Source organism: Sinorhizobium sp. CB7 (assembly GCF_041357635.1).
Lineage (GTDB): Bacteria > Pseudomonadota > Alphaproteobacteria > Rhizobiales > Rhizobiaceae > Rhizobium.
The window spans coordinates 169,866-227,536 of the sequence record NZ_JAULLL010000012.1 but is presented as its reverse complement, the minus strand read 5'-3'; the positions used below and the strand labels follow the sequence as shown (position 1 = coordinate 227,536).

General features: G+C 58.1%; 49 protein-coding genes and 1 pseudogene (2 of these 50 cut by a window edge). 20 read left to right on the top strand and 30 right to left on the bottom strand.

The genetic code is table 11. The features are described 5' to 3' along the window. The 14 genes from AAE029_RS23155 to AAE029_RS23090 form a co-directional block, all read right to left on the bottom strand. On the bottom strand, positions 1-810 hold the 5' portion of the coding sequence (locus AAE029_RS23155) for a folylpolyglutamate synthase/dihydrofolate synthase family protein (protein ID WP_371075240.1). It extends 543 nt beyond the left edge of the window; the window shows 810 of its 1,353 coding nt (coding positions 1-810); it begins with the start codon at positions 808-810; its stop codon lies beyond the left edge, outside the window. Positions 811-844: 34 nt separating this feature from the next. Continuing rightward, positions 845-1,753: an acetyl-CoA carboxylase, carboxyltransferase subunit beta gene (gene accD, locus AAE029_RS23150; RefSeq protein ID WP_371075239.1), complete on the bottom strand. Its 909-nt coding sequence runs from the start codon at positions 1,751-1,753 to the stop codon at positions 845-847. A gap of 39 nt (positions 1,754-1,792) precedes the next feature. Further along, entirely contained in the window at positions 1,793-2,632 is an 840-nt protein-coding gene (trpA, locus tag AAE029_RS23145; protein ID WP_371075238.1) for a tryptophan synthase subunit alpha, read from the bottom strand. Positions 2,633-2,642: 10 nt separating this feature from the next. Beyond that, a complete protein-coding gene (trpB, locus tag AAE029_RS23140; protein WP_371075237.1) occupies positions 2,643-3,857 on the bottom strand; it encodes a tryptophan synthase subunit beta in 1,215 nt (404 codons plus the stop codon). Positions 3,858-3,859: 2 nt separating this feature from the next. Then, positions 3,860-4,528, bottom strand: a complete 669-nt coding sequence (locus tag AAE029_RS23135) for a phosphoribosylanthranilate isomerase (RefSeq protein ID WP_371075236.1) — start codon at positions 4,526-4,528, stop codon at positions 3,860-3,862. Positions 4,529-4,647: 119 nt separating this feature from the next. Further along, positions 4,648-5,409: a M48 family metallopeptidase gene (locus AAE029_RS23130; protein ID WP_371075235.1), complete on the bottom strand. Its 762-nt coding sequence runs from the start codon at positions 5,407-5,409 to the stop codon at positions 4,648-4,650. Between the two features lie 184 nt (positions 5,410-5,593). Further along, positions 5,594-6,028 (bottom strand): DUF2852 domain-containing protein, encoded by a 435-nt coding sequence (locus tag AAE029_RS23125; RefSeq protein WP_371075234.1) that lies wholly within the window; start codon positions 6,026-6,028, stop codon positions 5,594-5,596. A gap of 153 nt (positions 6,029-6,181) precedes the next feature. Continuing rightward, the gene (locus AAE029_RS23120) at positions 6,182-7,447 is read right to left on the bottom strand and encodes a polyhydroxyalkanoate depolymerase (RefSeq protein ID WP_371075233.1); all 1,266 of its coding nucleotides are present in this window, start codon (positions 7,445-7,447) and stop codon (positions 6,182-6,184) included. A 208-nt stretch (positions 7,448-7,655) separates the two neighbouring features. Beyond that, on the bottom strand, positions 7,656-8,498 hold the full coding sequence (locus tag AAE029_RS23115; protein ID WP_371075232.1) for a fumarylacetoacetate hydrolase family protein: 843 nt from the start codon (positions 8,496-8,498) through the stop codon (positions 7,656-7,658). A 457-nt stretch (positions 8,499-8,955) separates the two neighbouring features. Continuing rightward, positions 8,956-11,391 (bottom strand): DNA topoisomerase (ATP-hydrolyzing) subunit B, encoded by a 2,436-nt coding sequence (gene gyrB / locus AAE029_RS23110; protein ID WP_371075231.1) that lies wholly within the window; start codon positions 11,389-11,391, stop codon positions 8,956-8,958. A gap of 136 nt (positions 11,392-11,527) precedes the next feature. After that, on the bottom strand, positions 11,528-11,905 hold the full coding sequence (locus AAE029_RS23105; protein WP_371075230.1) for a helix-turn-helix domain-containing protein: 378 nt from the start codon (positions 11,903-11,905) through the stop codon (positions 11,528-11,530). Next, entirely contained in the window at positions 11,902-12,468 is a 567-nt protein-coding gene (locus AAE029_RS23100) for a Smr/MutS family protein (RefSeq protein ID WP_371075229.1), read from the bottom strand. Before AAE029_RS23100 ends, AAE029_RS23105 begins: the two co-directional genes overlap by 4 nt. Continuing rightward, a complete protein-coding gene (locus AAE029_RS23095; protein ID WP_371075228.1) occupies positions 12,468-13,586 on the bottom strand; it encodes a murein transglycosylase A in 1,119 nt (372 codons plus the stop codon). The genes AAE029_RS23100 and AAE029_RS23095 overlap by 1 nt, the downstream gene beginning before the upstream one ends. Beyond that, complete coding sequence (locus AAE029_RS23090; RefSeq protein WP_371075227.1) at positions 13,583-14,287, bottom strand: Tim44/TimA family putative adaptor protein; 705 nt, start codon at positions 14,285-14,287, stop codon at positions 13,583-13,585. The genes AAE029_RS23095 and AAE029_RS23090 overlap by 4 nt, the downstream gene beginning before the upstream one ends. A 158-nt stretch (positions 14,288-14,445) precedes the next feature. On the opposite strand from AAE029_RS23090, the gene AAE029_RS23085 reads away from it, so the two are divergent. Both AAE029_RS23085 and secB read left to right on the top strand, forming a co-directional pair. Next, the gene (locus tag AAE029_RS23085; protein WP_371075226.1) at positions 14,446-14,952 is read left to right on the top strand and encodes an FxsA family protein; all 507 of its coding nucleotides are present in this window, start codon (positions 14,446-14,448) and stop codon (positions 14,950-14,952) included. Between the two features lie 97 nt (positions 14,953-15,049). Next, on the top strand, positions 15,050-15,532 hold the full coding sequence (gene secB, locus AAE029_RS23080) for a protein-export chaperone SecB (protein ID WP_371075225.1): 483 nt from the start codon (positions 15,050-15,052) through the stop codon (positions 15,530-15,532). Between the two features lie 51 nt (positions 15,533-15,583). Here secB and dnaQ read toward each other — a convergent pair whose 3' ends face one another. Genes dnaQ through AAE029_RS23055 form a run of 5 tightly spaced genes read right to left on the bottom strand, consistent with a single transcriptional unit; the run spans position 15,584 to position 19,200 of the window. Next, positions 15,584-16,297 (bottom strand): DNA polymerase III subunit epsilon, encoded by a 714-nt coding sequence (gene dnaQ / locus AAE029_RS23075; RefSeq protein WP_371075224.1) that lies wholly within the window; start codon positions 16,295-16,297, stop codon positions 15,584-15,586. A 1-nt stretch (position 16,298) separates the two neighbouring features. Next, positions 16,299-16,901, bottom strand: a complete 603-nt coding sequence (gene coaE / locus AAE029_RS23070) for a dephospho-CoA kinase (protein WP_371075223.1) — start codon at positions 16,899-16,901, stop codon at positions 16,299-16,301. Then, positions 16,898-17,758, bottom strand: coding sequence for a shikimate dehydrogenase (locus AAE029_RS23065; protein ID WP_371075222.1), 861 nt, complete (start codon positions 17,756-17,758; stop codon positions 16,898-16,900). The genes coaE and AAE029_RS23065 overlap by 4 nt, the downstream gene beginning before the upstream one ends. After that, complete coding sequence (locus AAE029_RS23060; RefSeq protein ID WP_371075221.1) at positions 17,751-18,347, bottom strand: Maf-like protein; 597 nt, start codon at positions 18,345-18,347, stop codon at positions 17,751-17,753. Before AAE029_RS23060 ends, AAE029_RS23065 begins: the two co-directional genes overlap by 8 nt. 31 nt (positions 18,348-18,378) lie before the next feature. Beyond that, a complete protein-coding gene (locus AAE029_RS23055) occupies positions 18,379-19,200 on the bottom strand; it encodes a pyruvate, water dikinase regulatory protein (protein WP_371075220.1) in 822 nt (273 codons plus the stop codon). Between the two features lie 402 nt (positions 19,201-19,602). Here AAE029_RS23055 and hemE point away from each other — a divergent pair, with 402 nt between their 5' ends. The 8 genes from hemE to AAE029_RS23015 all read left to right on the top strand — a co-directional run bounded on the left by hemE (position 19,603) and on the right by AAE029_RS23015 (position 28,513). Next, the gene (gene hemE / locus AAE029_RS23050; RefSeq protein WP_371075219.1) at positions 19,603-20,637 is read left to right on the top strand and encodes a uroporphyrinogen decarboxylase; all 1,035 of its coding nucleotides are present in this window, start codon (positions 19,603-19,605) and stop codon (positions 20,635-20,637) included. A 5-nt stretch (positions 20,638-20,642) separates the two neighbouring features. After that, on the top strand, positions 20,643-21,179 hold the full coding sequence (hemJ, locus tag AAE029_RS23045) for a protoporphyrinogen oxidase HemJ (RefSeq protein ID WP_371075218.1): 537 nt from the start codon (positions 20,643-20,645) through the stop codon (positions 21,177-21,179). 195 nt (positions 21,180-21,374) lie between these two features. After that, positions 21,375-22,640: a transcription termination factor Rho gene (gene rho, locus AAE029_RS23040; protein WP_371075217.1), complete on the top strand. Its 1,266-nt coding sequence runs from the start codon at positions 21,375-21,377 to the stop codon at positions 22,638-22,640. 164 nt (positions 22,641-22,804) lie between these two features. Further along, a complete protein-coding gene (gene mnmE / locus AAE029_RS23035; RefSeq protein ID WP_371075216.1) occupies positions 22,805-24,139 on the top strand; it encodes a tRNA uridine-5-carboxymethylaminomethyl(34) synthesis GTPase MnmE in 1,335 nt (444 codons plus the stop codon). 109 nt (positions 24,140-24,248) lie between these two features. Beyond that, positions 24,249-26,126, top strand: a complete 1,878-nt coding sequence (mnmG, locus tag AAE029_RS23030; protein WP_371075215.1) for a tRNA uridine-5-carboxymethylaminomethyl(34) synthesis enzyme MnmG — start codon at positions 24,249-24,251, stop codon at positions 26,124-26,126. A gap of 31 nt (positions 26,127-26,157) precedes the next feature. Then, the gene (gene rsmG / locus AAE029_RS23025) at positions 26,158-26,781 is read left to right on the top strand and encodes a 16S rRNA (guanine(527)-N(7))-methyltransferase RsmG (RefSeq protein WP_371075284.1); all 624 of its coding nucleotides are present in this window, start codon (positions 26,158-26,160) and stop codon (positions 26,779-26,781) included. Positions 26,782-26,794: 13 nt separating this feature from the next. Further along, positions 26,795-27,589 carry a ParA family protein gene (locus AAE029_RS23020; RefSeq protein WP_371075214.1) on the top strand — a complete coding sequence of 265 codons (795 nt, stop codon included), beginning with the start codon at positions 26,795-26,797 and terminating at the stop codon, positions 27,587-27,589. Positions 27,590-27,628: 39 nt separating this feature from the next. Next, complete coding sequence (locus AAE029_RS23015; protein WP_371075213.1) at positions 27,629-28,513, top strand: ParB/RepB/Spo0J family partition protein; 885 nt, start codon at positions 27,629-27,631, stop codon at positions 28,511-28,513. A gap of 1 nt (position 28,514) precedes the next feature. On the opposite strand, the gene holA is transcribed toward AAE029_RS23015, so the two are convergent. The 3 genes from holA to leuS form a co-directional block, all read right to left on the bottom strand. Further along, the gene (gene holA / locus AAE029_RS23010; protein WP_371075212.1) at positions 28,515-29,558 is read right to left on the bottom strand and encodes a DNA polymerase III subunit delta; all 1,044 of its coding nucleotides are present in this window, start codon (positions 29,556-29,558) and stop codon (positions 28,515-28,517) included. A gap of 117 nt (positions 29,559-29,675) precedes the next feature. Beyond that, positions 29,676-30,218: an LPS assembly lipoprotein LptE gene (gene lptE / locus AAE029_RS23005; protein ID WP_371075211.1), complete on the bottom strand. Its 543-nt coding sequence runs from the start codon at positions 30,216-30,218 to the stop codon at positions 29,676-29,678. Further along, a complete protein-coding gene (gene leuS / locus AAE029_RS23000) occupies positions 30,208-32,838 on the bottom strand; it encodes a leucine--tRNA ligase (protein WP_371075210.1) in 2,631 nt (876 codons plus the stop codon). The genes lptE and leuS overlap by 11 nt, the downstream gene beginning before the upstream one ends. Positions 32,839-33,032: 194 nt before the next feature. Here leuS and AAE029_RS22995 point away from each other — a divergent pair, with 194 nt between their 5' ends. Continuing rightward, a complete protein-coding gene (locus tag AAE029_RS22995) occupies positions 33,033-33,695 on the top strand; it encodes a YggS family pyridoxal phosphate-dependent enzyme (protein WP_371075283.1) in 663 nt (220 codons plus the stop codon). Positions 33,696-33,901: 206 nt separating this feature from the next. Beyond that, positions 33,902-35,818, top strand: a complete 1,917-nt coding sequence (locus AAE029_RS22990; RefSeq protein WP_371075209.1) for a propionyl-CoA synthetase — start codon at positions 33,902-33,904, stop codon at positions 35,816-35,818. Positions 35,819-35,887: 69 nt separating this feature from the next. Here AAE029_RS22990 and AAE029_RS22985 read toward each other — a convergent pair whose 3' ends face one another. Beyond that, entirely contained in the window at positions 35,888-36,589 is a 702-nt protein-coding gene (locus AAE029_RS22985) for a DUF1013 domain-containing protein (protein ID WP_371075208.1), read from the bottom strand. 223 nt (positions 36,590-36,812) lie between these two features. Between AAE029_RS22985 and acs the strand changes: the two genes are divergently transcribed. After that, positions 36,813-38,771, top strand: coding sequence for an acetate--CoA ligase (gene acs / locus AAE029_RS22980; protein ID WP_371075207.1), 1,959 nt, complete (start codon positions 36,813-36,815; stop codon positions 38,769-38,771). A 163-nt stretch (positions 38,772-38,934) separates the two neighbouring features. Here acs and AAE029_RS22975 read toward each other — a convergent pair whose 3' ends face one another. Then, positions 38,935-39,159 (bottom strand): DUF1674 domain-containing protein, encoded by a 225-nt coding sequence (locus tag AAE029_RS22975; protein WP_371075206.1) that lies wholly within the window; start codon positions 39,157-39,159, stop codon positions 38,935-38,937. Between the two features lie 113 nt (positions 39,160-39,272). Here AAE029_RS22975 and htpX point away from each other — a divergent pair, with 113 nt between their 5' ends. The 4 genes from htpX (at position 39,273) to purH (ending at position 45,239) form a co-directional block, all read left to right on the top strand. Beyond that, positions 39,273-40,235 carry a zinc metalloprotease HtpX gene (gene htpX, locus AAE029_RS22970; RefSeq protein WP_371075205.1) on the top strand — a complete coding sequence of 321 codons (963 nt, stop codon included), beginning with the start codon at positions 39,273-39,275 and terminating at the stop codon, positions 40,233-40,235. Continuing rightward, on the top strand, positions 40,226-41,638 hold the full coding sequence (locus tag AAE029_RS22965) for an RsmB/NOP family class I SAM-dependent RNA methyltransferase (protein ID WP_371075282.1): 1,413 nt from the start codon (positions 40,226-40,228) through the stop codon (positions 41,636-41,638). Before htpX ends, AAE029_RS22965 begins: the two co-directional genes overlap by 10 nt. Positions 41,639-41,792: 154 nt before the next feature. After that, positions 41,793-43,469, top strand: coding sequence for a heparinase II/III family protein (locus tag AAE029_RS22960; protein WP_371075204.1), 1,677 nt, complete (start codon positions 41,793-41,795; stop codon positions 43,467-43,469). A gap of 153 nt (positions 43,470-43,622) precedes the next feature. After that, positions 43,623-45,239, top strand: a complete 1,617-nt coding sequence (purH, locus tag AAE029_RS22955) for a bifunctional phosphoribosylaminoimidazolecarboxamide formyltransferase/IMP cyclohydrolase (protein ID WP_371075203.1) — start codon at positions 43,623-43,625, stop codon at positions 45,237-45,239. Between the two features lie 54 nt (positions 45,240-45,293). Here purH and AAE029_RS22950 read toward each other — a convergent pair whose 3' ends face one another. Further along, the gene (locus tag AAE029_RS22950) at positions 45,294-46,676 is read right to left on the bottom strand and encodes an MFS transporter (RefSeq protein WP_371075202.1); all 1,383 of its coding nucleotides are present in this window, start codon (positions 46,674-46,676) and stop codon (positions 45,294-45,296) included. A 39-nt stretch (positions 46,677-46,715) separates the two neighbouring features. Continuing rightward, positions 46,716-51,506, bottom strand: coding sequence for an NAD-glutamate dehydrogenase (locus AAE029_RS22945; RefSeq protein ID WP_371075201.1), 4,791 nt, complete (start codon positions 51,504-51,506; stop codon positions 46,716-46,718). Between the two features lie 293 nt (positions 51,507-51,799). Between AAE029_RS22945 and pdxY the strand changes: the two genes are divergently transcribed. Both pdxY and AAE029_RS22935 read left to right on the top strand, forming a co-directional pair. Continuing rightward, the gene (pdxY, locus tag AAE029_RS22940; protein ID WP_371075200.1) at positions 51,800-52,675 is read left to right on the top strand and encodes a pyridoxal kinase PdxY; all 876 of its coding nucleotides are present in this window, start codon (positions 51,800-51,802) and stop codon (positions 52,673-52,675) included. A 62-nt stretch (positions 52,676-52,737) separates the two neighbouring features. Then, positions 52,738-53,379: a carbonic anhydrase gene (locus tag AAE029_RS22935; RefSeq protein ID WP_371075199.1), complete on the top strand. Its 642-nt coding sequence runs from the start codon at positions 52,738-52,740 to the stop codon at positions 53,377-53,379. 46 nt (positions 53,380-53,425) lie between these two features. On the opposite strand, the gene AAE029_RS22930 is transcribed toward AAE029_RS22935, so the two are convergent. The 4 genes and pseudogenes from AAE029_RS22930 to AAE029_RS22915 all read right to left on the bottom strand — a co-directional run bounded on the left by AAE029_RS22930 (position 53,426) and on the right by AAE029_RS22915 (position 56,745). Then, positions 53,426-54,247, bottom strand: coding sequence for a lytic transglycosylase domain-containing protein (locus AAE029_RS22930; protein WP_371075198.1), 822 nt, complete (start codon positions 54,245-54,247; stop codon positions 53,426-53,428). 184 nt (positions 54,248-54,431) lie between these two features. Continuing rightward, entirely contained in the window at positions 54,432-55,466 is a 1,035-nt protein-coding gene (locus tag AAE029_RS22925; RefSeq protein WP_371075197.1) for an aspartate-semialdehyde dehydrogenase, read from the bottom strand. 110 nt (positions 55,467-55,576) lie between these two features. Then, a pseudogene (locus tag AAE029_RS22920) lies at positions 55,577-55,772 on the bottom strand (hypothetical protein). 61 nt (positions 55,773-55,833) lie between these two features. Then, complete coding sequence (locus tag AAE029_RS22915; RefSeq protein WP_371075196.1) at positions 55,834-56,745, bottom strand: LysR family transcriptional regulator; 912 nt, start codon at positions 56,743-56,745, stop codon at positions 55,834-55,836. Between the two features lie 156 nt (positions 56,746-56,901). Between AAE029_RS22915 and AAE029_RS22910 the strand changes: the two genes are divergently transcribed. Then, positions 56,902-57,671, top strand: the 5' portion of a protein-coding gene (locus tag AAE029_RS22910) for an MFS transporter (protein ID WP_371075281.1). It continues 412 nt past the right edge of the window; the window shows 770 of its 1,182 coding nt (coding positions 1-770); its start codon is at positions 56,902-56,904; its stop codon lies beyond the right edge, outside the window.

The window sequence follows — 57,671 nt, the reverse complement described above, 5'->3', positions numbered from 1 at the left end:
GGCATTGGCATACTGATGCCTGCCGGGCAGGCGCGGCAGCGGCAGGTCGGCAAGACCAAATTCGTCCTGATAGATCAGTCGGCCATATTCCTCGTGGGCCATGAAATCCTGACCGAAGCTGGCAGTCGGGCAATGCAGTCGCTCGGCCGTCGACAGCAGAACGTCGAGAGCGGCATCATATTCCTGATGGCCGATGACGACGGGATGGCCGCGTTTCATGATGCCGGCCTTTTCGGCGGCGATCAGTTCGACACGGTCGCCGAGATAAGGCTGGTGATCGAGGGAGATCGGCATGATGACCGAAGCGGCCGGATTCGAAATCACGTTGGTGGCGTCGAAGCGGCCGCCGAGCCCGACCTCAATTATCGCGGCATCGGCCGGATGCTCTGAAAACAGGAGGAAAGTCACGGCGGTCAGGATCTCGAAAACCGTGATCTTCTGACCACCATTCGCGTCCGCCACGCGACGCAGCGCATCGGCAAAGACCGCGTCATCGACAAGCTGGCCGGGACCGTTCTTCGCGCCGATGCGATAGCGCTCGTGCCAGTTGACGAGATGCGGCGAGGTGTGAACGTGAACGCTGTAACCGCCCGCCTCGAGCAACGCACGGCAGAAGGCGGTGACGGAGCCCTTGCCGTTCGTGCCTGCAACGTGGATCACCGGCGGCAGCTTCCTGTGCGGATTGCCGAGAATATCGAGAAGACGGGTGATTCGCTCCAGTGACAGATCAAAGCCCTTGGGATGCAATCCCATAAGCTTTTCGATCTCCCGCGCCGCCTCGCTCATCGCGGATTGGTCCATGGGTATCATCCCGCACCTCCCGCCTTTGCTCGCCTAGGCTCGATCAGGCATTCGCTACCATCGGCAACGCTATCTTATTCGTCTCTTCGGCGGAAGTGTTCGCCGGCGTTCTGGTAAGAATCTTCAGAAGCCGTGCCAGCGTCTCGGGAAGATCATGGCGCTTGACGACCATGTCGACCATGCCGTGCTCCAGCAAATATTCCGAGGTCTGGAAGCCTTCGGGAAGCTTCTCGCGCAGCGTTTGTTCGATGACGCGCTTGCCGGCAAAGCCGATTTCTGCGCCCGGCTCGGCGAGATGAATGTCACCGAGCATCGCATAGGAGGCGGTAACGCCGCCCGTCGTCGGATTGGTCAGAATCACGATATAAGGCAGGCCCGCTTCCTTCAGCAGGTTGACCGCAACGGTCGTGCGCGGAAGCTGCATCAGAGAGAGAATGCCTTCCTGCATGCGCGCCCCGCCCGACGCCGGGAAGATGACGAGCGGGCATTTTTCGGCAATCGCGCGCTCGAAAGCCCGCACGATGGCCTCGCCGGCTGCCATGCCAAGCGAACCGCCGATGAAGTTGAATTCATGGACCACAGCCACAAGTTCGACACCGCGCACCTTGCCGAAGCCGGAGAGGATCGTGTCCTCCTGCTCGGTCTTTATCCGGCTGTCCTTCAGGCGATCGATATATTTCTTGGAATCGCGGAAACGCAACGGATCCTGAGCAACCTTCGGTTGCGGCAGGGCTTCATACTGGCCATTATCAAAAAGATCCGCCAGGCGAGCCTTGGCCGGCATCTTCATGTGATAGCCGGAAGCAGGAATCACCCACTTGTTGTCCTCGAGATCCTTATGGAAAACCATTTCGCCTGTCTCAGGGCATTTGATCCAGAGATTTTCCGGCACCTCACGGCGGCCCAGCATGGAATTGATCCGCGGGCGAACGTAATTTGTGATCCAGTTCAAATCGAATACTCCTGATTGACCGATGCCAATGTGGGAAAACTATTCGGCAGCAACAAGGCGCGCCGAGCGGGTTCCGGTAGCGAGGCCGCGTACCAGCGTGGCGACGGCCTGCACGGTGTCCGCAGTCGCCTTGCCGTCCTTGGTCAAGCTTGTGGCGACCTGATTGACGATCGCGGTGCCGACTACGACGCCGTCGGCCGAGGAGCCGATAACCTTGGCGTGGTCGGCAGTCTTGACGCCGAAGCCGACACAGACCGGCAATTCGGTATGTTGCTTGATACGCCTGACGGCACCCGAGACCAGCGACGGATCCGGCAAAGCCGAACCGGTAATGCCGGTCATGGAGACGTAGTAGACGAAACCGGAAGTATTGTTCAGAACTGTCGGCAGGCGCTTGTCGTCCGTTGTCGGCGTCGCCAGGCGGATGAAATTGATGCCCTTGCGGATTGCCGGTATGCAGAGCTCGTCATCCATTTCCGGCGGAAGGTCGACGACGATCAAGCCGTCGATGCCGGCCGCAAGTGCATCCTCGAGGAACCTGTCCACACCGTAAATGTAGATGGGATTGTAGTATCCCATCAGGACGATCGGTGTTTTGCTATCGGTCTTGCGGAACTCGGTCGCGAGCTGCAATGTCTTCTTCAGAGTCTGGCCACCCCTCAGCGCACGCTGTCCGGCCATCTGGATCGCAGGACCATCGGCCATCGGATCGGAAAACGGCATGCCGAGCTCGATGATATCAGCACCGGCCGAGGGAAGAGCCTTCATGATACCGAGCGAGGTCTCATAATCCGGATCGCCACCCATGAAATAGGTGACGAGTGCCGGGCGGCCTTCCGCTTTCAGATCGGCAAAGCGTTTGTCCATGCGTGCGGTCATGATGTCTTACTCACATTCCCAGGATCTTGCCGACGGTGAAGATGTCCTTGTCGCCGCGGCCCGAGAGATTCATCAGGATGATTTCGTCCTTGCCCATCTTCGGCGCTCGCTTGATGACTTCTGCGAGCGCGTGCGACGGTTCCAAAGCCGGAATGATGCCTTCAAGACGGGTCAGGAGCTGGAAGGCTTCGAGTGCTTCTTGATCCATGATCGGCACATATTCAGCACGGCCGATATCGTTCAGCCATGAATGTTCCGGACCGATGCCGGGGTAGTCGAGACCGGCGGAAATCGAGTGGCCTTCCTTGATCTGGCCGTCGCCGTCCTGAAGCAGATACGTCCTGTTGCCGTGCAGGACGCCCGGGGACCCGGCGGTGATGGAGGCACAATGTTCGTCGCCCTGCAGACCCTTGCCGCCCGCCTCGACGCCGACGATTTTCACGCTGTCGTCATCCAGGAAAGGATGGAAGATGCCGATCGCATTCGAACCGCCGCCAACCGCCGCGATAACGAGATCCGGCAGCCTGCCTTCCGCTGCCAGAATCTGTTCCTTGGCTTCCCGGCCGATGACCGACTGGAAGTCGCGCACCATCTCCGGATAGGGATGCGGGCCGGCGGCAGTGCCGATCAGATAATAGGTGCTGTCGACATTGGTGACCCAATCGCGCAACGCCTCGTTCATCGCATCCTTCAACGTCCCGTGTCCGGCCGTCACCGGCCTAACCTCGGCGCCGAGGAGTTTCATGCGGAAAACATTCGGTGCCTGTCGCTCGACGTCGGTCGCGCCCATGTACACGACACAGGGAAAACCGAAGCGCGCAGCAACGGTCGCAGATGCCACGCCATGCTGGCCGGCGCCGGTCTCGGCGATGATGCGGGTCTTGCCCATGCGCTTTGCCAGCAGGATCTGGCCAATGCAGTTGTTGATCTTGTGAGAGCCAGTGTGATTGAGCTCCTCGCGCTTGAAATAGATCTTCGCGCCGCCGAGCTCGGCGGTCAGGCGCTCGGCAAAATAAAGCGGGCTAGGGCGGCCGATATAATGGGTGCCGAGCTTTTCCAACTCCGCCTTGAATTCGGGATCGGTCTTCGCCTTGTTCCATTCGTCCTGCAAATCGAGGATCAGCGGCATCAGCGTCTCGGCGACGAAGCGGCCGCCATAGATGCCGAAACGGCCATCTTCATCAGGACCAGAACGGAAGGAATTCAGCTTTGGCGTCTCGTTCACTCTCAACTCCCTGAGGCCGTCACCGGCAGGCATGCCTCGGTAACAGCGTCGAAAAACTCGTCGATCTTCTTCAGATCCTTGACGCCCGGCGCGCTTTCGACGCCGGAAGAAACATCGATGCCGGACGCTTTGGTCGAAGCGAGAGCAACAGCGATATTGTCCTTGTTCAATCCTCCGGAAAGCATGTACTCGACTCTGTCGTCAAGCCAGTGCATCAGGCTCCAGTCGAAGGACACGCCGTTTCCGCCCGGCAATTCGGAGCCGACCGGCGCTTTGGCATCGAAGAGAAATCGGTCGGCTATGCCGATATAGGCTTCGACCCTGCGCAAATCATTGGCATCACGCACCGAAAAGACCTTCATGACCGGCAGTCCATAAACTGCTTTTATGGTCAGGACGCGCTCCGGACTTTCGTTACCGTGGAGCTGGATGATATCGGGCTGCACAAGCGAAACGATTTCATCGAGGTCGTCATTGCTGGGATTGACGGTGACAGCGACGATCTTCGCCTTTCCGCGAGCACGCTCGGCGAGCTTGCCCGCGACATCAGGCTCGATATAGCGCGGGCTTCTTTCGAAGAAGATGAAACCGATGTGCGTCGCACCGCGTTCCAATGCGCGATCAACCGCTTCGGGTGTCTTCAATCCACAGATCTTGATCTCGGGTACCATGGCAGCGGATTGACATGAAAAGACAAAAGAGTCGAGCCCAATCGCGACAAGGCCGGTATTTACTGCGCATAAGCGCTTTGGAAAATGGTTACAGCTGAAAAGCCGATGCCCATTTCCGATCAGTCGAAGTCGATCGCATGCAGTTGGCTGCCGTGCCGCCGCAGCCAGGTCTTGGCCTCGTCCATTTGCGGGCAGAGCTTCTTGCAAAGAGCCCAGAAGCGGGGGCCGTGATTCATTTCCTTGAGGTGGGCAACCTCATGGGCCGCAAGATAGTCGATCACCATCGGCGGCGCCATGACGATGCGCCAGGAAAAGCTCAGGTTCCCCTCGGACGAGCAGGAACCCCAGCGACTGCGGGTATCCTTCATGCTGATCGAAGCGACGTTGGCGCGGATCGAATTGGCATGGACGGCAACCAGCCGTTCGAGATCGGCACGCGCTTCCTTCTTCAGAAAGGTTGCAATGCGCCGGCCCGCATGTTCAGGCAGGCCGCTAACGCGCAGAACCGGCTTTCCATCAACAACGAGCGCTTCGGTCAGCCCTCTGAGGCTACCCCTATGCTCGATACGATGCCTGACGCCACGCAGCAAAATCTCCCCGCCTTGCTGCATGCGGGTTTCAGTGGAAAACTTGGCGAGTTTGGTCAGAAGCCAGCCCTGATGCCGCTCGAGAAAGGCATTGACCTCACGCTGTGCCAGTCCCTTCGGGATCGTCATTTTCAGCGCGCGGCCACCCGGCTCGATCCTCAGCGTAATGCGCGTCGCCCTATCATTCTGGCGAATCGTCAGCGGCATCAGCCGCCCGGCCACGTCGAGCGTTCGCGTCTCGGGTGGCACCGGCTTTGCGGTCGAGCGGCGCGTCTTTGAAAGAAGCGGAAACATGAAGACCTTCTATCCGATTCGCTACTGCATGTTTCCTTAAATCGGAGCCGATTTAAGGAAACATGCAGCGATTCAAAGTGCTACAGCGACCTTTGTGCGTCTTAAAAGACGCACGGCGCTGTAGAACTCCGGACAAAGAAAAACCGGCATTGGGCAATGCCGGTTTCGTTGAAGCAAACGCCCGTTACGGCGTCTGGAAGTCGGGAGCCGGACCTTGGTCGTCGCGCTTGCCGTTCTTGCGTTCGCGCATGAAGCGGTCGAACTCCTCCTGATCCTTGGCGCGGCGAAGCTCGCGCATATAGGCATCGAATTCGTCGCGCATCTCATCGAGCTTGCGGCGCTCCTCCTCCAGCCGTTCGAGTTCGGCCTTGCGCCAATCGTCGAAGGCTACGTTGCCCGTGGAGAAATGGGAACGATAGCGGCCATGGGAACGGCGGCAGCCGGCAAACATGCCATCAGTTGCGTGGTTCACATCCCTTTTGAAGCCCCTCAAGCGTTCGCCGAAGAGGATATAGGCTAGCATGGCCAGACCGAGCGGCCAAAAAACCACGAAGCCGAGTATCATCAGGGCAATGGTAGCCGGAGTCCAATCCGGTCGAAGCAATGCTGACTGGTTCATCGTGCAGTACCCTCGCTTTCCGCGCCCGGCCAATTGCCAAAGCGCTGAAAATCAAAGTGGTTACCGCGAGATGGGGCTTCAAGGCATTTGCGTGGCAAATCGGACAAGCCCTTGATTCACCCGCACTAAATCAGCATTCGCTAAATATTTGCTTTAAGCCGATTTTCCGCCTCTGATGACACGCTTCACCACGGAACTGCGCGAGCGCGAATGTTCCTTCGTAAAGGCGACGATGCGTGGTGCGACCTCACGGCGGAAGCGAGAGCCGTTGAAGACGCCATAATGGCCAACATCCGGCTGCAGATAATGCATGCGCATCTGTTCAGGAATATTTGTGCAGATCGTCTGGGCTGCCTTGGTCTGGCCGACACCGGAAATGTCGTCGTTTTCGCCCTCGACCGTCAGAAGTGCGACATTGCGGATCGCTGTCGGATCGACCCTCTTTCCGCGGTGCATCAGCTCGCCCTTGGGCAATGCGTGCTTCATGAACACCTGATCGACTGTCTGCAGGTAAAATTCAGCCGTCAGATCCATGACGGCCAGATACTCGTCGTAGAAATCGCGATGCTTCTCCGGCTCGCCGTCGTTCTTCACGAGATGCATGAAGAAATCCTTGTGGGCAATCATATGCCGGTCGAGGTTCATCGACATGAAACCGGAAAGCTGCAGAAATCCGGGATAGACGGGGCGCATGAAGCCCGGCTGCGGCCAGGGCACGTTCATGATGACGTTGTCGGCAAACCATTCAAGCGGCTTGTTCTTGGCCAGTTGATTGACCGCGGTCGGATTGATGCGCGTGTCGATCGGACCACCCATCAGCGTCATGGAGGAAGGGGACAAAGGATCTCCCGCCGCTTCCATCACGGCCGCGGCGGCGAGGACCGGCACGGCGGGCTGACAGACGGCGACCACATGGGTATCACGACCCAGATGATGCAGCATCTCGATCACGTAATCGATATAGTCTTCAAGATCGAAGGTGCCTTCCGTCATCGGCACCATACGCGCATCGATCCAGTCGGTGATGTAGACGTCGGCGCTTGGCAGCAGAGCCTCCACGGTTCCTCTGAGGAGGGTCGCATAATGTCCCGACATGGGCGCCACGATCAGGATCTTCGGCGAATGATCCGTCAGGCTGCGTTCGAAATGGATGAGATTGCAAAAGGGCTTCGACCAGACGATCTTTTCATGGACCGAAACCGGCCTGTCGTCGACGATCGTCTGCTTCAGGCCGAATTCCGGCTTGCCATAGCGTCGCGTCGTACGCTCGAAGACTTCGAGGCTCGCGGCGACCGTGCGGCCAAAAACAGTATGGGACATGGGATTGAGCGGGTTGGCATAGGCCAGGCGCATCATGTCCGCCGCAGCCCGGAAGGGCGCGAGTGCCGCGTGATTGAGTTCATAGAGTTGATAAAACATCGGAAGCGTCACCTTTCTCAGCAGTATCTAAAAACGCCGCTCCCACCGGACGTATGATCTTTTTCTTTATTGCCACATCATCGAACAAGATTAACATGGTTTTGCTGCACAGCAATATATCATATTGTCCGACAAAGCTTAGATGCCGGAGATCACCTCCGGCATGACAATGCCGTGAAAAGCTTAATGTTCCAAGCAAGCAAGGCCGTTAACGATCCGCTACAAAGCTCTGCTTCTGTACCCCGAGGCCCTCGATGCCAAGTTCGACGACATCGCCATCGTTGAGATAACGCGGTGGCTTCATGCCCATGCCGACACCCGGAGGCGTTCCCGTGGAAATGACATCGCCCGCATGCAGCGACATGAAGTGGCTAAGATAGGAGACCAGGTGCGCCACACCATAGACCATCGTCTTCGTGGAACCATTCTGCCTCGTCTCGCCGTTTACCTTCAGCCACAGGCCGAGGTTCTGCGGATCGGCGACTTCATTCCTGGTGACAAGCCAGGGGCCGATCGGCCCGAAGGTGTCGCAGGACTTGCCCTTCGTCCACTGCCCCGCACGCTCCGTCTGGAAGGAGCGCTCGGAAACGTCATGCGCGACGCAATAGCCGGCGACATAGTCAAGCGCTTCCGATTCACTTACATATTTCGCGGTTTTGCCGATGACGACACCGAGTTCGACTTCCCAATCCGTCTTCTGAGAACCGCGCGGGATCAGCACATTGTCATTCGGCCCGCAGATCGCGGAGGTCGCTTTCATGAAGATGACCGGTTCCGGAGGGACCGTTGCCCCGGTCTCGGCTGCATGATCGGAGTAATTGAGGCCGATGCAGATGAACTTGCCGGTGCCGGCAACGCAGGCCCCGATACGGCCTGGAGCGAGTTCCGGCAGGCTTTTCGGGTCGAGCGCTGCAATTTTTGCCAGACCGCCAGGTGTGATCGCCTCGCCCGAAATATCGGCAACATGAGCGGAGAGATCGCGGATCTTGCCGTCGCTATCCAATAAGGCTGGCTTTTCACGGCCCGGTTCTCCAACACGCATCAACTTCATGGAATCCTCCTTGATTGCTCAATCACCTATGAACGAATTATTCATCCAAGTCATTAATCCATTTGGCTTGGCGGTGCCTTTAGAAGGTTTCGCCAACAGAAGGCCCGAGTGGGACGCTCTTCATCGGATTAAGGGTTTCTGTCGAATAGCCACGCTTGAGCGATCCAAATTTACGGTTTGCGCCACGCCGGAGCAGTCAAGTATGCGGCGCCAAAACGCCTTCAGACTAGGATAGTCTGCAACTGGACGCAGATTGCACTTAAACAGTCCGTCATAGCGGACATCGAAGTGGATGAGCGTGACGAGAGACGGATATCGCTTTCATTCGGCCGATGATCCAACAAGAATATTTGCCGGCTAATTGGGGAGAGGTTGCCTTTACGGCATTTTCAGCGCTAGCAGCTGATTATGGAAATACCGCGCAATGCGCGGTATTTTTTATCCGCAGTCTCTGTCATCAGATATCAAGGTTGGCAACGCTCAGGGCGTTGTCCTGGATGAATTCGCGGCGCGGTTCGACCTCGTCGCCCATCAGGCGGGCAAAAAGACCGTCTGCGTCCGTCGCTTCGCTGACCTTGACCTGCAGCAGTGAACGGACATTCGGATCAAGTGTCGTTTCCCAAAGCTGTTCGGCGTTCATTTCGCCCAGACCCTTGTAGCGTTGCATGGTCAGGCCCTTGCGGCCGCTGGCGAAGATCGCGTCGAGCAGAGCGCGCGGGCCGGAAATTTCCAAGTCACCTTCGCGGCGGGCTAGTGCCGGCGGCGTCTGGTAGATTTCCTTCAGGCGCGATGCCAGCTGATCGATATGGCGCGCATCTGACGAACCGATGAGGGCCATATCAAGCGTCACCACTTCCTTCACGCCTCGAACCATGCGCTCGAGACGGAGACCGCCCTCGCTGGTGAGGCCGCCTTCCCAACCCCTTTCGGTTTCCTCGGCTATGATGTCGAGGCGTCGAGCGACTTCGCTCGCGAGCTCTTGGGCCCTTTCCCGATCGCTCACGAGATCCGCATTCAGCGCGCCCGCGATCGCAGCCTGTTCGACGACGGCGCGGTTATATCGGGAATGCAGATTGTCCAGGAGCGTGCGCAAGCGCAATGCGTCCGTGATAACCTCGCGCAGATCCTCGCCGGCGCGGACTTCTCCGCTGCCGAGCTTCAATGTAGCATCCTCGAGGCCCTGGCTGATCAGATATTCCTCGAGAGCCTTCTCATCCTTCAGATATTGCACTGACTTGCCGCGGGCCACCTTATAGAGCGGCGGCTGTGCGATGTAGAGATTGCCGCGCTCGATGAGCTCAGGCATCTGGCGGAAAAAGAAGGTGAGCAGCAGAGTCCGGATGTGGGCTCCGTCGACATCGGCATCCGTCATGATGATGATCTTGTGGTAGCGCAGCTTGTCGGCATTGAACTCGTCCTTGCCGATGCCGGTGCCCAATGCCGTGATCAGCGTTCCGATTTCCTGGCTGGACAGCATCTTGTCGAAGCGCGCCCGTTCGACATTCAGAATCTTGCCGCGCAGCGGCAGGATCGCCTGGTTCTCACGGGAGCGACCCTGCTTGGCCGAGCCGCCTGCCGAATCACCTTCGACCAGGAAGAGTTCGGATTTGGCCGGATCGCGTTCGGAACAATCGGCAAGCTTGCCGGGCAGCGAGGCGATGTCGAGCGCGCCCTTGCGCCGCGTCAGCTCACGTGCCTTGCGGGCGGCCTCGCGCGCCGCCGCAGCCTCGACCACCTTGCCGACCAGTGTCTTGGCTTCTGACGGATGCTCTTCGAGCCAGGTACTCAAAGCCTCGTTCACCAGGCTTTCGACCACCGGACGGACTTCGGAGGAAACCAGCTTGTCCTTCGTCTGCGAAGAGAATTTGGGATCCGGAACCTTGACAGAAAGAACAGCGGTCAGTCCTTCGCGGCAGTCGTCACCGGTCAACGCCACCTTTTCCTTTTTGGTGATGCCGGACGTGTCGGCGTAGGAGGTGATCTGACGGGTCAAGGCCGCGCGGAAGCCCGCCATATGCGTGCCGCCATCGCGCTGGGGAATATTGTTGGTGAAGCAGAGGACATTTTCATGATAGCTGTCGTTCCACCACATCGCCACTTCGACGGTGATGCCATCCTTTTCGCCCCGAATTGAAACCGGCTTTTCGATGAGCGGCTTTTTGGCGCGGTCGAGATAGGAAACGAAGGCTTCCAGACCGCCGTCATAGATCATCTCTTCCTGCTTGATGTCGGAATGCCGCTTGTCGCACAGAAGAATGCGGACGCCCGAATTCAGGAACGCAAGCTCACGCAGGCGGTGCTCGAGCGTGGCGTAATCGAACTCGGTCATGGTGAAGGTTTCGGTGCTCGGCATGAAGCTGACTTCGGTACCGGTTTCATCGCCGGCATCGCCGGTCACCTTCAACGGCGCGTCGGCAACGCCATGGGTAAAGCTCATTTCATGGATCTTGCCCTGGCGGCGTATCTTGAGCCTCAGCCAGACCGAAAGCGCATTGACCACCGAAACGCCAACCCCATGCAGGCCGCCGGAAACCTTGTAGGAATTCTGGTCGAACTTTCCCCCGGCATGGAGCTGGGTCATGATGACTTCGGCGGCCGAGACGCCCTCGCCGCTGTGAATATCGGTCGGGATACCGCGACCATTGTCTGTTACCGTGACGGATCCGTCGGGATTGAGGGTGACCGTGACGATATCGGCGTGACCCGCGAGCGCTTCGTCGATTGCATTGTCGACCACCTCATAGACCATGTGATGAAGACCGGAGCCGTCATCGGTATCCCCAATGTACATACCGGGGCGCTTGCGCACAGCGTCAAGGCCTTTCAAAACCTTGATGGAGTCTGCGCTGTATTCTGCGCTCACGGCGTTTTCCGTTGCGGATATATTGGTCATATTGTTGAGGTCTTTCCTGAGTTTTCAGAAGTCGCGGAAACCTTGCGAATCACCGGCTATTTCCCATCGGGGAATATAGGGATTTTGACAAAAGTTCCAAATGTCGGGGCCCTAAAATAAGGCATTAAACAGGGGATTATGACGCTTTTCCGTTCGCCTTGTCGGCATTTTTCAGAAGTGTCGACAGCTCGGTAATGACAGTGCTGTCGAGATCGCGAATCCGGTTAGCGAGCAGGTTGGCAAAGGCGGTATATTCCGGCGCCAGCCCTGATGTGTCGACCACGACACGCGGGTCCGACGAGCGAGCCAGAAGAAACAATTCCTCGGCTTCGTCCCATATGATGTTGAAATAGCCGGCAATGCGCTGCAGCAGGTCGAAGCTCGGCAATCCTCGCCGCCCATGTTCCAGCGCAGACAAATAGGCGGGTGAAACGCCGATCGCAGCTGCCATCTGCTTCTGCGATACCCCCTTGCGCGCACGAAGTTTCCGGATTGCTTCGCCAAAAGGGGTCATGATTTCTCCCCCGGCCTCCTGGACAGGCGGATATAGAGCGCGCCCTCGCCGCCATGATGCTGTGCGGCCGGCTCATAGGAGGAAATGAGATAGCGGAACTCGGCTTTCGCAAACCAAAGCGGAACGGCGCGTTTCAAGGCGCCTTCACTGCCGAGCGAGCTTCCCTTTCCGGTGATGACGAGAACATGACGCATGCCCCGCTCATGCGCGCGAATGAGAAAATCGAGGAGAATGGCATGGGCTTCGCTTTGGATAAGGCCATGCAGATCTATTCGCGCCTCCAGCGGCAGCTTGCCACGCGCGATCTTGCGTTTGACCGGCCGCTCCAGCGGATGATGAACGCCGGAAGGCTGTCGCGGCGCTGCAGCGGAAGGAGATGTCCCGGAACTCGCAGAGGCTGATTGATCCTTGGGCGCCTTGACCGCCTCAGCCGCTTCCGCCTCCATGATGTAGTCATCAAGTGCAGTGCGTTCTCCCATCCGTTCCGGCAACGGCCTTATGCTTCGCGCGACCTTGCCCCACAGGATGCGTTCCTCCGGACTGAGCTTGCGGTCCTTCGCCATCAGCCAAACTTCTCCGCAGCCTGATTCGGAAGGAGAAGGTAAAAATCCGCCTCATTGCGGACCGTGCCGGCAAGCTCGCCGGCACTATCGCCGGAACCGGTGAAGATATCACCACGCGCGGGGCCGACGATCGCGGAGCCGGTATCGAGGGCGAGCATCAAACGCTGAAAGGGTTTTCCGCCATCCATATGGGTCAGGCTTTCCGCGCGAATGAAGAAGGGAAATCCAAACGTATGGATGGCCCGGTCGACCGCCAGGGAACGACCGGGGATCAGAGGCACTTTGGCGGCCGCGATCGGGCCGCCATTCGGGCTCTCAACGATGGCCTCGCGGAAGAAGATATAGGATCGATTGTGCCAAAGTATCTCATCGACGCGCTGCGGGTTATCGGCAAGCCACGCGCGAATCGACTGCATCGAAATCTCCGCAGCAGCGATCTCGCCGCGGTCGACCAGAAGTCGGCCGATCGGCGAAAACGGATGCCCGGCCTTGGCCGCATAGGTGATACGGCGGACGCGGCCGTCGCTATAGCGCAATCGCGCCGCCCCTTGCACATGCGCAAAGAAAACATCGACCTTGGACTTAGCCCAGGCAATCTCAAGCCCGCGGCCCTGCAGGTAGCCTTCGTCGATCGCGCGTCTGTCCGGATAGGCGGTGATCACGCCGTTCTCCAGGCGACCGAAGGCATAGGACCGATCAAGTTCGGCGGGACGATCGCCATCGTCGAGATCAATCAGATCGGACGGGCGTCGATAGAAAGGATAGCGAAATTCCGCATCCGGCTCGTCGACCACTTCGATTTCTGGTTCGTAGAAAGCTGTCACGAAGCCGGGAGATCCGTCTTTCCTTCGAATAAGAAAGGGCCGACAGTGTTCCTCGAAGAAGGCACGAGCCTGAGAGGCTGTGGCTGGCCGCAAATAGCGAGCTGCCTCGAGAAGTGGCATGAGATCGGCGGTCGTGAGCCCGAGAGATCCCGTTCGATACGGCTTGGTTTCGACGATGTGCCGATGGCAGGCTTCCATCGTTTCAAAAAGGCTGGAAGGATCGTCATCCTTCCAGCCTTCCAAATCGGCGAAACTGACCGATTGCAGGGTAAAATCCCGTGGACCGTGGCTCATTGTTCCGATTCAGTTGCCACCAGTTTCCAATTCGGATCGCGGGAGCGCGTATCTCGGGCAAAGGTCCAAAGATCATTTACCTCGGCCACGCTCTCGGCATCGCCTTCAATCAATTTATCCGTCTTGTCATAGGTGGCGGAAATCATCTGACTGGCAATGCGGACGGTAATCTGCGCCTCCGTTCCCCTTACCTCGACATTCATGATCTCCGCCTTGTCGATGCCGACGAAAGTGGACTTCACTTTCTCCCCACGCGATTCACGTTCGGAAATAGCCGCATCGAAGCCGTCATAGACCTCTCGCGAGAGAAGATTCTTGAGTGCCTTGCGATCGCCGTCGGCATAAGCCATCACGATCATTTCATAGGCCATACGGGCACCATCCAAGAACTCCTTCGGATTGAAGGAGGGATCGGCCTTATTGAGTTCGCGCAGCGAATCGTTAAGAGGCGTTCCGGGAGGAGCGAAGGCGTCGATCGCCGCAAAGCGATCCTCATCCTCGACCGTGGCGTCGCGCCTCGGCAAAGTAACGACCTTGCCGGCTTCGGTGTTCTCTGGAGTGCCAGTGGCATCCCGCGGCGTGTAGAGATCGCGTGGCGGCTTCTCGTTTCCAGTGCGGCGACCAAGCACGCTGCGAAGCTGAAGAAAAATCAGCACCGCTGCCACAAGGAAAAACAGAGTGATGAAGTCGTTAGAACCCATGCCGTGCCGGAACCGCCGTTAACATTTCTAGTTTCCCTTCCCATATAGTCCGCATATACCAATCATTCAAATAGTGTGGCCAGAACTTTGTAATGCTGCCACAGCGATGGCAGTGCTGACGCAGATACGGTACTGCCGCAGACCGACAGGATGAACTGATGCGCTTTTCGATCGTTCCCCTTTTCATCTTCGCGATGCCGCTCGTTGAGATCGCAGGCTTCATCATTGTCGGCAAGGCGATCGGATTGTGGGCAACGCTGGGTCTTGTCATTCTCTCCATATTTGCCGGGCTCGCTCTTCTGCGCATTCAGGGCATCGGCATCCTGCAGCGCATTTCAGCCGAAAGCCGCAACGGCGGCGTTCCAGGTCGGGATCTCGTTCACGGGGCGATGATCGTGCTGGCGGCCCTACTGTTGCTGCTTCCAGGTTTCGTCTCCGATATTCTTGGCCTGCTGCTGTTCATTCCTGCGGTTCGCGATCTCGCTTGGAAGTATCTGAGCCAGCGGATCATCATCCTAGGATCTGCCGGTCCATTCGCTCGCGGAAACAATGCGCGCCCATCAGGCACGCGCAATGCGCCGGTGGTCGATCTTGACGAAAAGGATTACCACCGCGAGCCCAATCGTAAATCTCCCTGGTCGGATCAAAAGCGCCTGGAAGATTAAGGCTTCGGTCCTTCTGTCGCCGGCAGTGCCGAGGGTTGTAAGCCCTTCCCCGAAGTGTTAGATGGCTGCACCCAATGAAGCCTCTGAGGAAAAGCCAATGGCAAGCGAAACCAGCAACAACGGCGCCACGAGTCCAAGCCTGACAATTCTTGCGCAATACACTAAGGACCTCTCCTTCGAGAACCCCGGTGCGCCTCGTTCCCTCCAGGCTAGAGACAAGGCCCCCGCCATCAATATCAACGTGAACGTCAACGCCAATCCGCTTTCGGAAACCGATTTCGATGTGGTGCTTACGCTCGCTGCGGAAGCCAAGGATGGTGACAAGACGGTCTTCCATGCGGAGCTTGTTTACGGCGGCGTCTTCCGCGTTGCCGGGTTCCCGCAGGAACACATGCTGCCTGTGCTCTTCATCGAATGCCCGCGCATGCTCTTTCCGTTCGCGCGCCAGATCATTGCCGATGTCACCCGCAATGGCGGCTTCCCGCCGCTGATGATCGATCCGATCGATTTTGCACAGATGTTCGCTCAGCGCGTCGCCGAAGAACAGGCACGTGCCAAGGTTCAGGCTGTTCCGAACTAAGCACCGTTCACTTGAGAGGAATGGAGATGCCCGGGACCCACCCGGGCATTTTTAATTGGGGCTGCCATATTTGGCCCAGATGCCTTTTTCACCGAGCTTTGCGACAAGAGCGCCATGCGCCCGCTTTTCGGCTTCCGTCAGGCGCTCGGCCAGCGGCCGCGGCCGCGCCAGGCTCGCGACAATCACCTCTTCCGCCATCTCGACAACGTTGTCGACGGTTTGCGACCCGGCGATGCTAAGACCGAGAGCCGCCTGCCGTCCTCCGATCATCTCGATATAGACCTCCGCCAGAAGCTCGGAGTCGAGAAGCGCGCCGTGTCTGGTGCGATGGGAATTGTCGATGCCATAGCGGCGGCAAAGGGCATCGAGCGAATTCGGTCCCATCGGGTGCTTTCGACGCGCGAGTGCCAGCGTATCGATCACCAATTCCGGCAGGATCGGCGGTCGACCCAACCGAGCGAATTCGGCATTGATAAAGCCCATATCGAAGGTGGCGTTGTGGGCGATCCACTTGGCGTCGCCGAAGAAATCGAGGATTTCATCGACGTGATTGGCGAAAAGAAACTTGTCCTTCAGGAATTCGTCGGTGATACCGTGGACGGCAAGCGCATCCGGATGGACGTTGCGGTCGCCGGGATTGAAGTAGATGTGGATCGTCCGGCCCGTTGGGAAATGATTGAAAAGTTCGACTCCGCCAATTTCGATGACCCGGTCGAGGCGTGCATCGAGGCCCGTCGTTTCCGTGTCAAAGATGATCTCACGCATTTCAATCGTTTCCTTCCGCGATCTGGTCGCGCAGTTTCGCAACGATATTCTCGACCTGAGCGCGCGCCGATTCGATCCCGTGGCCAGTGTCGATGATGTAATCCGCCCTTGCCCGCTTTTCCGCATCCGGAGTCTGGCGGGCAAGAATCATCTTGAATTTTTCCTCGGTCATCCCCGGTCGTGCAAGTACCCGTTCCCTTTGAATCTGTGGATCGCAGGTGACAACGACGACGGAATCGACCCGATCGGTCGCGCCCGTTTCGAAGAGCAGCGGGATATCAAGGAGAACGATGTCGGAGCCCGATCTCTGTTCTTTTTCGAGAAATTCCCATTCGCGCTTTCGCACCAGGGGGTGGACGATGGTTTCCAACCTTTTGAAGCTGGCCGGTTCGGCCGCAAGTTGACGGGAAAGTTCCTGTCTGTCGACGACACCGTCCTTTATCGCGCCTGGAAAGGCTCTTTCGATCAGCGGTACCGCCTCACTCTGATAGAGATCATGAACCACGGCGTCCGAATCGTTCACTGGTATGCCAGCCTCGGCAAAGAGCTTTGCAGTTGTCGACTTTCCCATGCCAATCGAGCCGGTGAGACCAATGCGGATCATCGATGCTGTTCCATATCCGCGATGATGAGAGCTCTGAGATTTTCGTCAACCACCGGCCGCCGGCCGAACCATTTTTGAAAACCGGGCACGGCCTGGTGCAGCAGCATGCCCAACCCGTCGACAGTCGCAAACCCTTGCTCTTCGGCCTGTGCCAGCAACGGCGTCTTTAGCGGAATATAGACGATATCGGTTACGACCGCATTTTCGGCCAGGGGAGAAAAATCGATCGCCGGCGCGGCTTCGCCATCCATGCCCAAGGATGTCGTATTCACAAAGAGTCCTGACCCCTTCATGACCTCATTCAATGCATCCATAGGATGGCCATGCACCTTGGGACCGAAGCGAGCCGCCAGTTCCTTCGCACGATCGAGGGTACGATTGACAACATGAATTTCCGTAAAGCCGCGATCACGAATAGCCTGGATCACGGCCCTGCTCGCACCTCCGGCTCCAAGAATCACCGCTTTGCCTGTTCTATCCCAGCCCGGGTGGCGTTCATCAAGATTGGCAAGGAAGCCATAGCCGTCGGTATTGGTCGCGTGCAGCAGACCGCCTTCGAGCCATAGCGTATTTGATGCACCCAATTCGGCCGAAAGCGCATCCGGCTTATCGGCCAGCCGGAAGGCGAGTTCCTTGTGCGGTATGGTCACATTGCCCCCGACGAATCCGGAGGAACCATCCTTTAGCGATTGGATGAAGAGGGGAAAATCCTCGGGCGTCACCGGATGAGCGCGATAGCTGCCTTCGATGCCGAAGCTTTTCAGCCAATAGCCATGGATCAAGGGCGAGCGGGAGTGCTTGACGGGGTACCCGGTGACAAACGCATTCGGTGCGAATGTTTCACGTGAATCACGCATCGATCATCCCCAGGTCGCGAAGCTTTGCAAGCAGGGGCAACATCGGCAGGCCGACGATCGTGAAATAGTCTCCGTCGATTGCCGAAAACAATTGGATGCCTTCGCCTTCGAGTTGATAGGCACCGACGCTGCCGAGAACCTTATCGCCGACACGATGCAAATAAAGGTGAATGAAGTCGTCCGACAATTCACGCATCGTCAGTTCCGCGTGCGACAAATGCTCCCACAGGACAACGCCATCTTTTGCAAGAGCGATGGCGCTGTTCAGCCGATGGGTTTTTCCCGACAGGATGCGGAGATGATTTTCGGCATCCGACATATCCTTGGGCTTATGAAAGACCAATTGGTTCAGAGACATGGTCTGATCCGAGCCGATCACCAAAGCACCCGGACAGCGCTCGCTGACCTCACGCGCCTTTGCTTTTGCCAGAATCAAAGCGACGGCATCCGGTGCCGCACCTTCCTTTTCCAGAGGCGCCTCGATTGCGCGCTCATCGATGCGGGCGGCGACCGCTTCAAATGCAAGACCCGCGTTTTCCATCAGCATGCGCCGGAAGGGACTTGAAGAGGCAAGAACTAGTGGCTGCATTGGAGAATCCGTTGAGATGCCCGGACTGCGATTATCTCAGCTTCGGCCGCAGGGCAACAATTGCGGCGGCTGTTTCTTCGATCGAGCGGCGTGTGACGTCGATGATGGGCCAGTTGTGCCGAGCGCAGAGAGTACGCGCATACTTCAACTCCTCCGAAATGGCTGCACGATCCGTATAATCTCCTCGAGTGAATCCTGATGCTGCGCCCAGCACACGGTTCTCGCGTATCTGCCAGATCCGGTCGGTTGTCGCGACCAGCCCCACGATGAGCGGCTTGGTTGCCCGAAAAAGGCTTTCAGGCAATGGTACACCGTGAACGATCGGAATGTTGGCGGTCTTGATGCCGCGATTGGCAAGATAGATGCTCGTCGGGGTCTTCGACGTGCGGCTGATGCCGATGATGACCACCTCCGCGGCATCATAGTCTTCAGGCATCTGGCCGTCATCGTGATCCATCGTGAAATTAAGGGCCTCGATACGGGCAAAATATTCAGCATTCATCACATGTTGGGCGCCGACACGGCGGCGCGATGGCGCGCCGAGATAGGCCTGGAACACATTCATGACAGGCTCCAGGACATTGACGCAGGGTATGCCCATTTCCCGGCAACGGGCATCAATCAAATCCGCAAGTTCGCGGTCGACAACCGTATAGAGGACAATGCCGGGCTCGTCATCGATTGCCTGAAGGACCGGCAGGAGCTGCTTCCGCGTACGGATCAGCGGGTAGACGTGTTCGATCGGCTGGCTCGAGCGAAACTGCGCCGACACGGCTCGTCCCGCGGAAATGAGAGTTTCCCCGGTCGAATCGGAGATGAGATGCAGATGAAAGAAGTTTGTCCGGTTCTCCACGCTATTTTCCATCACCTGTTGATAAGCCGGGATGGTGCAGAGGTAAGAGCGGAGGCAAGGACAAGGCAAGGGAAAAAGTGGCCGCTTATCCACATTCGCAATTTGCCGAACCAATGCTTATTGCGGCTGTGCATAACAGGGGTTCATTCGTCTATTCCAAATTTATGCACAGGATTTCCACCGTAATGCCGCAACCCGCATTATCCGTAAGCTATTGATATTTTTGGATGAATCTTCTTCATCTGCATAATTTTCCGAAGCTGCCCGTTTTTTTCTCGACCAAGCCTGGCAAGGCGCGACTAAAGGAAGGGGCAGTGGATGAATTTTAATCCTTGATAGAAACCGACTCTAAGAAATAGAAACCTTTTAAAATATCTTTGGTTTTATGCAGGGAAGACGGGATTGAGCGAGATACGCCGAAAGATCATGAGGGTTCTCGACGGAGAAACGATCATCCCGCCACCACTCTGGCTGATGAGGCAGGCGGGTCGATATCTTCCGGAATATCGACAAACGCGCTCGAAGGTCGCGAGCTTTCTTGAACTCTGTTACACGCCGGATCATGCTGTTGAGGTGACGTTGCAGCCGATCCGGCGGTATGGCTTTGATGCCGCCATCCTATTTTCCGACATCCTGGTCATCCCTGACGCTCTCGGACGCAACGTTCGGTTCGTGGAGGGTCATGGGCCGGAGATGGACGTGATCGACGAAAGCGGGATCCGTAGGCTCAGCGGGACGGGAGTACTTGATCATCTGAAGCCGGTGTTCGAGACAGTGCGACGTCTTCGCGTCGAGCTGCCAAGCGAGACGACATTGCTTGGCTTCTGCGGTGCGCCATGGACGGTCGCAACCTATATGATTGCCGGCCAGGGCACGCCGGATCAGGCCCCTGCCCGCCTCTTTGCCTATAAGCATCCCGAGGCCTTCGAGCAGCTTCTGATGTTTCTCGCTGAGATCTCTGCCGACTACCTAGTGGCGCAGATCGACGCTGGGGCGGACGCACTGCAGATATTCGATTCATGGGCCGGCGTGCTTGGCGAAAGGGAATTCGAAGCCTTCGCGATCAAGCCGGTTGCGCGGATGATTGCGTCGGTGAAGTCGAGGCGGCCACAGGCGAGGATCATCGCTTTTGCCAAGGGCGCCGGATATCTGTTGAAGGATTACCGGCGGCAGACCGAGGCGGACGCGATCGGGCTCGACTGGTCGGTGCCGCTGCGTTTTGCCGCAGAGCTGCAAAAGGAAGGGCCGGTGCAAGGCAATCTCGATCCGATGCGCGTCGTCGCCGGCGGAAAATCGCTCGACAGCGGTATCGACGATATTTTGCAGCATCTTGGAAGTGGCCCGCTGATATTCAATCTCGGACACGGCATCACCCCGCAAGCGGATCCGGATCATGTAAGAGCGCTGGTTGAGCGCGTTCGTGGCTGGAGAGGATGAAATCGATGGAGAAGCAGACCGATCGGCGAGCGGGCGGCTATGCGCGTAGGCGTGCCCATTTTGCCGTGGCATTCTTCGTGGTTTTGGCTGCAGCGCTTTTTATCTGGCAGCCCGATAATCTTTACCTCTGGATAAAGGCGCTGCACATCATTGCCGTCATCTCGTGGATGGCGGGCCTTTTCTATCTGCCGCGGCTTTTCATCTACCATGCGGATGCGGAACTAGGCTCGATGCAGTCGGAAACTTTCAAGGTCATGGAGCAGCGTCTTTTGAGGATCATCATGAATCCGGCGATGATGCTCACCTGGATTCTCGGGCTCTATCTGGCATGGTCGGTTTACGGATTTCAGGGCGGCTGGCTTCACGCGAAGATAGCCCTGGTCGTTGTGCTGACTGCGGTGCATGTCTTTTTCAGCCGTGCAGTCAGGGCCTTTGCTTCTGATGAGAATCGGCGTTCGGCACGTTACTGGCGCTTCATGAACGAGGCGCCGACGCTTCTTATGATCGCCATTGTTATACTGGTTGTGGTCAAGCCATTTTGATGGCAAACAGGGCTCCAGGTTAATTTTGGGTCATTTCGGTCAGCCCTCTTGCAGGGCTCCGTTTGAATCGCTATTTTCCGCCCATCTCATCTTCGTGGCATGTGTGTAGAGTTCAGTCGTCTGCGAGCCCCCGTCGCGGTACCGAATACGACCAACATCGCCTTCCCCCACCAAAAACAGAGTACGGTTCCCTTCATGGCTGAAATGAAGCTTCAAGAACTTAAGAATAAGTCTCCGACCGATTTGTTGGCCTTTGCCGAATCGCTCGAAGTCGAAAATGCGAGCACGATGCGTAAGCAGGAGCTGATGTTTGCCAGCCTGAAGGTGCTTGCCAGCCAGGATGTTGAAATTATCGGGGAAGGCGTGGTCGAGGTTCTGCAGGATGGATTCGGCTTCCTGCGGTCGGCCAATGCCAATTATCTCCCAGGTCCTGACGATATCTACATCTCGCCCTCTCAGATCCGGCGCTTCTCTCTGAAGACGGGGGATACGGTCGAAGGGCCAATTCGGGGTCCCAAGGAAGGCGAGCGTTATTTCGCTCTGCTCAAGGTCAATACAATCAACTTCGACGATCCGGAGAAGATTCGCCATAAGGTCCATTTCGACAATCTGACGCCCCTCTATCCGAACGAGCGCTTCAGAATGGAGCTCGACGTTCCGACATCGAAGGATCTCTCCCCGCGCGTCATTGATCTGGTAGCGCCCCTCGGAAAGGGGCAGCGCGCTCTTATTGTTGCACCGCCGCGGACGGGTAAGACGGTGCTCTTGCAGAACATCGCCCACTCGATTACGGCGAACCATCCCGAATGCTACCTTATCGTGCTTCTGATCGATGAGCGTCCGGAAGAAGTGACGGATATGCAGCGCTCGGTGCGTGGCGAAGTCATTTCCTCCACGTTTGACGAGCCTGCGGTTCGTCACGTGCAGGTGGCCGAGATGGTGATCGAGAAGGCGAAGCGGCTCGTCGAGCACGGCCGTGATGTCGTTATTCTTCTGGATTCGATTACACGTCTGGGCCGCGCCTACAACACGGTTGTTCCTTCTTCCGGCAAGGTCCTTACCGGCGGTGTTGATGCCAACGCGCTGCAGCGGCCGAAGCGCTTCTTCGGTGCCGCCCGCAATATCGAGGAAGGCGGCTCGCTTACGATTATCGCAACAGCGCTGATCGATACCGGCAGCCGCATGGATGAAGTCATCTTCGAAGAGTTCAAGGGCACGGGCAACTCGGAAATCGTGCTGGATCGAAAAGTTGCCGACAAGCGCATCTTCCCGGCTATGGATATCCTGAAATCCGGTACCCGCAAAGAAGATCTGCTGGTGCCGCGCCAGGACCTGCAGAAGATCTTTGTCCTTCGTCGTATCCTTGCTCCCATGGGAACGACGGACGCGATCGAATTTCTGATCGATAAGCTGAAGCAGACAAAGAACAATCCGGACTTCTTCGATTCGATGAACACCTAGTTCATTAGCCGGATTCATCAGTAATGGGAGCTGGTTGCAGAAGTTGCAACTAGCTCCTTTCGCTTTCGCAGAAGCTGCGCCCGCAGATCGGCTCCGATTCGCTACCGTAACGATCTTTTCGATTCGGTTTCGAATTGATCGACGGTGAGATCAAAGGCGATGACATGACAATTGCATCGGACACGATATTTGCGCTATCCAGCGGCGGCCTGCCGTCTGGTGTGGCGGTCATACGCATCAGCGGCCCGCGGGCGTTCGAGGCGGCCCGAGCTCTTCTCCGAGGTGAGCTGCCTCCTCCAAGGACTGCGGCCTTGCGAACGATTCGGACTCGGAACGGTTTAATTCTCGATCGTGCTTTAATCCTGATCTTTCCGAATCCCGCATCATTCACCGGCGAGGATTGCGTGGAACTCCATCTTCACGGCGGGCGTGCAGTGATCAAGGCGTTGTTCGACGAGCTTGGCGCTGCCGAGGGGTTGCGTTTGGCTGAAGCCGGCGAATTTTCGCGTCGCGCCTTTGAGAACGGCAAGCTCGATCTTGTTGAGGCGGAAGGGCTGGCTGATCTCATTTCTGCAGAGACGGAGATGCAGCGGCGTTTGGCCGTGGAGCAGAGCGCCGGCGGACTCTCGGCGCTGTACGACGGTTGGGCAGATCGGTTGACGCGCGCTCGCGCCCTGATCGAAGCTGAATTGGACTTTGCGGATGAAGAGGATGTACCGGGCTCTGTCTCGGAGCAGGCATGGGATGATATGCAGGCTCTGAATGGCGAACTCGCTGATCATCTTTCTGGCGCCGCCGCTGGAGAAATCATCAGGGATGGCCTGAAGGTGGTTATCGGTGGACCCCCGAATGCCGGAAAATCCAGCCTGATGAATGCCCTGGCAAAGCGCGATATTGCTATTGTCACGGACATAGCCGGTACGACCAGGGACGTGCTGCATGTCGATCTGGATATCGATGGGTTTGCCGTTCGCCTCTATGATACTGCCGGCCTGAGAGAGACGGAGGAGGTCGTCGAGCGCGAGGGTGTTCGCCGGGCGCAATCCATCATCGAGCATGCCGACCTCCTGCTCCTGCTGGAAGAAATAGGAAAGCCCACGCAGGCAGCGGTAGAACTGGAGCCGCCGGCTGGCAATACATGGCGTATCGGCACGAAAGTCGATCTCTACCAGGGCAAGGCGGATGATGGGCGCTATGATCTTCGTATTTCCACGACCACGGGCGCGGGGCTACTGCAATTGCAGGAGATGCTCGGAGACGAACTGAAGAAAAGAACAGGTAGCGGGACGGACACACTGCCGGGGCGATTGCGACACACGGACAATCTGCGAAAAGCCCGCTATTTTCTTGAGCGCGCGGTTAGCGCAGTGAATAGCGGCCTGGATATAAGAGCCGAGGATCTCCGGCTGGCGGGAAATGCCCTGGGACGAATAACCGGTCGGGTGGATGTCGAGAATCTGTTGGACGTCATCTTTTCCGAATTCTGCATCGGCAAATGATTCACGTGAAACATGTCAGTGGCCCTGGGACGCCAAGATCGTTTCACGTGAAACCTTCTTGACTTTGGGCCTTCTTGTGGCAAGACGGGTCCAACTTGGAGCTATCTCAATGCAAAATGGCAAATATGAAGTCATCGTCATCGGCGGCGGACATGCCGGTTGCGAAGCTGCCGCCGCCTCGGCGCGGCTGGGTGCTCGAACGGCTTTAGTAACCCATAAACGCGCCACGATCGGTGTCATGTCCTGCAATCCCGCCATTGGCGGGCTTGGAAAAGGACATCTGGTTCGTGAAATCGATGCCTTGGATGGCCTTATGGGGCGCGTCGCTGACGCGGCTGGGATCCAATTTCGCATGCTCAATCGGAAGAAGGGTCCTGCGGTACGAGGTCCGCGGACCCAGGCGGACCGGAAGCTCTATCGCTTGGCCATGCAGGAAGCGCTGTCGTCGGTCGGGAATTTGGACATCATTGAGGGAGATGCCTTCGATCTCGCAATAGATGAAGGTCGCGTGACCGCCGTTATCATGAAGGACGGTCGGGCGCTGAGAACCGATGCTGTGGTCTTAACCACAGGTACCTTTCTGCGCGGCTTAATTCATATCGGCGATACCAAGATCCCCGCGGGTCGGGTCGGTGAAGAACCGTCTATCGGTCTTTCGAAGACCTTGGAGAAGCTGGGCTTGGCTCTCGGGAGACTGAAGACCGGCACGCCCGCCCGTCTGGATGGAAGGACGATCGATTGGGAAGCCGTCGGCCGGCAAAGCGCCGATGAGGACCCCATCCCCTTTTCGTTTCTGACGGATCATATTGTAAATCGCCAGATCGATTGCGGTGTGACAAGAACAACCGCAGCAACGCATAGGATCATCTCGGAAAATCTCCGGCGATCGGCAATGTATTCGGGCCAGATCGAAGGTATAGGGCCGCGCTATTGCCCCTCGATCGAAGACAAAATCGTCAAATTCGGCGAACGCGACGGTCATCAAATCTTCCTGGAGCCTGAAGGCCTTGACGATGACACTGTGTACCCCAATGGCATATCGACTTCGCTGCCCGCAGATGTTCAAGAGGACTTTATTAGAACCATTCCGGGTCTGGAACGAGTAGCGATTTTGCAGCCGGGCTATGCAATCGAATATGATCATGTCGATCCGCGCGAGTTGATGCCGTCGCTGGAGACGAAGAGACTTAAGGGTCTGTTTCTTGCAGGCCAGATCAATGGTACAACCGGATACGAAGAAGCCGGCGCGCAGGGCTTGGTCGCCGGCATTAATGCGGCACGTTGCGCGGCGGCCGCCTCCCCTGTGTATTTCAGCCGAACTGAATCCTATATCGGTGTCATGATTGACGATCTGACGTCCCGCGGCGTCGCAGAGCCATATCGGATGTTTACGTCTCGTGCGGAATACCGATTGTCACTCCGTGCCGATAACGCTGACATGCGCCTGACCCCGATGGGGATCGACATTGGCTGCGTCGGTTCGGCGCGACGTGAGCGGTTTGCAAAATATTCGCAGGCGCTGGAGCATGGGCGCTCGCTGTTGACGCAAATTGCTATAACACCATCCGAGGCTCTTAAGGCCGGGTTGCGTATCAATCAGGATGGCCAGCGTCGGACGGCATACGATCTACTTGCATATCCGGGACAGTCGATTGGCTCCTTGGGACGAATTTGGCCGGAGATACAAATGCTGGACGCCAAGGTCTCGCAGGCGCTTGAGATTGAAGCATCCTATGCTGTGTATATGGAGCGGCAGGCGGGGGATATTGCTGATATTCAGAAAGAGGAAGGCAAGAGAATTCCGGTTGATTTTGATTTCGAGTCCCTATCCGGTCTCTCCAATGAGCTCAAGCAGAAGCTGAAGATGGCGCGTCCTTTCAATATAGCGCAGGCGACACGGATCGACGGCATGACCCCGGCGGCGATCCTTCTGCTGCTTTCGCAATTGCGAAAGGAAAGGCGTGACCTGCGCGAGACCGGTTCGTGAGTGACACAATACAAGGTGAGAGAGTCCATTGATGGAGTTGAACGGTTTACGTGTTTCACGTGAAACACAGGAGCGCCTTTCGATCTTTGCCGATCTCTTCCAAAAATGGTCCAAGTCAATCAATCTTGTCGCGTCTTCGACACGGCATGATCTTTGGAACCGGCATATAGCGGATAGTAGTCAGATATTTCAATTGTTTCCGGCCCCTGCCCGATGGATTGATCTCGGAAGCGGTGGAGGGTTTCCAGGTGTCATCACGGCCATCTTTCTTGCCGAACTCGGTGACGGTTGGGTCCACCTCGTTGAGAGCAATCACAAGAAGGCGGCATTCCTACGAATAGCACTCGCTGAAACGGGCGCTCGGGGTTCGGTTCATCCAATCCGAATCGAGCAGGCGCCAGACCAGCTGACTGTTTGCGATGCGATCTCCGCGCGGGCACTGGCAGACCTTGATTTGCTGCTGGAGTATGTACAGCCGTGGATGCGTAAAAATAAAAATGTAAAGGCATTTTTTCATAAAGGACGGGATTACGCGACCGAAATAGAGAAAGCGCATGGTCGTTGGCAATTTGATCTGTTAATACACAATAGCGCCGTTGAGAGGGAATCGGTCGTTCTGGAAGTCACCAATATCCGGCGCAAGGATCAATCATAATCGGGTAGCGGCAATGTCAGGCGAAAGAAACCGGATTATCACCATCGCTAATCAGAAGGGTGGCGTTGGCAAAACAACGACAGCTATCAATCTTGCAACTGCTCTGGCGGCGATCGGAGAGCGTGTTCTTATCGTTGACCTCGATCCTCAGGGAAACGCCAGCACCGGTCTTGGTATCGAGCGACGAAATCGTAAGCTTTCTTCTTACGATCTCCTGATCGGGAGCCATGGCGTGCTCGACACCGTATTGGAAACCGCGGTACCGAATCTCTTCATAGTTCCGTCGACAATGGATCTTCTCGGGATCGAGATGGAAATCGCCCATCAGAGCGATCGAGCCTTTCGTCTACGGCGAGCGCTCTCGACTGCGGAGGCCCTCAGCTTCTCCTATATCTTGCTCGATTGCCCTCCCTCCTTCAACCTCCTCACAATGAATGCGATGGCGGCCGCCCATTCGGTCCTGGTTCCTCTCCAATGCGAGTTCTTTGCGTTGGAGGGTTTGAGCCAATTGCTTGAAACGGTTGATCAGGTGCGGAGCAGCATCAATCCTACGCTCGACATCCAAGGGATCGTTCTGACGATGTTCGACGCGCGCAACAATCTCGCACAGCAGGTTGTCAACGACGTGCGCACCCATCTCGGCGAAAAGGTTTATCATACCTTAATCCCGCGGAACGTCCGCGTCTCGGAAGCGCCTTCCTACGGCAAGCCAGCAATTCTATACGATCTGAAATGTGCAGGGAGCCAGGCCTATTTGCAACTGGCCTCAGAGGTGATCCAGCGGGAGCGCCATCAGAAGGCTGCATGACAAAGAGAGCCGAAGATCTGGAGTTGAGTGAGCAACACAATGAGTGATGATGTTTCGAAGAGGCGCCTGGGGCGCGGATTGGCGGCGCTGATCGGTGAAATGGATCAGCCTGTTCCCGTGGATTCAGCCAAACCTGGTATTAGTGCGGATCGCACTTTGCCGATCGAATTCATCAGTCAAAGCCCCAGAAATCCCCGCCGCCATTTTGACGATGGCGAGCTTCATGAGCTCGCGGCATCCATTCGCCAGCATGGCATCGTGCAGCCGGTGGTCGTGCGAACACTTTCCACCAATCGCTACGAAATAATTGCCGGCGAGCGCCGTTGGCGAGCATCTCAGCTGGCGGGACTGATCGAAATACCGGTCATTGTGCGGGATGTGGACGACAAGACCGCTCTTGAGCTTGCGATAGTCGAAAATGTGCAGCGATCGGATCTCAATCCACTCGAGGAGGCGCTCGGATATGAACAGCTGATTGCCGAGCATGGATATACCCAGAACGATTTGGGCGAGATCATCGGCAAGAGCCGGAGCCATGTGGCGAACTCGCTTCGTCTGCTGAAACTGCCTGAACCGGTACGCGATCTTCTGTCCGCCGGTAGCCTGTCAGCAGGTCATGCTCGCGCGCTCGTCTCTACGTCGGACCCAGCGGCGTTGGCGCGCACAATCGTAGCCAAGGGGATGTCAGTCCGGGATGCCGAACGGTTAGCGCAAAATGACATCAAGGCGCAGAACGCGCCACCGACTGAAAGCACTCGCCGTGATCAGAAGGACTCTGATACACTTGCTCTCGAAAGAACGCTTTCGGATACGCTGGGGCTGGACGTTACCATCAATCATAAAGGCAATGGCGGTCAGATACGCATTGCCTATAGATCGTTGGAGCAATTGGAAGAAGTCTGCAGACTTCTCGAGCGGCGGTAGGTTAGCCGGACACTCTCCGCGCCGATTGCAGTGTGACCGATAGAAGGGTTTGGAAGGCGATGCTGTCTTCCAAACTTTGTCTTCTGCGACTCTGCAAAACTGCCGCCTGTAGTTTGCTCATTTCCCTGGCAATTGCAGGGGCGGTCCAGCTTCGCAAGGCCTGTTCCATGATAGGCTTCCTCCGAAAATGCAGATGGCGTCCCAGACTCTGCATGATCTGTGCAGGCTGGCTACGTTTTTCGTCCATTTCTGCGCGCATCGTATCGAGAAGCTGAAGCTGCCTGAGGCAAGCCTGAAGAACAAGGAAAACCGGCGTCTTCGAAGCCGCAATCTTCTGCATGGCCTGCAGGAAACCTGCCGAGTTGCCGCTCATAACGGCATCCACCGCGTCATCGACGGAAATGGCACTGGCATCTCCAACGATATTGACGACATCGCCTTCCTCTATTGTTCCGCCACCGTGACAATAGAGCGCGAGTTTTCTGATCTCGTTACGCGATGCGATACGGTCACCTCCCAGGGATTCAAGGAGAAGCTGTCGAGCCGCGGGAACGATTCGCAGCCCTTCGGAGGCAAGCTCCTGATCTATAAGCGCGTTAAGGGCGCGATTGTCATCCGCGTAGCACGGGATCGCGATAGCAGCTGATGCGCCTTCAGCGATCTTGCGCAATGCTGATCCCTTTTTCAGATCTCCCGCTTCGATGAGAACGAAGCTTGCTTCCGGCGGCTTTTCGGCGATGTGCTGAAATGCATCGATCAGGAATTTCTCATTCCCAGCGCCGCGAATCCAGACGAGCTTTTCCCCGCCGAAAAGCCCGATACCATTGACTTCATCTAAAAGTCTGGCGGGGTCCCGCTGCAGATCGGCTATGTCCAACTTGATCACCGAGAACGGGTCATCGAGAGCAACGCCGGTTTTTCTTGCGAGCAGCTCGGCCCGCTCCGTAACCAAACCGCGATCTGGCCCGTAAACGAGGTAGATGCGATGCGCTTGTCCCCGCCTCTGTAAAAATCCCTCGAATTCGTGGGATTTAAGCTCAGCCAATGCTCCACTCCTCGAGTGCTGAAGCTGTCACATGAAGAGAGATTCACGTGACAGCCTTTAGGCTGTTGTCTCCAGGCATGTTGCGCAAAACCGCCGCGCAGTTTTGCGCGACATCCGTTAGCGGCCGAGGGCGGCCGCGATATCGGCACCGACGAGCTCAGCCGCCTCACGTGCTGCCCGGTTTTCCGCATCGCGTATGGCGCGAAGTTTGGCGAATTCCTGCTGTGAGAAATCCACCAAAGAGGTGGCCGTGCGACTTCCTGCCTTGACCACCTGATCGTCGCTTGCGCGACGCAGGATGTAATTGGCTGTGACCGTGACGCGACCTGCACGGGCGGTATCGGAATCGATTGACCTCCCATTCGAGGTTCGAACGAGAAGAACGTCCGTAACGGCTGACGTCACCGTCAAATCGGTATTATAATCGGCCTTTATCGGTTCACCGGCGCCGTGGCCGGTGAAGAAGACAAGCCGATTGCGGACCTCCTGACCGACGCGGGATGTGGGGTCTGAGAAGGAGACGGAGGCGAGTTTTCCGGCGACAGCGGAATTCTCGGAATAAAGCGGGCGGACCTGGCAGGCGGAGAGCATTCCCGCAACCAGAGCCATCGCCGCAACAGCTCCGAAGCGGCCGAGCTTGATAACGAAATCAGACGACAATGTTCACAATCCTTTGTGGAACGATGATGACCTTTTTCGGTGCTTGACCGTTCAAGGCGCTTCTGACGGCATCCAAGGCGAGCACAGCATTCTGGACGGCATTCTGATCTGCGTCGCGCGCGATTGTCAATTCGGCGCGCTTCTTGCCGTTGATCTGAACCGGCAACATGATCTCGTTATCCGCAACCAAATCTTCGCGATAGGCAGGCCAAGGCGTGCGGACGACAAGCTGGCTGTTGCCGAGAGCCATCCAGCACTCTTCGGCGAGATGCGGGGTCATCGGTGCGACGATCTGGATGAGGATCTCCGAGGCCTCACGCACGGCCGCGCAATAAGCGGCCTCCGCTTCGCCCGCAGCGACTTTGGCCAAGGGGCTGGCCAGGAAGTTAACAAGCTCATAGATACGCGCGACCGCCTTGTTGAAGGCAAGTTTGTCATAATCGGTCTGCACCGCCTTCAGCGTCTTGTGAGCAGCCTGAGATATGGCAAGCGCTTCGCCCTCGTGGGCAGGCAGTGGGTCGACAGCCCTGAGATGGTCCGCCGCCTCCGATATCAGCCGCCAAAGGCGCTGCGTGAAACGGTGTGCTCCTTCGACGCCAGCTTCCGACCAGATCACGTCGCGGTCGGGCGGTGAATCAGACAGCACGAAGAACCGAGCCGTATCCGCACCGTAGGAGGCGATAATATCGTCCGGGTCGACGACATTTTTCTTGGATTTCGACATTTTCTCGATGGAGCCGATGGTAACTTCCTCACCGGATGCAAGCAGCACGGCCCGGCGTTTTCCATCGATCTCCTCGATCCGGATATCGGCGGGCGACACCCATTCCCGTGTCGTGCCCTTCCCCTTGCTATAGGTCTCGTGCACGACCATGCCCTGCGTGAAGAGGCCGCGGAAAGGTTCCTTGACGCCGACATGGTCAGTCTCGCGCATCGCTCGCGTGAAGAACCGAGAATAGAGCAGATGAAGGATCGCGTGCTCGATACCGCCGATATACTGATCGACCGGAAGCCAGCGATTGGCAACATCCGGATCGGTTGGCCTGTCCTCCCAAGGCGCCGTAAAGCGGGTGAAGTACCAGCTCGAATCGACGAAAGTGTCCATCGTATCCGTCTCGCGGCGGGCATCCTTTCCGCATTGCGGGCAGGCAACATGGCGCCAGGTCGGATGGCGGTCGAGCGGATTGCCTGGCTGATCGAAGGTCACATCGTCCGGAAGCTTGACCGGTAAATCCTTCTTCGGCACGGGTATGATTCCACAATCATCACAATGAATGACGGGAATCGGGCAGCCCCAATAACGCTGGCGGGAAATTCCCCAGTCTCGCAACCGGAAATTGACCCTTCGCTCGGCCTGCGGCGTGTTTCCCAGACTGGTAGCCTCCAGCTTCGAGGCGACGCTTTCGAACGCTTCATCGGTGGTCATGCCGTCGAGGAAACGCGAATTGATCATGACGCCATCGCCATCATAGGCAACGTCATCAATGGCGAAAGTTGCGGCGTCGCCATCCTTCGGCATGACGACCGGAACGACCGGCAAGTTATATTTGCGAGCGAAATCGAGGTCGCGCTGGTCGCCGGACGGGCATCCGAAGATCGCGCCGGTGCCGTAATCCATCAGAACGAAATTGGCGACATAGACGGGCAGTTCCCAGGACGCGTCGAGCGGATGCCTGACACGGATACCCGTGTCCATCCCCTTCTTCTCGGCTGTCTCAAGTGCTGCCAATGACGTACCGGCGCGCCGGCATTCCTCGCAAAAAGCTTCAATCGCCGGGTCTCTTTCCGCTGCTGCCCTTGCCAGGGGATGGTCGGCGGCGATTGCCAGGAAGGCGGCGCCGAACAACGTATCGGGCCGTGTGGTATAGACGGTAACCTCGCGGTTTTCGTCCGGTGCGGTTTCTGCCACGATCTCCCAGCGGATCGTCAAGCCTTCTGAGCGTCCGATCCAGTTCTTCTGCATCAGCCGGACTTTCTCCGGCCACTGATCAAGCGTATCCAGGGCGTCCAGCAGATCCTGGCTGAAATCGGTGATCTTGAAGAACCATTGCGTCAGATCGCGTTGCTCGACCAGTGCACCGGAACGCCAGCCGCGGCCGTCAATCACCTGTTCGTTGGCAAGCACCGTATTGTCGACCGGATCCCAGTTCACCTTGGACTGCTTGCGATAAACCAGACCCTTTTCCAGGAAATCTAGGAAGAGATGCTGCTGGTGTTTGTAGTAGTCGACGTCGCAAGTTGCGAATTCACGGCTCCAATCCAGCGAAAGCCCCATGGCTTTCAGCTGCGCCTTCATCGAGGCAATGTTCTGATAGGTCCAGGACGCCGGATGAACGCCGCGTTCCATAGCCGCATTTTCAGCGGGCATACCGAAAGCGTCCCAGCCCATCGGATGAAGTACATTGTAGCCGCGGGCGCGCTTATAGCGGGCGACAACGTCTCCCAGGGCATAATTGCGGACATGGCCCATGTGGATGCGCCCGGAGGGATAGGGGAACATTTCGAGTACATAGTACTTCTCGCGCACGTCGGCGTTGTCGGTCGTGAAGACCTCCTCCTCAGCCCACTTTTCCTGCCAGCGGGGCTCGGCATCGCGCGGATTGTAACGTTCAGTCGCCATATCGATTTTATTTCCGAAATTCACGGGAGATTGGCCGTGACCTTCATCACGAAACCATCCAAGCGTCAAGTTTGCCGGGGCGGGGAAGTGCGCGATCTTCGCCTCCGGAAGGCAGAATTGCCGATTGCGGGACTTGGCAACCACACGCTTGCTGGTTAGTCAGTTCCCGTGTCGAAACGGAGATGGATTTTGCGATGGGCCTCCAGGAGCGGTTGAACGATGTGCGGTCAAGAATTGCGGCGGCAGAGCATCATTCCAATCGTCCGACTGCATCCGTGCAGCTTGTCGCTGTCTCCAAGACATTCGACGCGGACGCTATTCGCCCAGCAATAGACGCGGGCCAGCGTGTCTTCGGTGAGAACCGAGTGCAGGAGAGCCAGGGCAAATGGCCTCGGCTCAAGGCAGAGACGCCGGATATCGAGCTGCATCTAATCGGGCCTCTGCAGTCCAACAAGGCAGCCGACGCCGTGGCGCTGTTCGACGTCATCGAGACCATCGACCGTGAGAAGATCGCGCGGGTGCTCGCGAAGGAGATGCGAGATCAGGGCAAAATCCTGAAATTCTATGTGCAGGTGAACACCGGGCTGGAACCGCAGAAGGCGGGTATTGCACCCGATGATACGCCAGCTTTCATAGAACTCTGCCGTAACGAGCTTGGGCTTGCCATCGAGGGACTGATGTGCATTCCCCCGGCGGATGAAAATCCCGGACCGCATTTCGCACTTCTCGCCAAGCTTGCGAAGAAATGCGGCGTCGAAAAGCTTTCCATGGGCATGTCGAGCGATTACGAAACGGCCATCGCCTTCGGCGCCACCAGCGTTCGGGTCGGCTCCGCGATCTTCGGCGAACGACACTAAAGCCTGTCGCGTGAAGGTAGGCTCACGCGACAGGCTTTAGCTTGTTGGTTTCATACTGTCGTTGCCGCAAACCGCTGCACACTTTTGCGCGGCATGCATTAAAGCCGGCTGCGCAACATGGATTTTACGCTTTCGTCGGGCTTCCTGTTCTCGCTTCCCTCTCCTAGATTTGAGTGCATGAGCTAGCATGTCCTGGGGAGGAGCAGATGCCGAGCGACTATCAGAAAATCTATGCTGCCTGGGAGAGCAATCCGGAGCAATTCTGGATGGAGGCGGCACAGGCGTTGGAATGGTTCAAGCCGGCCGACACGGTCTTTGAGGCAGGTGATGGGGTGTATGGTCGATGGTTTGTCGGAGCGGAAACCAACACCTGCCACAACTGTATTGACCGGCATGTGCTGGCTGGACGCGGCGCGGATACCGCAATCATTTACGATAGCCCGATGGCCGGAATCAAGCGGCGCTTCACCTATGAGGAGGCGCTGTCCGAAGTGAAGGCGATTGCCGCCGCGATGCTCAACCTCGGCGTTGCCAGAGGCGACAGGGTTATCCTTTACATGCCGATGGTACCGGAAGCGGTCTTTTCGATGCTCGCCTGCGCCCGAATCGGGGCTATCCACTCGGTCGTGTTTGGTGGTTTCGCTGCGGCGGAGCTTGCGAACCGAATCGATGATTCCGGCGCAAAACTGATCATTTCCGCAAGTTGCGGCATCGAACCCGGCCGCGTCGTCGCCTACAAGCCGCTGCTCGACCAGGCGATCGGCCTTGCGAAGGTGAAGCCGGTCCGTTGCCTTATCCTTCAGCGCCCTGAGCTGAAGGCTGACATGGTCGCGGGGCGGGATATCGACCTTGCAGCAGCGGTCGAAGCGGAAAAGATCAGGGGAGCCGATATTGCCTGTACTCCGGTCAAGGCGACAGATCCGCTCTATATCCTCTATACGTCCGGTACGACCGGCCAGCCGAAAGGCGTCGTTCGTGACAATGGCGGTCATATGGTGACGCTCCACTGGTCGATGTCGGCTATCTACGGCCTGAAGCCCGGCGAGGTGTTCTGGGCTGCATCCGATATCGGCTGGGTCGTGGGTCACTCCTATATCGTCTATGCGCCGCTTCTTGCCGGTATCACGACGCTGCTCTTCGAAGGCAAGCCCGTCGGAACGCCGGATGCCGGCACCTTCTGGCGCATCGTCTCAGAGCATGACGTGAAAGTCCTCTTCACCGCACCGACCGCCTTTCGCGCGATCCGCCGGGAGGATCCGGATGGGGAATTCATCAGAAAATATCCGCTGCCCGGGTTCCGGGCATTGTTCCTTGCCGGCGAGAGGGCCGATCCGGAGACGTTGAAATGGGCGGAGCGCATGCTTGCCGTACCGGTCATTGACCATTGGTGGCAGACGGAAACCGGCTGGCCCATTGCGGCAAATCCTCTGGGCCTTGGCGCTCTTCCGGTCAAGCACGGCTCTCCTTCCGTGCCAATGCCGGGCTATGACATCCGCGTGCTCGACGATGACGGACATCCCGTGCCTCACGGAACATTGGGCAACATCGTCGTGAAGTTGCCGCTGCCGCCCGGGTGTCTGCCGACGCTCTGGAATGCGGACGACCGTTTCCATTCGACCTATCTCGCCGAATTTCCGGGCCATTACAAAACGGCCGATGCCGGCTACATGGACGAGGACGGCTATCTCTTCATCATGGCTCGCACCGACGACATCATCAATTGCGCCGGCCATCGCCTCTCGACCGGGGCGATGGAGGAGGTGTGCGCCACCCATCCCGATGTCGCCGAATGCGCGGTCGTCGGCGTGGCTGACAGCGTCAAGGGACAGGTTCCGTGCGGCTTTCTGGTGCTGAAAAGGAATGTTTCCCGTGAAACATCCGAAGTCGAGAAGGATGTGGTCAAGCTGATCCGTGATGAAATCGGGCCGGTTGCCTGCTTCAAGACCGCAATCGTCGTCAAGCGCCTGCCGAAGACACGTTCAGGGAAAATCCTGCGCGGGACCATGCAGAAGATTGCCGACGGGATCCCATGGAAGATGCCCGCGACGATTGATGACCCCGCCATACTGGACGAGATCGGGGAAGCGCTTCGTTCCCGAGGCTATGGCTCACTGCCGATGTGATGGCCGTGGAGAACAAAAAAGCCCGGCACGAGGCCGGGCTTCGAAAAAGAGAGGGGTCAAACCCGGGTCTCAATAGTGATCGTCTTCATCTTCGTCCTTGGGTGAAGATTTCAGCGACTTCAGCTTGGCGAAGACGGCATCGGCGTCGATCTCCTTCTCCTCCTCGCGCTCGTAGCTCGGTGTGAGGCGCTCCGTTTCCTGAGCAGACTGGAGCGTGGCGCCAAGCTCGGCAGCCGTCGGCAGCGGACGGCCCTTGGCGGCCTTCTCCACTTCCATGTCGAGATCGATCTGGCTGCAAAGGCCAAGCGTGACCGGATCCATCGGCGTCAAATTGGCGGAATTCCAATGCGTGCGGTCCCTAATCTGCTCGATCGTCGATTTCGTCGTACCGACAAGACGGGAAATCTGCGCGTCCTTGAGTTCCGGATGATTGCGCACGAGCCAGAGAATGGCATTGGGTCGATCCTGACGCTTGGAGACGGGCGTATAGCGAGGACCACGACGCTTGGATTCCGGAACGCGCACCTTCGGCTCGGAGAGCTTCAGCTTGTGGTTGGGGTTTGCCTCCGCACGGGCGATCTCGTCGCGGGAGAGCTGGCCCGTGGCGATCGGGTCCAGTCCTTTGATGCCCTGCGCTGCTTCGCCGTCGGCAATTGCCTTGACTTCCAGCGGGTGCAGTTTGCAGAACTGCGCGATCTGGTCGAATGACAAGGCCGTATTGTCGACAAGCCAGATGGCCGTCGCCTTCGGCATGAGCAATTGTTGAGCCATGGATATAGTCCTTCTGTCGTCCGCGCCGGTCGCGGTCCGTGGGTATCACCACATTGTCCGGGAAATATGCCCCTATATAGCGGCAGTGTCACACAAAAGCAATTCTTGAAGAACGAAATGACCTTTGTCTAATTGCCGCCGTAACTTGACCTGCTATTGATTGCTCGGAAAGGCCGCCCATACTGATGACGCGGCGACGGATATTCGGAATGAGGAGGAGACCATGTCGGAAAAAATTTATCCGGTTCTCAAGCCGGCCAAGAGCCGCGCTCTGATCGACAGGGCGAAGTACGAGAAGTGGTACGAGGAAAGCGTCGAAGATCCCAACAAGTTCTGGGGCAAGCATGGCAGGCGTATCGACTGGTTCAAGCCTTATACCAAGGTCAAGAATACCTCCTTTCTTGGAAGGGTTTCGATCAAGTGGTTCGAGGACGGTCTGACCAACGTCTCCTATAACTGCATCGATCGCCATCTGAAGACGCATGGCGAGCGCGTCGCGCTGATCTGGGAAGGCGACAATCCCTATATCGACAAGAAGATCACCTATAATGAGCTTTATGAGCATGTCTGCCGCATGGCGAATGTGCTCAAGAAGCATGGCATCCAGAAGGGCGATCGTGTCACCATCTATATGCCGATGATTCCCGAGGCGGCCTATGCGATGCTCGCCTGCGCGCGCATCGGCGCTGTACACTCGGTCGTCTTCGGAGGCTTCTCGCCGGAGGCGCTGGCCGGCCGCATCGTTGATTGCCAATCGACCTTCGTGATCACCTGCGACGAAGGCGTGCGCGGTGGCAAACCCGTGCCCCTCAAGGACAATACCGATACCGCGATCCATATTGCCGCCCGCCAGCATGTGATCGTCGAGAAGGTGCTGGTCGTCCGCCGCACCGGCGGCAAGACGGGCTGGGCTCCCGGCCGCGACCTCTGGTACCATCAGGAAGTGGCAACGGTGAAGGCGGAGTGCCCGCCCGTGAAGATGAAGGCGGAAGATCCGCTTTTTATTCTTTATACGTCGGGTTCGACCGGCAAGCCGAAGGGCGTGCTGCACACGACCGGCGGCTATCTCGTCTATGCCGCCATGACCCATGAATATGTTTTCGATTATCATGACGGAGACATCTACTGGTGTACGGCCGATGTCGGCTGGGTCACCGGCCACTCCTATATCGTCTACGGCCCGCTTGCCAATTGCGCGACATCCCTGATGTTCGAAGGCGTGCCGAATTTCCCGGATCAAGGGCGCTTTTGGGAAGTGATCGACAAGCACAAGGTCAACATCTTCTATACCGCGCCGACAGCGATCCGTTCACTCATGGGGGCGGGCGATGAGTTCGTGACGCGCTCGTCGCGCACCAGTCTGCGCCTTCTCGGTACCGTCGGCGAGCCGATCAATCCGGAAGCCTGGGAATGGTATTACAATGTCGTGGGCGACAAGCGCTGCCCGATCGTCGATACCTGGTGGCAGACGGAAACCGGCGGCCACATGATCACGCCGTTTCCTGGCGCGACCGATCTCAAGCCCGGTTCGGCGACGGTGCCGTTTTTCGGCGTCAAGCCGCAACTGGTCGACAATGAAGGCAGGGTGCTGGAAGGTGCAGCCGACGGCAATCTCTGCATCAGCGACAGCTGGCCCGGGCAGATGCGGACTGTCTATGGCGATCATCAGCGCTTCATCGACACCTACTTCTCCACCTACAAGGGCAAATATTTCACCGGCGACGGCTGCCGCCGCGACGAGGACGGCTACTATTGGATCACCGGTCGCGTCGACGACGTGCTCAACGTTTCCGGCCATAGACTGGGGACCGCGGAAGTCGAATCGGCGCTCGTGTCGCATCATCTCGTTTCGGAAGCGGCCGTCGTTGGATATCCGCACCCGATCAAGGGCCAGGGCATCTATTGCTATGTTACGCTGATGGCCGGCCATGATGGTTCGGATACGCTCAGACAGGAGCTTGTAAAGCACGTCCGCGGCGAGATCGGGCCGATCGCGGCGCCGGACAAGATCCAGTTCGCTCCCGGTCTGCCGAAGACGCGTTCCGGCAAGATCATGCGGCGCATCCTTCGCAAGATCGCCGAGGATGATTTCGGCTCGCTCGGCGATACGTCGACGCTCGCCGATCCGGCTGTCGTCGATGATCTGATCGCCAATCGCCAGAACAGGGCGGATGCCGCCTGATCTGTAATATCGCCGCCCCGGTTGCCGGAGCGGCTTCCACTCGACGCTGCGGCAGTTCTCCTTTGGTTTCCTGCCGCCATCATAGCTCCGACATGACCTGTAGAAATGAGATCCTGAGCCGGATTCCGACCGTTGGGGTCAAAGCCAATAGGAATATTTACCTTTAGAAGTCGATCGCCCTGCCGTTGATCTCCCAGTCGCCGAAGCGAGCGGGATCGGCACCGCCGCGGCCGCCGATTTCGGGCGGCATCTCCTGCTTCTTTTCGCTTCTGCGTCGTTCCTCGGCTTCCGCACGCGCCCGTTTGGCAGCCGGTGACAGGGGCTTTCGTGGCGCTGCCGAAGCCAACTCGTCCGTGCCTTGGATATTGTCGTTGTCCGCTGTCTGCATCGCGGTACTCCAGATCGAAAATATTGAAAACGTCGGTAGAATAACCCAAATCATAGAGCGTTGACGGACAAATAAAAAGGCTTGGGCCGCAACGGAACGACGGAGAAACGACAATGAACCTCGTGCGCACTGCCATGTTGCTTGCCTTCATGACTGCCCTGTTCATGGGGGTCGGTTATCTGATCGGAGGTCAGGCCGGGATGATGATCGCGCTGGTGATCGCCGCCGGCATGAACTTCTTTTCCTACTGGAACTCGGACCGTATGGTGCTTGCGATGTATCATGCGCAGGAAATTGACGAGCGTAATGCGCCTGAATTTTTCCGGATCGTTCGAGACCTTGCCAGCAATGCCGGGCTGCCCATGCCCAAGGTCTATCTCTATGACAACCCGCAGCCGAATGCTTTCGCAACCGGCCGCAATCCGGAGAATGCGGCGGTTGCCGCCTCGACCGGCCTTCTGAGCGCGTTGACGCCGGAGGAGGTTGCGGGCGTCATGGCGCATGAGCTCGCGCATATACAGAACCGCGATACGCTGACCATGACGATCACTGCGACGCTTGCCGGCGCTATCTCCATGCTTGGCAATTTCGCCTTCTTCTTCGGCGGCAGCCGCGACAACAACAATAATCCCCTCGGTTTCGTCGGTATTCTCGTGGCGATGATCGTAGCACCCCTTGCGGCCATGCTGGTGCAGATGGCGATTAGCCGCACGCGTGAATATTCCGCCGACCACCGTGGCGCGGAAATCTGCGGTAATCCTCTGTGGCTGGCCTCTGCGCTTGCCAAGATTGCCCGCGGCGCTGCGCATGTGCCGAACTATGATGCAGAGCGAAACCCGGCAACGGCACATATGTTCATTATCAATCCGCTCTCGGGCGAGCGCATGGACAATCTCTTCTCGACGCATCCGAATACGGAAAATCGAATTGCGGCGCTGCAGGAGATGGCGCGTGGCGGCGGCTATGCCTCGACGGGCGGCGGCTGGGCTGCTAATCCCGCGCGCAGATCGCGCTCGGTTCCCGATACCGGTACGGGCCGCGGTGATTCGCAACCGCCAAAAGGTCCCTGGTCTTGAGTTCAGACGGCAGAAAGAAGCCCTCCTTCAAAAACGGCAAGCAAATTCCAGGATCACGCGAAAGGCGCGATTCGGACGTCGGGGGTGAAATCAAACCGGGCTTTGCAGCCCGCGCTGCCGCCGCCAAGATCCTTGCCGCTGTTGTCGATCGAAAAATCTCTCTCGATGGAATGCTGGACGCAGAAAACGGCAATCCCGCCTATCGTGCGCTCGCTGAAAATGATCGCGCACTCACCCGGGCAATCCTGAATTCGGCTTTGCGGCATCTGCCGCGCATCGAGGCTGCCCTTGACGCCTTGCTCGAGTCGCCGCTGCCGGAGGGCGCGCGTGCGCTTCATCATGTGCTTGTCGTGGCGGCGGCACAGATGCTCTACCTTGACGTTCCGGATCATTCCGCCGTCGATCTTGCGGTCGAGCAAGCCAATACTGACCCGCGCAACCGCCGCTTTGCCAAGCTGGTGAACGCGATTTTGCGCCGGCTTGGGCGCGAAAAGCAGGAAATCCTGGATCGGGTAGCCGAGATACCCTCGATACCGGCCTGGTTCTTCGAACGGCTGGCGGAAGTATATGGGCCTGCAGCTGCGCGTGCGATCGCCGAAGCCCAACTCGAGCCGGCGGCGATCGATCTGACCGTCAAATCCGATGCGGAAGGATGGGCTCAGCGACTGAACGGTCTCGTTCTGCCGACGGGCAGCGTGCGGCTCGCCGCTTTCGATGGCGCCATCCCGTCGCTGGAAGGCTTTGGTGAGGGTGAGTGGTGGGTGCAGGATGCGGCGGCAAGTATCCCCGCGAGGCTTTTCGGTAATCTTAAGGGTAAGCGTGTCATCGATCTCTGCGCCGCACCTGGAGGAAAGACCGCGCAGCTTGCGCTTGCCGGCGCCGACGTCACAGCCCTCGACCACTCGGCAAACCGCCTGAAACGGCTGAATGCAAACCTCGCCCGCCTCGGCCTTGCTGCAACGGCGATCGTTGCCGATATGGCGGCTTACGAGCCGGACGAGCTCTTCGATGGGGCTCTGCTCGATGCGCCCTGCTCCTCGACCGGTACGATCCGCCGCCACCCGGATGTCCTTTGGACGAAAGGGCCGGAAGATATCGCCAAACTTGCAGCCCTGCAGGAGCGCTTGCTTCGGCACGCGCTGAGACTCGTCAAGCCCGGCGGCATTGTCGTCTTTTCCAACTGTTCGTTGGATCCTTCGGAAGGCGAGGAAATCGTCGCACGGATCTTGAAGGATGATCGGACAGTCGAGCGCGTGCCGGTAAAGGCGGCAGATTGGCCGGGACTGGAGGAGGCGATCTCCCCTCTCGGTGAAATTCGCACCACACCCGCCATGCTCCAGGTTTCGTCCGGATTTGCTTCCGGTCTGGACGGATTTTTTTCCGCCGTCCTCCGTCGGCTCTAAAAGTGCGTGCGGGAGGCGGGCGGAAAACCGCATACACTTTTCCTCATCCCGCTCTGGCATAGCTCGATTTGATTATAGCGAGCAGCTCTTTATTGCGCTGAAATCACCGGCGTCTTCACCGATTCTTAACCATGACGCTTGATAGAAATTAAGTATGCAGAAACCCGGCCGGCGGTTATCCAGTTTGTATATGCGGGAGGCCTGGCGTCGCTTCTCGCGTCGTGGAGCGCTGACGCGCCTGCGGCTGTTCCGCCATGCCGTGCATGTGCCGGAACGGCTCATCGTTGCACCGACCGATCTGCGCAGCGTCGATCCGCATGTGGCGGACGAAATTCTGGAGGGGCGCTTCCCGCTGGCGGGCCGTCTGCTCGAGACCAAGGGTAAGTCACCTTTTTCCCTCAGTCTGCCTTCGCAAATGTTCGCGGCGCGGCTCCACGCCTTCGGCTGGTTGCGGCACATGCGTGCGAACAAGAGCGATCACGCCTGTGCCGCCGCTCGGGCGATTGCGAATGATTGGATCGCGGTCCATGGGCGCGTCCTGAAAGGTGTCGCCTGGGAGCCGGAAGTCGTCGCACAGCGTCTTATAGCTTGGCTATCCCATTCTCCCGTGCTCCTGCAGAATGCCGATCGCGGTTTCTATCGCCGGTTCATGCGGTCGCTCGCCTTTCAAGTCCGCTTTTTGCGCCGCATTGCCCCGACGGCACCCGACGGTGAAGCCCTCTTCCGCATCCGGATCGCACTCGCGATGGCATCGGTGGCTATGCCCGCTCGGGCATCCACGATACGCCGCGCCGGCCGGGATCTCGATCGTGAGATCGACCGGCAGATCCTTACGGACGGAGGCCATATTTCCCGTAATCCACGCGTGGGCATGGAACTTCTTTTCGACCTTCTGCCGCTGCGTCAGACCTATGTGAATCTCGGACACGATGTGCCGTCACGACTGATCCCCGGCATCGACCGCATGTATCCGGCGCTTCGTTTCTTTCGTCATCAGGATGGCGACCTGGCCCTCTTCAACGGTGCGACCGCGACGCTTGCCGATGAGCTGATGTCGGTGCTTCGCTATGACGAGACTGCCGGTCAACCGTTCAAGGCATTGCCCCAGACGCGCTATCACCGGCTTTCCGCAGGCAAGACAGTAGCGATTGTCGACACGGGCTGGTCGACGCCGGGCGATATTTCCAGGAACGCCCATGCCGGCTGTCTTTCCTTCGAGATGTCGTCCGGGCGACATCGCTTCATCGTCAATTCCGGCTCGCCAAAATTTGCCGGACAGCGCTACGTCCAGACGGCGCGAGCGACCGCCGCCCATTCGACGGTTACCGTTAACGACACTTCCTCCAGCCGCATCTCGCAGTCCACTTTTCTGGGACATGTCATGACCGACGTCGCCGCTCCGGTGAAGGTAGAACGGGTCGAGACCGAAGATGGCCGCGACAGTCTCAAGGCGACGCATGATGGCTATCTTCGCAGCTTCGGCGTGTTGCATGAGCGTGAATTGACGCTCAATGCCTCCGGTTCGATCCTGACGGGGCGGGATCGCCTACTGGTTCAGAATGAGATCAAGGACGGTGGGAAGATAACCGCTGTCGCGCGGTTCCATGTGCACCCCTCCATCAATCTGCAGCAGACCGAGCGGGAATCGGTCGTACTCATGGCGCCTGACGGCGAAACCTGGCTTTTCAGCGCGCCGGGCAATGAAGTGCTTATCAGCGAGGACGTCTTCTTCGCCGATCCTTCCGGTATCTGCACATCCGACCAGATCGAAATCAATTTCAGCATATCCGATAAGCCGGAGATTCGCTGGTTTCTATCCCGCCGGACTTAGCGAGCGACGCATAAGCCTTTCCGAAAATCGATGCCGATTTCGAGCTTATACGCTAGACTTCTGTTTGCGCGGCAGCGAAGCTATGCTAACGCGACGCCATAATCCCCGCGTCCCTCGCCGGATGTCTCCCGAACGCCAAAACGGAGAAAGTTCATGGCCGTCGTTTCCAAGAAAATCCCTGCGCCCGATAAGGTGAAGATCCGCACCGCGCTGCTCTCAGTCTCTGACAAGACCGGCATCGTGGAACTGGCGCGGTCGCTTTCGGAGCAAGGTATTCGTCTTCTCTCCACCGGCGGCACGCACAAGACCATTGCGAGTGCAGGTCTTACGGTGATCGACGTCTCCGAGATTACCGGCTTTCCGGAAATCATGGACGGCCGGGTCAAGACGCTTCATCCGAAAGTACATGGCGGCTTGCTCGCGATCCGCGATGATGCCGATCACCAGCAAGCCATGACGACACACGGTATCGAAGGCATCGATCTCGTCGTCATCAATCTCTATCCTTTCGAGGACGTGCGGGCGGCCGGCGGCGACTATCCAACCACCGTCGAAAATATCGATATCGGCGGTCCGGCTATGATCAGGGCATCCGCCAAGAACCATGCCTATGTCACGATCCTGACCGATCCCGCCGATTATCCGGCGCTGTTGGAGCAGCTTTCTACCGATCAGGGGCAGACCGGCTATTCCTTCCGCCAACGCATGGCCGCCAAGGCCTTTGCGCGTACGGCTGCCTACGACGCGATGATCTCGAATTGGTTCGCCGAGGCGCTTTCGATCGACACGCCACGCCATCGTGTCATCGGCGGCGTTCTGAAGGAGGAGATGCGGTACGGCGAAAACCCGCATCAGAAGGCGGCCTTCTACGTTACCGGCGAGGTTCGCCCCGGTGTCTCGACGGCAACGCTCCTTCAGGGCAAGCAGCTTTCCTACAACAATATCAACGATACGGACGCGGCCTACGAACTCGTGTCCGAATTCCTGCCGGAAAAGGCACCGGCTTGCGCCATCATCAAGCATGCCAACCCTTGCGGTGTGGCGACGGCCCCTACCCTCGTCGAGGCCTATCGCAGGGCGCTCGCCTGCGATTCCGTTTCTGCCTTTGGAGGCATCATCGCGCTCAATCGGACGCTCGATGCCGAAACGGCCGAGGAAATCGTCAAGCTTTTCACCGAGGTCATCATCGCTCCTGACGTCACGGACGAAGCCAAGGCGATCGTCGCCCGCAAACCGAACCTGCGCCTGCTTTCCGCCGGCGGCCTACCGGATCCGCGCGCGGCCGGACTGACGGCAAAGACCGTTTCCGGCGGTCTGCTGGTGCAGAGTCGCGACAACGGCATGGTCGAGGATCTGGAGCTGAAGGTCGTTACCCGGCGCGCGCCGACGGCGCAGGAGCTGGAAGATATGAAATTCGCCTTCAGGGTCGCCAAGCACGTGAAGTCGAACGCCGTTGTCTACGCCAAGGACGGCCAGACGGCCGGCATCGGCGCCGGCCAGATGAGCCGCGTCGATTCTGCCCGCATCGCCGGTTTGAAGGCCGAGGAAGCTGCGAAGGCGCTCGGGCTCGATGCACCTCTGACGCAGGGTTCGGCGGTCGCCTCGGAAGCCTTTCTGCCTTTCGCCGACGGGCTGCTTTCAATGATCGCCGCCGGTGCCACGGCCGTTATACAGCCGGGTGGATCGATGCGCGATCAGGAGGTCATCGACGCGGCCAATGAGCATGACATCGCGATGGTCTTCACCGGCATGCGCCATTTCCGCCACTGAGCATAGGCAATTTCTTCCCTATCACCTCGGCCTGCGGGCCGAGGGCCAGCGCCGTCACACACCATCGGCTGGATAAGGCGTGCGGATCAGCAGCACCAATCCACCCGCAAGAAACAGGATCAACATCGCCATTCCAAGCCGCGGCGATCCGCTCATATAGGTCACCGCGGAAAAGAGCAGGGTTGCCATGAAGCTCGTGGCGCGTCCGGAAAGGGCGTAAATTCCGAAATACCGCCCCGCCTCCGCCAGGCTGACACTGCGTGCCAGATAGGAGCGTGACGAAGCCTGAACCGGTCCGAAGGCGAGGCCGATCAGTAGCCCATAGAGGATATAGGCCTTTTCCGCCGCGGTGCCGAAAAGGCCGCCGGAATCGGCCGTTGGCAGTGGCACCAACCCGAACAAAGTGTAGCCTGGCCCGGTCGAGATAATACCAACTGTTGCAAGTAACAGCATGGTGAGGCTGATGATCACGGTCGCCTTCGAACCGAGCCCCATGTCCACGCGTCCTGCAGCCAGGCAGCCGAGTATTGCGACAACATTGAGGATGATGCCGTAGATGCCGATCTCGATCGTCGCCCAGCCGAACATTCCGGCTGCAAAAGTGCCGCCGAGGATGAGCAGGCCGTTCACTCCGTCCTGATAGATCATGCGGGCGATCAGAAATCTCAGAATGCCCTTTCTATGCTTCAGCTCATCGAGGGTATTTCCGACTTCCCTGAGGCCGATGCGGACCGCTGCCGCCAAGGGCATGCCCTTCTTGGCATCCGGCGTGAAGAAGAACATCGGCAGGATGAAGATCAGGTACCAGATGGCCGAGATCGGTCCTGTGATGCGCGCGTCTTCGCCCGTATGCGGGTCAAGACCGAAGAGCGGATCGAGCCCGAGGATGGTCTTGCCGCCTTCCGGGTTTCCCGCCAGCAAGGCGACGACAGCAATCAGGACGATCATGCCGCCGAGATAGCCGAGTCCCCAGGCAATGTTCGAAATCTTGCCGACCTCATCCTTGCCGACGAGCCGCGGCATCATCGAATCGTTGAAGACGATGGAAAACTCGGCCGAGATCGAGGCAAGGATCATGAAGATGACCGGATAAATGACCGGCGAACCCGGCTCGGCGAACCAGAGGCAGAGAAGGCTTATGATCTTGATGACCGCAAAAAAGGCAATCCAGGGCTTACGCGCCCCCGATTGATCGGCAATCGCCCCAAGCAGCGGGGAAAGCACGGCGATAATCACCGAAGAGATCGTCGCCATGTTACTCCACATCGCCTGCGCCGAAACGGGATCCGCAGTCAGGCGGGAGACGAAGTAGGGGCCGAAAATGAAAGTCGTGACAACGGTAAAGAAGGGCTGTGCGGCCCAGTCGAAAAGCATCCAGCCCCAAACGGCTTTCGCGGGAGCCTTCGCTGTCGCTGCGTCTAGCTGCGCATCAAGCAAGTCCTGCTCCTATACTTCGCGTGCGACAACGATGCGGTCTCACAAGGTCCGGTCATGGGCCAGATCGTTCAACAAACCGGCCGCAACTGCGATGCGGGCAAGATTGGGATCGCCGCTCTCGCTCAGGCTGGACAATTCTTGCGCAATCCGGTTGATGCGGATGCGGTCCTGCGCATGCCAGGTCTGTACCGGCTGTTTGTCCTCCTTGTGCCGGCTGAGCGCGGAGATGACGATGTCGCGTCGCGCACCGGCTATCTGGTCCAGGCTGCGCGCCAGCGCCAGGCTTTCATAATGGTCCGTCACGGATATCCGATTGCCGGCCGACAGCAGGCGGCCAACCTTGAAGGTCTGCGAGACCGTGAAATAGCTCTCCGCCGCGCGCGCAAGCGGTTCGCCTGTCTGTTCGGCGATCTGCATGATCTCAGGCACGAGCGGTAGTGCGAAGAGCGCGGCGATCTCGCCCGCCAGCTTCTCGGGCAGTCCGGCATCCTGATAGCGCGCCTGGCGACTTGCGATCTCGGCCGCGAACTCCTCCGGCGCGTGGCTGACGAATACCGGCTTCAGCTTTTTCATTGCATTTTGAAGCCGGCTAATTGTAGCCTCGATATTTGCCTTGGCCATCCCCGTCTTGAGAAGCAAGCGCGTCAGCACGGTAAAGGTATCACCGATCTCGCCGTAGGCGCGATTCTGCATTTGCCCAGAAACCTTGCCGTCAAGGGCATCCGTTTCAATCCAGAGCCGGCCGAGACCAAAACCATCGCGGGCAATGATGGCAGCCTTCACCACCTCGGCACTCGACGTTGCTGTTGCATCCATCATCGTGACGGCAAATGCCGGACCGCCGCGGTTTATAGCTTCGTTGGCAAGGACGGTCGCGATGATCTCGCGGCGCAGCCGGTGGCCGGTGATATCCGACGCATGGGATTTCTGCATTTTCACAGGGAAATAGCCTGAAAGCGTCGCAGAAAGATATGGATCGTCCGGCAGATCGCTTGCGATGAGCGCATCGAAGAGGACGATCTTGGCGTAGGACAGCAGCACGCCGATCTCCGGTCGCGTCAGTGGCCTGCCGTTTGCGTAGCGTTCGGCGAAAGTCTGGTCGTCTGGCAGAGTTTCCACCTTGCGGTTCAACTGCTTGGCGCCTTCGAGGACACTCATGAAGCGTTGAAGCTCCAGCCCGCCCGCCGTCCCTTTGCGTTCGGTCAGTGAGATCGCCAGAGATTGCAAATAATTGTTACGCAGGACGAGACCGGCGACCTCATCCGTCATCGAGGCGAGAAGCTGATCGCGCTTAGCACGGCTCAAGCGGCCGTCATGCATGGCGGAGGCGAGCGCGATCTTGATATTCACCTCGACGTCGGAGGTGTTGACGCCGGCGGAATTGTCGATCGAATCGGAATTGCAACGTCCGCCGCGCAGGCTGTAGGCGATGCGGCCTTTCTGGGTCACGCCGAGATTGGCCCCCTCGCCTATGACCTTTGCACGCACCTCGTCGGCGGTGATGCGGATCGGATCGTTGGCGCGATCACCAACCTCCGTATCGGTTTCGGAAACGGACTTGATGTAGGTGCCGATGCCGCCGAACCAGAGCAGATCGACCGGGCTCTTCAGAATGGCCGTCATGATTTCGAACGGAGTCGCGGTGGTCTTGTCGAGACCGATGGCCGCAGCCGCCTCCCCCGTCAGCTTTACCGCTTTTTCCGAACGGGAAATGATCATCGCGCCTTTTGACAAAAGGCCGCGGTCGAAATCTTGCCAACTCGAGCGCGGCAGGTTGAAGAGCCTTCTCCGCTCGGCAAGCGTCTTGCCCATATCCGGGTCCGGGTCGATGAAAATATCGCGATGGTCAAAAGCGGCGACAAGGCGAATCTTTGGCGACAGCAGCATGCCATTGCCGAACACGTCGCCGGACATGTCGCCGACTCCGGCCACAGTAAAGGGCGTCGTCTGAATATCGATGTCCATCTCGCGGAAGTGCCGTTTGACCGTCTCCCAGGCGCCGCGCGCGGTGATGCCCATCTTCTTGTGATCGTATCCGGCTGAGCCGCCCGAAGCGAAGGCATCGTCAAGCCAGAAGCCGGCTTCCTGCGCGAGTGCGTTGGCCGTATCGGAGAATGTCGCGGTGCCCTTGTCGGCGGCAACGACGAAATAGGGATCGTCGCCGTCGAGCCGAACGGTGTCGGCCGGCGGAATGATCTCGGCACCGCTGATATTGTCGGTGATGGAGAGAAGAGTGCGGATATAGGTCTTGTAGGCCTCCCGGCCGGCGTTGAAGACTTCGTCCCGGCTGCCGCCGACGGGAACGTTCTTTGGATAGAATCCGCCCTTGGCGCCAACGGGTACGATCACCGCGTTCTTGACCTGCTGGGCCTTTACAAGGCCAAGCACCTCGGTGCGATAGTCCTCGGGGCGGTCCGACCAGCGTATGCCGCCACGCGCAACCTTGCCGAAACGAAGGTGCACACCTTCGACCTCGACGCCATAAACGAAGATTTCGCGGAAAGGCCGCGGTTCCGGCAGGCCGTCCAGAAGCTGCGGGTCGAGCTTGAACGCCAGCATCGCCTTTGGCGTCCCGTCGGGGTCCTTTTGGAAATAGTTAGTGCGAAGTGTCGCGTCGACCATGTTGATGAAGCGCCGGAGGATCCGATCATCATCAAGGCTCGGAACGTCGGCCAGTGCTGCCTCGATCGCCTGATGATGCTCGGCAAGCTTTTTCAGTCGGTTCTTGTCACCAAGCTTCACATTCAACGTATCGTGGAACAGGCGGAATATCGCAGCCGCGATCCTTGGATATCGGTCGAGCGTCGCGGCGATATAATCCTGCGAATAGGCGATACCCGTCTGGCGCAGATAGCGGGCATAGCTGCGAAGCACGTTGACTTCGCGCGCGGAAAGATCGGCGGAAAGGATCAGCTTGTTGAAGCTGTCATTGTCGAGCTTGCCACCAAAGGCAGCGATGAAGGCTTCCTCCAGGCGAGCGCCGCGGTCATCGAGATCAATCGCTGCACCGCCTCGTACCTCCAGTTCCATGTCGTGCAGCACGACAAGTTTGGTTTCGCCTTGCTTTTCTGTGACGTGGATATCGAATGTCTGTTCGCTGATCACGTTGAAGCCAAGATTTTCGAGCAGCGGCACGCGACGGGAGAGTGCCAGTTGGCCACCCGCGTGAAAGATCTTCAATGAAAGAACCCTCCCCTCCTCCGTCTTGCGGAAGTAGAAGGCGATACGGATCGGTTCCTTGCCCGCGCAGGCAAGGATGTCTGGGAGATCCGCAAGCGTCTCTTCCGGCGTGAATGAGTCCTGAAAGGCAGGGCTGACGGCAATTTGCGGTGCTTTCGGTCCAGCAAGCCCCACGAAACGGTCGTCCCAACGGGCCGTAATGGCTCGAATCGCTTCTTCGAGTTTGTGCTGCGGAATGCGTGGTGTCTTGCCGAGCGTGCGGCCGATGATGAAGTGGACACGGGCCATACCACCTTCGGGGAAGGCCGGATAGTAGGCGGAGACCCGACCGTCATAGACCGTCTTCAGATAGTTGCCGATCTTTTCGCGTACGGCCGAATCATAGTCTTCGCGGGGGACGTAAACGATCACCGAAACGAAACGATCGAAATGGTCGATACGCGGCAAAACGCGCACGCGCGGGCGGTCTGCGAGATCGTTGATCTGCTCGCAGAAACTGGCGAGCAGGGTGGCGTCAATCTGGAACAGGTCGTCGCGGGGGTAAGACTCAAGGGTGTTTTGCAGCATGCGCCCCGAATGGCTGGTCGGGTCGAAGCCGAGGCGTTCAGTCACCTCCTCCACCTTGGAGCGGAGCAGCGGAATTTCGGATGGAGAGCCGGTATAAACGTTCGAGGTGAAAAGGCCGACGATCCGCAACTCGCCCGTCACTTTGCCGTCCGCATCGAAACGCTTGACGCCGACATAGTCCATATAGGCGCGACGATGGACGACCGACTTGACGTTTGCCTTCGTGACGATGAGGAAATCCGGGCCTTCGAGAAATTCCAGAATTTCCGGCGTCGTCGTGACCGCGTCTTTGCCCTGCCGCAAAACCCGCACATCCGGATTGGAGAGAATGCCGAGGCCGGCGCCCTTGTCGCGCTCGACTTTCGCGTTGGCGCCCTTGCCCGAATAGAGATATTCGCGCATGCCGAGGAAGGCGAAATTGTCATCGCGAAGCCATTTCAGGAAGGCAAGAGCCTCGTCGCGATCGGACTTCTTGCGGCTTGCGTTATAACTCGAAAGCTCATCAATCACGGTGTCAAGCTTCGCCAGCATCGGTTTCCAGTCGGAAACGGACAGGTGAACCTGATCGAGAACGTCTTTGACACGTTCAACGACATCGCTCGCCTGCGCCGAGGTCAAGGGGGCGAGATGCAGTTGAATATGACTGACGCGGCGGCGCGCCGGATCGGCCGGCAGATCGGCCGAATCAAGCTGAGGCTGCTTGCCTTCCTCCATGGCCAGGATCGGATGGACAGCCATAGAGAGGTCACGATAGCTGCTGGTCACCTCCCCCATGATGGACTGGTAGAGGAACGGCATGTTGTGATCCGTCACCGAAAGGATCGAAACCGCAATGCCTTCCGGTTCGACATTCACGACGGGTTCGACACTGATTCGAGGAGTTGCACCGGTCCATGCCGCAAGCTCCTTCGCCGCGTGAACGGCGGCAAGGGCGAGCATCTCCGGCGTATAGCGCTCAAGATCGTCGTTGCTCGCGCGACCGAACAATATGCCCGGATCGAGAAAGTTCTCGCCGGTAGCCGACGCGATCTTTCGCGCGCTGTCGATCTGTTTTTCCCGCTTCGGATTGATCCTGGCAGCCATGGAATAATCTCCCCGTCATTCAGTGATTTTGGCAGCGATTTGGTTCACGTTAGCAGAACGCTCTTTGAAAAATCTGTAAAAGAATTCGGCGCGAATATGTTTTGGCCGATCCTGGAACGTTTTCCGAAAAAATCCGTCCATATTCGTCATTTTCCTATTCGGGCCGAGGGAAATAGGCGAAATTGAAGGCAGTTCACCGCTTTCTGACGCTTTCATGGCTTTGTGAAGAACGGTTGACAGAAGGACAACAAAAAGATCATCAACAGTGCCGCCTGAAATGGGAAAAGAATGTCATGTCGGAAAATGCGTCGGCGGCGGTCATCGTTATCTCCAGTCATGTCGTTCGCGGATCTGTGGGAAACCGAGCTGCGGTCTTTGCACTGGAGACGCTTGGTCATCCGGTATGGGCACTGCCGACAATCATTCTCCCATGGCACCCGGGTCACGGCCGTTCGACCCGGCTCGCCTTTGCCGAGGCGGATTTCGACCACGCGATCGATGATCTGCTTCGGGCTTCGTGGCTGCCGGAGGTGAAGGCCGTGCTTTCAGGCTATTTTGGCAATGCAGCGCAGGTATATTCGGTTGCCCGCCTCGTCCGTACCCTGCGCGAAGGGAATCCCGATCTTCTCTATGTTTGCGATCCGGTCATGGGCGACCTCGGCGGCCTCTATGTGCCGGAACCAACAGCCGAGGCAATCCGCGATCAGCTCGTTCCGCTCGCCTCGCTTGCGACGCCGAACCGCTATGAGCTTGCCTGGATGGCGGGAGCTCCGCTTGAGGACAATACGGCGATCATGGAAGCGGCTCTTGCACTGGGTCCCTCACGCATGCTCGTCACGTCAGCCGTCGGAATGATGGCCGGCGGAACCGGAAATCTCTATCTGAGCGGACGTAACGCATTGCTTGCCGAACATCGCATGATAGAAAATCCTCCCAACGGGCTTGGCGATCTGCTGTCGGCGGTCTTTCTGTCGCGCCTTCTTTCCGGCATGGACGAGGAGCGGGCGCTGCAGCTTGCGACAGCCAGCGTCTATGAGATTCTTGCCCGCACCGCCAAACGCGGCGGCGATGAATTGACGCTTGCAAGCGATGCTTCCAGCCTGTCGACGCCTATGGCCATGGTGCAGATGCGCCGGCTCGTGCACCCCGCCCAGCGCGGCAGGAAATAGGGCTCACTGCATTTCGCAACGCAACAGTTGATCTTGGCTTGCTTGCAGGGTAAGCGAAAGGCATGCAGCGTTTTCCGAACTCTCTTCTGGACGGCTATCGCAACTTCATGAGCGGGCGTTACGCTCATGAGCGCGATCGCTATCGCAGCCTTGCTGAAGATGGCCAGAACCCGAAGATCCTCGTTGTGGCCTGCTGCGATTCACGGTCCGCTCCGGAAACGATTTTCGATGCGGGACCAGGCGAGCTTTTCGTCGTACGTAATGTCGCCAATATGGTGCCGCCCTACGAACCCGACGGGCAGTTTCATGCCACATCCGCAGCCTTGGAATTCGCCGTCCAGGTGCTGAAGGTCAGCGATATCGTTGTCATGGGCCACGGCCGGTGCGGCGGTATCCGCGCCGCGCTCGATCCGAACGCCGAGCCGCTGTCGCCGGGCGACTTCATCGGGCGATGGATGGCCCTCCTGCGACCTGCCGCCGAACAGATCCAGAGCAATGACGTCATGACGGCCGCTGAGCGCCAGACGGCGCTCGAGCGTGTGTCCATTCGCAACTCGATCGACAATCTGCGGACATTTCCCGACATCAAGGCGCTCGAGGACGCTGGCTCACTCAAGCTTCACGGAGCCTGGTTCGATATCTCGACGGGCGAACTGTGGGTCATGGATGCCAAGACCCGCGATTTCATTCGCCCGGATATCTGAGCCGCGCCAACGCGTCTTTGCGCGTCATATTTAACATGTATGGATTTTATCGACCGTCGATCTGTGCGCCGATATAGGCGATCGCCTGCTGATAGACGCTTGCGGCATTCCAACCCTGGATCGCGGCGAAGTTCGGCTGGCCCGGCTGGTATCCGGCACCCGGCTGCCAGCCATGTCCGCGCAGGAAATTGGCGGTGGATGCAAGCGCGTCGGCGCGCGAGCCGACCATATCGATACGACCATCGCCATCGCCATCAGCCCCGTAGCGTACGACGTTGCGCGGCAGGAACTGAGTCTGGCCGATCTCCCCGTGGGCCGCGCCGCGCGCCTGCGGGCTCAGATAACCTTCGGAAACAAGTTGCAGGGCTGCATAGAGCTGGTCCGTGAAATATTCGGTACGGCGGCAGTCATAAGCCAAGGTCGAGACCGCCGAAAGCGTATGCTCCTTGCCCATGAAACTACCGAAGCCGGTTTCCATGCCCCAGATCGCGATCAATGGACCGGCCGGGACGCCGAAGCGCCGTTCGATACTGGCGAAAAGCGCGGCATTTGACCTCGCCATGCTTCGGCCGCGCGAGATGATCGTGGCGCCACCGCGCTTTTTCATGAACTCATCGAAGGAAAGCTTGAAGCTCTTCTGACCGCGGTCGGCGCGGATCGTCGCGGGATTGTAGTTGACATTGCTGAAGGCACGGTCGATGACCGACCGGCTGACGCCATTTGCGGCGGCCTCCTGCTTGAAATCATCCACCCAGGCGGCAAAGCCTGCGCCATTATTGCCGCATTGGGCCGCTGTAGCTGCCGCCGGAATGGCGTGCAACGCGCCAGCCATGGCGAGAGCAACCAGAGCAAATTTCATCATACGCATTAATAACCCCGAATTTTGTAGTTCGACATTGAGGCAACCATGCCAGTCATCGGCAAATCTGTCACGATCAAGTTTTAGCGATCTTGAATCTACTTCGCGAACCCGAAGACAAACGGCAAAGACAAGCCCCGCTTGTCGGTTCGGACAGCGAGGCTTCTTATCAAATTATGGTTTATAAATGGTATCAGGCAGCTTTCTTGCGCGGCTTGATCAAGCCGCGATTGATCAGCAGCTCGGCGATCTGGACAGCATTGAGGGCGGCACCCTTACGCAGGTTGTCGGAGACTACCCACATGTTAAGGCCATTCTCGACCGTCGCGTCCTCGCGGATGCGCGAAATATAGGTGGCGTCCTCGCCGGCGCATTCGTAGGGCGTCACGTAGCCGCCGTTTTCCTGCTTGTCGACGACGAGGCAACCGGGTGCTTCACGCAAAATCTCGCGTGCCTGTTCCGCGGTGATTTCGTTTTCGAATTCGATGTTGACCGATTCCGAATGACCGATGAAGACTGGAACACGCACTGCCGTGCAGGTGACCTTGATCTTCGGGTCGAGCATCTTCTTTGTTTCGGCCAGCACCTTCCATTCTTCCTTGGTGTAGCCGTCTTCCATGAAGACATCGATGTGAGGGATCACATTAAAGGCAATGCGCTTGGTGAACTTCTTGTTCTCGATCGGATCGGCGACGAAGACGGCGCGGGTCTGATTGAAGAGCTCGTCCATGCCCTCCTTACCGGCGCCGGAGACTGACTGGTAGGTCGAGACCACGACACGCTTGATCTTGGCGAAGTCATGCAGCGGCTTCAGCGCCACGACGAGCTGTGCCGTCGAGCAATTGGGATTTGCGATGATATTGCGTTTGGAGAACTGGCCGATGGCGTCCGGGTTCACTTCTGGCACGATCAGCGGAACGTCGGCGTCGTAGCGCCAGGCGGAGGAGTTGTCGATGACGACGCAGCCCTGCGCACCGATCTTCGGCGAGAATTTCTGGGACACCGTGCCGCCCGCCGACATCAGGCAGATATCAGTGTCAGAGAAATCGTAGTTCTCAAGATTGCCGACCTTCAGCGTCTTGTCACCAAAGGAAACTTCCGTGCCGACGGAACGGCTGGAGGCGAGCGCCACCACTTCGTCGGCCGGAAAGCCGCGCTCTGAAAGAATATTGAGCATCTCCCGGCCAACATTACCGGTCGCTCCCGCAACTGCTACTTTGAAACCCATTCTCAAGCTCTCTTTCTCTTCTCTCCTCGTCTGGTGAGGGGAATCCGCAGTTTAAACCGCGGTTTCCTGTCCCCGGCCGGGCCGGGGAGAGAGCGGCAGACCAGAGACGTTCAGACGGTTTTCGTCGTCGTCGTTTTGGTCTTGGTTTTCGAAGAAAACGGAACGAGGATATCGCACCCGGCAACCTGTGCCCGGACGGCGCATGCGGCAATGGCTTGTTCGCTGCGAACCATGGATATTCCCTTTTCCGCTGTCGCTCATAAAAGGTTTTCCACAGGAGTCAAGGCATTTCAAAGTTACTGCCACCGCTGCATTGCTTCTTCATGGCCTTCACCGGACAGTCCCGTATCTCATGCCGCCCTGCGTCTTAGTCATTGTCTTTGTTGGGAATACGTTCGACGAGGAAGTCAATGAAGGCGCGGATGCGGACGGCAAGATGCGCATGGCCAAGAAAGACCGCATGGACGGGCTCGACATCCTTTGGATTGAAGGCCTCGAGCAGCAGCTTGAGCCGTCCGGTTTCGATGTCGTGTCTCACGTGAAACTTACCGATGCGGGATATGCCGAGGCCGGCAAGCACGAGTTGGCGGACGGTCGCACCGCTATTGGCCTGGAAGTTCCCGCGCGCAGGAATGTCAATTCGCTCCCCGGTTTCCGGATCGCGAAACGGCCAATGACCCATGCTCTGGCTGAAATTGAAGCCAAGGCAATTGTGTCCGGCAAGATCTTCGGGTCGCGATGGTATGCCTTTGCTCACAAGGTAATCCGGAGACGCAACGACAACCCTCGGGCCCTCGATGAGCTTCCTTGCCTTCAGCGACGAATCCCGCAAGGCTCCAGCTCGAATGCCGACATCGGTTCTTTCGCCTATCAGGTCGATGACGTCGTCGTTCAGCGAAAGATCGAGATCGACCTCGGGATAGCGGGCAAGAAAATCCGGAATGAGCGGCACAATGAACCGGGTGCCGAAGCCCACCGTCGAGCTGACCCGCAGTCGTCCGCGGGGCTCCGCCTTTCCGCCTGATACGACCATGCGTTCCGTCTCGGCGATGTCAGCAAGAATGCGTTGGGCCTGACGCAGATAGATCTCGCCTTCCGGTGTGAGCTGAAGAGCGCGGGTGGAGCGTACGACGAGACGTGTGCCGAGCCGTTCTTCGATCCGGGTGACGGCTTTACTCACGGCGGAAGGCGAAAGCTCCAGGCGCTTTGCGGCGGCCGCGAAGCTGCCCTGCTGCAGGGGTTCGACAAATATCTCCATTTCGCCCGCACGGTTGTCCATAGCCCACCATCAACAGTGAATTTGTTTCACCATTGTTGTTCCACTGCCGTAGATTATCAAGGCAATCGCCGATGATCATATTCCGTGACGAAGGCGGCCTCGCCGTCCAAGCCTATCCACCCACGGAGAATGAACATGGCCGGAACCCCGAAAGCCATGCCGCTGGCGCTCTTTGCGCTTACGATCGCGGCCTATGCCATAGGCACAACCGAATTCGTCATCGTTGGTCTTTTGCCGACCGTGGCAAACGATCTCAATATCACTCTGCCGCTCGCGGGCCTTATCGTGAGCGTCTACGCCCTCGGCGTTACTTTCGGCGCCCCTATCCTCACCGCCGTAACCGGCCGTATCGAGCGCAAGCCGCTGCTGCTTGGGTTGATGGCTCTCTTCACCATCGGCAATGGCATGGCGGCGCTGAGCCCCGGTTATGAGGCCCTGCTCGTCGCTCGCGTGCTTTCCGCTTTCGCGCATGGCGTCTTCTTCTCGGTCGGCTCGACTATTGCCGCAAATCTCGTACCGGAAAACCGCCGCGCCTCCGCCATCGCCATGATGTTCATGGGGCTGACGGTCGCCATCGTCACCGGCGTTCCGCTCGGTACGTTCATCGGCCAGACCTTCGGCTGGCGTGCGACCTTTGCCGCCGTCGCCGGACTCGGAGCTATCGCCTTTGCAGGGATTGCTATCCTGTTGCCGTCAGGCCTCAAGAAGGCGCCGCCCGCCGGCCTGAAGGAACAGGTGCGCGTGCTTGGCAGTGGGCGCCTGCTTCTCGTCTTCGCCATGACCGCCTTCGGTTATGGCGGCACTTTCGTCACCTTTACGTTCCTGGCCTCGATCCTCGAAGAAATAACCGGTTTTGCCGCCTCGACAGTTAGTCTCGTGCTCGTGCTTTATGGCGTGGCCATCGCGATCGGAAACATTGCCGGTGG

What these genes read in the sequence shown, in the direction of transcription:
- trpA (WP_371075238.1), bottom strand. Translation starts at nt 2,632, where the DNA reads ATGACCGCACGCATGGACAAACGCTTTGCCGATCTGAAAGCGGAAGGC.
- AAE029_RS23135 (WP_371075236.1), bottom strand. Translation starts at nt 4,528, where the DNA reads ATGGTACCCGAGATCAAGATCTGTGGATTGAAGACACCCGAAGCGGTT.
- AAE029_RS23130 (WP_371075235.1), bottom strand. Translation starts at nt 5,409, where the DNA reads ATGTTTCCGCTTCTTTCAAAGACGCGCCGCTCGACCGCAAAGCCGGTG.
- AAE029_RS23125 (WP_371075234.1), bottom strand. Translation starts at nt 6,028, where the DNA reads ATGAACCAGTCAGCATTGCTTCGACCGGATTGGACTCCGGCTACCATT.
- AAE029_RS23120 (WP_371075233.1), bottom strand. Translation starts at nt 7,447, where the DNA reads ATGTTTTATCAACTCTATGAACTCAATCACGCGGCACTCGCGCCCTTC.
- AAE029_RS23115 (WP_371075232.1), bottom strand. Translation starts at nt 8,498, where the DNA reads ATGAAGTTGATGCGTGTTGGAGAACCGGGCCGTGAAAAGCCAGCCTTA.
- gyrB (WP_371075231.1), bottom strand. Translation starts at nt 11,391, where the DNA reads ATGACCAATATATCCGCAACGGAAAACGCCGTGAGCGCAGAATACAGC.
- AAE029_RS23105 (WP_371075230.1), bottom strand. Translation starts at nt 11,905, where the DNA reads ATGACCCCTTTTGGCGAAGCAATCCGGAAACTTCGTGCGCGCAAGGGG.
- AAE029_RS23100 (WP_371075229.1), bottom strand. Translation starts at nt 12,468, where the DNA reads ATGGCGAAGGACCGCAAGCTCAGTCCGGAGGAACGCATCCTGTGGGGC.
- AAE029_RS23095 (WP_371075228.1), bottom strand. Translation starts at nt 13,586, where the DNA reads ATGAGCCACGGTCCACGGGATTTTACCCTGCAATCGGTCAGTTTCGCC.
- AAE029_RS23090 (WP_371075227.1), bottom strand. Translation starts at nt 14,287, where the DNA reads ATGGGTTCTAACGACTTCATCACTCTGTTTTTCCTTGTGGCAGCGGTG.
- AAE029_RS23085 (WP_371075226.1), top strand. Translation starts at nt 14,446, where the DNA reads ATGCGCTTTTCGATCGTTCCCCTTTTCATCTTCGCGATGCCGCTCGTT.
- secB (WP_371075225.1), top strand. Translation starts at nt 15,050, where the DNA reads ATGGCAAGCGAAACCAGCAACAACGGCGCCACGAGTCCAAGCCTGACA.
- dnaQ (WP_371075224.1), bottom strand. Translation starts at nt 16,297, where the DNA reads ATGCGTGAGATCATCTTTGACACGGAAACGACGGGCCTCGATGCACGC.
- coaE (WP_371075223.1), bottom strand. Translation starts at nt 16,901, where the DNA reads ATGATCCGCATTGGTCTCACCGGCTCGATTGGCATGGGAAAGTCGACA.
- AAE029_RS23065 (WP_371075222.1), bottom strand. Translation starts at nt 17,758, where the DNA reads ATGCGTGATTCACGTGAAACATTCGCACCGAATGCGTTTGTCACCGGG.
- AAE029_RS23060 (WP_371075221.1), bottom strand. Translation starts at nt 18,347, where the DNA reads ATGCAGCCACTAGTTCTTGCCTCTTCAAGTCCCTTCCGGCGCATGCTG.
- hemJ (WP_371075218.1), top strand. Translation starts at nt 20,643, where the DNA reads ATGGAGAAGCAGACCGATCGGCGAGCGGGCGGCTATGCGCGTAGGCGT.
- rho (WP_371075217.1), top strand. Translation starts at nt 21,375, where the DNA reads ATGGCTGAAATGAAGCTTCAAGAACTTAAGAATAAGTCTCCGACCGAT.
- mnmE (WP_371075216.1), top strand. Translation starts at nt 22,805, where the DNA reads ATGACAATTGCATCGGACACGATATTTGCGCTATCCAGCGGCGGCCTG.
- mnmG (WP_371075215.1), top strand. Translation starts at nt 24,249, where the DNA reads ATGCAAAATGGCAAATATGAAGTCATCGTCATCGGCGGCGGACATGCC.
- rsmG (WP_371075284.1), top strand. Translation starts at nt 26,158, where the DNA reads ATGGAGTTGAACGGTTTACGTGTTTCACGTGAAACACAGGAGCGCCTT.
- AAE029_RS23020 (WP_371075214.1), top strand. Translation starts at nt 26,795, where the DNA reads ATGTCAGGCGAAAGAAACCGGATTATCACCATCGCTAATCAGAAGGGT.
- AAE029_RS23015 (WP_371075213.1), top strand. Translation starts at nt 27,629, where the DNA reads ATGAGTGATGATGTTTCGAAGAGGCGCCTGGGGCGCGGATTGGCGGCG.
- leuS (WP_371075210.1), bottom strand. Translation starts at nt 32,838, where the DNA reads ATGGCGACTGAACGTTACAATCCGCGCGATGCCGAGCCCCGCTGGCAG.
- AAE029_RS22995 (WP_371075283.1), top strand. Translation starts at nt 33,033, where the DNA reads ATGGGCCTCCAGGAGCGGTTGAACGATGTGCGGTCAAGAATTGCGGCG.
- AAE029_RS22990 (WP_371075209.1), top strand. Translation starts at nt 33,902, where the DNA reads ATGCCGAGCGACTATCAGAAAATCTATGCTGCCTGGGAGAGCAATCCG.
- AAE029_RS22985 (WP_371075208.1), bottom strand. Translation starts at nt 36,589, where the DNA reads ATGGCTCAACAATTGCTCATGCCGAAGGCGACGGCCATCTGGCTTGTC.
- acs (WP_371075207.1), top strand. Translation starts at nt 36,813, where the DNA reads ATGTCGGAAAAAATTTATCCGGTTCTCAAGCCGGCCAAGAGCCGCGCT.
- AAE029_RS22975 (WP_371075206.1), bottom strand. Translation starts at nt 39,159, where the DNA reads ATGCAGACAGCGGACAACGACAATATCCAAGGCACGGACGAGTTGGCT.
- htpX (WP_371075205.1), top strand. Translation starts at nt 39,273, where the DNA reads ATGAACCTCGTGCGCACTGCCATGTTGCTTGCCTTCATGACTGCCCTG.
- AAE029_RS22960 (WP_371075204.1), top strand. Translation starts at nt 41,793, where the DNA reads ATGCAGAAACCCGGCCGGCGGTTATCCAGTTTGTATATGCGGGAGGCC.
- purH (WP_371075203.1), top strand. Translation starts at nt 43,623, where the DNA reads ATGGCCGTCGTTTCCAAGAAAATCCCTGCGCCCGATAAGGTGAAGATC.
- AAE029_RS22945 (WP_371075201.1), bottom strand. Translation starts at nt 51,506, where the DNA reads ATGGCTGCCAGGATCAATCCGAAGCGGGAAAAACAGATCGACAGCGCG.
- pdxY (WP_371075200.1), top strand. Translation starts at nt 51,800, where the DNA reads ATGTCGGAAAATGCGTCGGCGGCGGTCATCGTTATCTCCAGTCATGTC.
- AAE029_RS22935 (WP_371075199.1), top strand. Translation starts at nt 52,738, where the DNA reads ATGCAGCGTTTTCCGAACTCTCTTCTGGACGGCTATCGCAACTTCATG.
- AAE029_RS22930 (WP_371075198.1), bottom strand. Translation starts at nt 54,247, where the DNA reads ATGCGTATGATGAAATTTGCTCTGGTTGCTCTCGCCATGGCTGGCGCG.
- AAE029_RS22925 (WP_371075197.1), bottom strand. Translation starts at nt 55,466, where the DNA reads ATGGGTTTCAAAGTAGCAGTTGCGGGAGCGACCGGTAATGTTGGCCGG.
- AAE029_RS22915 (WP_371075196.1), bottom strand. Translation starts at nt 56,745, where the DNA reads ATGGACAACCGTGCGGGCGAAATGGAGATATTTGTCGAACCCCTGCAG.